At 67.3% G+C, this 55578-nt stretch carries 62 protein-coding genes, 1 tRNA gene and 1 pseudogene (1 of these 64 only partly in view); 33 read left to right on the top strand and 31 right to left on the bottom strand.

All coding sequences use genetic code 11. The annotated features are described in order from the left end of the window. The 7 genes from BJF79_RS14275 to BJF79_RS53250 form a co-directional block, all read left to right on the top strand. Nucleotides 1-274, top strand: partial view of a DUF4913 domain-containing protein gene (locus tag BJF79_RS14275; protein WP_075897802.1) — the 3' portion only. Its footprint begins 107 nt before the window's first position; only the last 274 of its 381 coding nucleotides appear in the window; its start codon lies off the left edge, out of view; its stop codon occupies nt 272-274. A 44-nt stretch (nt 275-318) separates the two neighbouring features. Then, entirely contained in the window at nt 319-1128 is an 810-nt protein-coding gene (locus BJF79_RS14270) for a hypothetical protein (protein WP_143219924.1), read from the top strand. 31 nt (nt 1129-1159) lie between these two features. Continuing rightward, nucleotides 1160-1990, top strand: a complete 831-nt coding sequence (locus BJF79_RS14265; RefSeq protein ID WP_075897798.1) for a hypothetical protein — start codon at nt 1160-1162, stop codon at nt 1988-1990. A gap of 145 nt (nt 1991-2135) precedes the next feature. Beyond that, the gene (locus BJF79_RS14260) at nt 2136-2540 is read left to right on the top strand and encodes a hypothetical protein (RefSeq protein ID WP_075897796.1); all 405 of its coding nucleotides are present in this window, start codon (nt 2136-2138) and stop codon (nt 2538-2540) included. Nucleotides 2541-2542: 2 nt separating this feature from the next. Beyond that, a complete protein-coding gene (locus BJF79_RS14255; RefSeq protein ID WP_075897794.1) occupies nt 2543-3235 on the top strand; it encodes a hypothetical protein in 693 nt (230 codons plus the stop codon). Between the two features lie 44 nt (nt 3236-3279). Beyond that, the gene (locus BJF79_RS14250; protein ID WP_075897792.1) at nt 3280-3663 is read left to right on the top strand and encodes a hypothetical protein; all 384 of its coding nucleotides are present in this window, start codon (nt 3280-3282) and stop codon (nt 3661-3663) included. Between the two features lie 463 nt (nt 3664-4126). After that, a complete protein-coding gene (locus BJF79_RS53250) occupies nt 4127-5125 on the top strand; it encodes a hypothetical protein (protein ID WP_143219923.1) in 999 nt (332 codons plus the stop codon). A 131-nt stretch (nt 5126-5256) separates the two neighbouring features. On the opposite strand, the gene BJF79_RS14245 is transcribed toward BJF79_RS53250, so the two are convergent. From BJF79_RS14245 to BJF79_RS14165, 17 genes are all read right to left on the bottom strand, one after another. Continuing rightward, complete coding sequence (locus BJF79_RS14245; protein ID WP_143219922.1) at nt 5257-6972, bottom strand: HEAT repeat domain-containing protein; 1716 nt, start codon at nt 6970-6972, stop codon at nt 5257-5259. Next, nucleotides 6894-7367, bottom strand: a complete 474-nt coding sequence (locus tag BJF79_RS14240; RefSeq protein WP_143219921.1) for a hypothetical protein — start codon at nt 7365-7367, stop codon at nt 6894-6896. Before BJF79_RS14240 ends, BJF79_RS14245 begins: the two co-directional genes overlap by 79 nt. 335 nt (nt 7368-7702) lie before the next feature. Next, nucleotides 7703-8191, bottom strand: coding sequence for a hypothetical protein (locus tag BJF79_RS14235; protein WP_075897785.1), 489 nt, complete (start codon nt 8189-8191; stop codon nt 7703-7705). A gap of 654 nt (nt 8192-8845) precedes the next feature. Further along, on the bottom strand, nt 8846-9127 hold the full coding sequence (locus BJF79_RS14230) for a superinfection immunity protein (RefSeq protein ID WP_075897783.1): 282 nt from the start codon (nt 9125-9127) through the stop codon (nt 8846-8848). Nucleotides 9128-9141: 14 nt separating this feature from the next. Beyond that, nucleotides 9142-9990, bottom strand: coding sequence for a hypothetical protein (locus tag BJF79_RS14225; RefSeq protein WP_143219920.1), 849 nt, complete (start codon nt 9988-9990; stop codon nt 9142-9144). Nucleotides 9991-10018: 28 nt separating this feature from the next. Further along, the gene (locus tag BJF79_RS14220) at nt 10019-11917 is read right to left on the bottom strand and encodes a toprim domain-containing protein (protein WP_075897779.1); all 1899 of its coding nucleotides are present in this window, start codon (nt 11915-11917) and stop codon (nt 10019-10021) included. Further along, nucleotides 11914-12828: a DUF2637 domain-containing protein gene (locus BJF79_RS14215; protein WP_075897777.1), complete on the bottom strand. Its 915-nt coding sequence runs from the start codon at nt 12826-12828 to the stop codon at nt 11914-11916. The genes BJF79_RS14220 and BJF79_RS14215 overlap by 4 nt, the downstream gene beginning before the upstream one ends. Further along, nucleotides 12825-13028 carry a hypothetical protein gene (locus tag BJF79_RS55390; protein ID WP_075897775.1) on the bottom strand — a complete coding sequence of 68 codons (204 nt, stop codon included), beginning with the start codon at nt 13026-13028 and terminating at the stop codon, nt 12825-12827. Before BJF79_RS55390 ends, BJF79_RS14215 begins: the two co-directional genes overlap by 4 nt. Nucleotides 13029-13248: 220 nt before the next feature. Beyond that, nucleotides 13249-15015 (bottom strand): relaxase/mobilization nuclease domain-containing protein, encoded by a 1767-nt coding sequence (locus BJF79_RS14205; protein WP_143219919.1) that lies wholly within the window; start codon nt 15013-15015, stop codon nt 13249-13251. A gap of 18 nt (nt 15016-15033) precedes the next feature. After that, nucleotides 15034-15276 carry a hypothetical protein gene (locus BJF79_RS53240; protein WP_143219918.1) on the bottom strand — a complete coding sequence of 81 codons (243 nt, stop codon included), beginning with the start codon at nt 15274-15276 and terminating at the stop codon, nt 15034-15036. 374 nt (nt 15277-15650) lie between these two features. Further along, nucleotides 15651-16223 carry a hypothetical protein gene (locus tag BJF79_RS14195; protein WP_075897769.1) on the bottom strand — a complete coding sequence of 191 codons (573 nt, stop codon included), beginning with the start codon at nt 16221-16223 and terminating at the stop codon, nt 15651-15653. Between the two features lie 217 nt (nt 16224-16440). Beyond that, nucleotides 16441-16629, bottom strand: a complete 189-nt coding sequence (locus tag BJF79_RS14190) for a LuxR C-terminal-related transcriptional regulator (protein ID WP_143219917.1) — start codon at nt 16627-16629, stop codon at nt 16441-16443. An 83-nt stretch (nt 16630-16712) separates the two neighbouring features. Next, the gene (locus BJF79_RS14185) at nt 16713-17249 is read right to left on the bottom strand and encodes a hypothetical protein (protein ID WP_143219916.1); all 537 of its coding nucleotides are present in this window, start codon (nt 17247-17249) and stop codon (nt 16713-16715) included. A gap of 276 nt (nt 17250-17525) precedes the next feature. Next, nucleotides 17526-17747, bottom strand: a complete 222-nt coding sequence (locus BJF79_RS14180) for a hypothetical protein (protein WP_075897763.1) — start codon at nt 17745-17747, stop codon at nt 17526-17528. Nucleotides 17748-17754: 7 nt separating this feature from the next. Beyond that, nucleotides 17755-18795 carry an MFS transporter gene (locus tag BJF79_RS14175; RefSeq protein WP_075897761.1) on the bottom strand — a complete coding sequence of 347 codons (1041 nt, stop codon included), beginning with the start codon at nt 18793-18795 and terminating at the stop codon, nt 17755-17757. Between the two features lie 11 nt (nt 18796-18806). Further along, complete coding sequence (locus BJF79_RS14170; RefSeq protein ID WP_075897758.1) at nt 18807-20603, bottom strand: alpha/beta hydrolase family protein; 1797 nt, start codon at nt 20601-20603, stop codon at nt 18807-18809. Between the two features lie 26 nt (nt 20604-20629). Then, nucleotides 20630-21622, bottom strand: coding sequence for a LuxR C-terminal-related transcriptional regulator (locus tag BJF79_RS14165; RefSeq protein WP_143219914.1), 993 nt, complete (start codon nt 21620-21622; stop codon nt 20630-20632). Nucleotides 21623-21900: 278 nt separating this feature from the next. On the opposite strand from BJF79_RS14165, the gene BJF79_RS14160 reads away from it, so the two are divergent. From BJF79_RS14160 to BJF79_RS14135, 5 genes are all read left to right on the top strand, one after another. Further along, nucleotides 21901-22182 (top strand): hypothetical protein, encoded by a 282-nt coding sequence (locus BJF79_RS14160; protein WP_075897754.1) that lies wholly within the window; start codon nt 21901-21903, stop codon nt 22180-22182. Nucleotides 22183-23175: 993 nt separating this feature from the next. After that, on the top strand, nt 23176-23379 hold the full coding sequence (locus tag BJF79_RS14150) for a hypothetical protein (protein ID WP_143219913.1): 204 nt from the start codon (nt 23176-23178) through the stop codon (nt 23377-23379). A gap of 212 nt (nt 23380-23591) precedes the next feature. Next, nucleotides 23592-23825: an integrase core domain-containing protein gene (locus tag BJF79_RS59800; protein WP_075897748.1), complete on the top strand. Its 234-nt coding sequence runs from the start codon at nt 23592-23594 to the stop codon at nt 23823-23825. A gap of 257 nt (nt 23826-24082) precedes the next feature. Further along, nucleotides 24083-24541 (top strand): DoxX family protein, encoded by a 459-nt coding sequence (locus BJF79_RS14140; RefSeq protein WP_143219912.1) that lies wholly within the window; start codon nt 24083-24085, stop codon nt 24539-24541. Beyond that, a complete protein-coding gene (locus tag BJF79_RS14135; protein ID WP_143219911.1) occupies nt 24538-25059 on the top strand; it encodes a hypothetical protein in 522 nt (173 codons plus the stop codon). Before BJF79_RS14140 ends, BJF79_RS14135 begins: the two co-directional genes overlap by 4 nt. A gap of 144 nt (nt 25060-25203) precedes the next feature. On the opposite strand, the gene BJF79_RS55385 is transcribed toward BJF79_RS14135, so the two are convergent. Beyond that, nucleotides 25204-25380, bottom strand: coding sequence for a hypothetical protein (locus BJF79_RS55385; protein WP_158079167.1), 177 nt, complete (start codon nt 25378-25380; stop codon nt 25204-25206). A 1216-nt stretch (nt 25381-26596) separates the two neighbouring features. On the opposite strand from BJF79_RS55385, the gene BJF79_RS14125 reads away from it, so the two are divergent. Continuing rightward, nucleotides 26597-27253 (top strand): hypothetical protein, encoded by a 657-nt coding sequence (locus BJF79_RS14125; RefSeq protein WP_075897742.1) that lies wholly within the window; start codon nt 26597-26599, stop codon nt 27251-27253. 176 nt (nt 27254-27429) lie between these two features. On the opposite strand, the gene BJF79_RS14120 is transcribed toward BJF79_RS14125, so the two are convergent. Both BJF79_RS14120 and BJF79_RS14115 read right to left on the bottom strand, forming a co-directional pair. Further along, nucleotides 27430-28095, bottom strand: a complete 666-nt coding sequence (locus BJF79_RS14120) for a GNAT family N-acetyltransferase (RefSeq protein ID WP_262401992.1) — start codon at nt 28093-28095, stop codon at nt 27430-27432. Continuing rightward, complete coding sequence (locus BJF79_RS14115; RefSeq protein ID WP_143219910.1) at nt 28092-29513, bottom strand: helix-turn-helix domain-containing protein; 1422 nt, start codon at nt 29511-29513, stop codon at nt 28092-28094. The genes BJF79_RS14120 and BJF79_RS14115 overlap by 4 nt, the downstream gene beginning before the upstream one ends. A gap of 720 nt (nt 29514-30233) precedes the next feature. Here BJF79_RS14115 and BJF79_RS53235 point away from each other — a divergent pair. The 6 genes from BJF79_RS53235 to BJF79_RS14085 all read left to right on the top strand — a co-directional run bounded on the left by BJF79_RS53235 (nt 30234) and on the right by BJF79_RS14085 (nt 34395). Further along, nucleotides 30234-31175: an ATP-binding protein gene (locus BJF79_RS53235; RefSeq protein WP_143219909.1), complete on the top strand. Its 942-nt coding sequence runs from the start codon at nt 30234-30236 to the stop codon at nt 31173-31175. A 35-nt stretch (nt 31176-31210) separates the two neighbouring features. After that, nucleotides 31211-31612, top strand: coding sequence for a roadblock/LC7 domain-containing protein (locus BJF79_RS14105; protein WP_262401991.1), 402 nt, complete (start codon nt 31211-31213; stop codon nt 31610-31612). Beyond that, complete coding sequence (locus tag BJF79_RS14100; protein WP_083733427.1) at nt 31609-31998, top strand: DUF742 domain-containing protein; 390 nt, start codon at nt 31609-31611, stop codon at nt 31996-31998. The genes BJF79_RS14105 and BJF79_RS14100 overlap by 4 nt, the downstream gene beginning before the upstream one ends. A gap of 141 nt (nt 31999-32139) precedes the next feature. Continuing rightward, nucleotides 32140-32550 (top strand): HAD family hydrolase, encoded by a 411-nt coding sequence (locus tag BJF79_RS14095; RefSeq protein ID WP_075897732.1) that lies wholly within the window; start codon nt 32140-32142, stop codon nt 32548-32550. Beyond that, nucleotides 32543-33370 (top strand): endonuclease/exonuclease/phosphatase family protein, encoded by an 828-nt coding sequence (locus BJF79_RS14090; RefSeq protein WP_143219908.1) that lies wholly within the window; start codon nt 32543-32545, stop codon nt 33368-33370. The genes BJF79_RS14095 and BJF79_RS14090 overlap by 8 nt, the downstream gene beginning before the upstream one ends. A gap of 251 nt (nt 33371-33621) precedes the next feature. Continuing rightward, a complete protein-coding gene (locus BJF79_RS14085) occupies nt 33622-34395 on the top strand; it encodes a creatininase family protein (protein ID WP_075897727.1) in 774 nt (257 codons plus the stop codon). A gap of 182 nt (nt 34396-34577) precedes the next feature. Here the strand turns inward: BJF79_RS14085 and BJF79_RS14080 are convergent, their stop codons facing one another. The 5 genes from BJF79_RS14080 to BJF79_RS14060 all read right to left on the bottom strand — a co-directional run bounded on the left by BJF79_RS14080 (nt 34578) and on the right by BJF79_RS14060 (nt 37531). Continuing rightward, nucleotides 34578-35411: a helix-turn-helix domain-containing protein gene (locus BJF79_RS14080; RefSeq protein ID WP_075897725.1), complete on the bottom strand. Its 834-nt coding sequence runs from the start codon at nt 35409-35411 to the stop codon at nt 34578-34580. 28 nt (nt 35412-35439) lie between these two features. Further along, the gene (locus BJF79_RS14075) at nt 35440-36000 is read right to left on the bottom strand and encodes a DUF6879 family protein (protein ID WP_075897723.1); all 561 of its coding nucleotides are present in this window, start codon (nt 35998-36000) and stop codon (nt 35440-35442) included. Next, the gene (locus BJF79_RS14070; protein ID WP_075897721.1) at nt 35990-36340 is read right to left on the bottom strand and encodes a hypothetical protein; all 351 of its coding nucleotides are present in this window, start codon (nt 36338-36340) and stop codon (nt 35990-35992) included. Before BJF79_RS14070 ends, BJF79_RS14075 begins: the two co-directional genes overlap by 11 nt. A 164-nt stretch (nt 36341-36504) precedes the next feature. Next, nucleotides 36505-36711, bottom strand: a complete 207-nt coding sequence (locus tag BJF79_RS14065) for a DUF397 domain-containing protein (RefSeq protein WP_075897719.1) — start codon at nt 36709-36711, stop codon at nt 36505-36507. A 16-nt stretch (nt 36712-36727) separates the two neighbouring features. Further along, complete coding sequence (locus tag BJF79_RS14060) at nt 36728-37531, bottom strand: helix-turn-helix domain-containing protein (RefSeq protein ID WP_262401990.1); 804 nt, start codon at nt 37529-37531, stop codon at nt 36728-36730. 405 nt (nt 37532-37936) lie between these two features. On the opposite strand from BJF79_RS14060, the gene BJF79_RS14050 reads away from it, so the two are divergent. From BJF79_RS14050 to BJF79_RS14010, 11 genes and pseudogenes are all read left to right on the top strand, one after another. Then, nucleotides 37937-38425 carry an ATP-binding protein gene (locus BJF79_RS14050; protein WP_083733425.1) on the top strand — a complete coding sequence of 163 codons (489 nt, stop codon included), beginning with the start codon at nt 37937-37939 and terminating at the stop codon, nt 38423-38425. Further along, nucleotides 38425-38667: a hypothetical protein gene (locus BJF79_RS14045; protein ID WP_075897711.1), complete on the top strand. Its 243-nt coding sequence runs from the start codon at nt 38425-38427 to the stop codon at nt 38665-38667. The genes BJF79_RS14050 and BJF79_RS14045 overlap by 1 nt, the downstream gene beginning before the upstream one ends. A gap of 285 nt (nt 38668-38952) precedes the next feature. Further along, entirely contained in the window at nt 38953-39765 is an 813-nt protein-coding gene (locus tag BJF79_RS14040) for an SAM-dependent methyltransferase (protein WP_075897709.1), read from the top strand. A 67-nt stretch (nt 39766-39832) separates the two neighbouring features. Next, nucleotides 39833-40006 carry an FxLD family lanthipeptide gene (locus BJF79_RS14035; protein ID WP_083733424.1) on the top strand — a complete coding sequence of 58 codons (174 nt, stop codon included), beginning with the start codon at nt 39833-39835 and terminating at the stop codon, nt 40004-40006. A gap of 82 nt (nt 40007-40088) precedes the next feature. Further along, a pseudogene (locus BJF79_RS14030) lies at nt 40089-42179 on the top strand (lantibiotic dehydratase family protein); the annotation flags it as partial. Between the two features lie 107 nt (nt 42180-42286). Further along, entirely contained in the window at nt 42287-43192 is a 906-nt protein-coding gene (locus BJF79_RS59795) for a thiopeptide-type bacteriocin biosynthesis protein (RefSeq protein WP_262401989.1), read from the top strand. 14 nt (nt 43193-43206) lie between these two features. Next, nucleotides 43207-44466 carry a lanthionine synthetase C family protein gene (locus BJF79_RS14025; protein WP_262401988.1) on the top strand — a complete coding sequence of 420 codons (1260 nt, stop codon included), beginning with the start codon at nt 43207-43209 and terminating at the stop codon, nt 44464-44466. A gap of 22 nt (nt 44467-44488) precedes the next feature. Further along, entirely contained in the window at nt 44489-45328 is an 840-nt protein-coding gene (locus BJF79_RS59790; protein WP_143219907.1) for a thiopeptide-type bacteriocin biosynthesis protein, read from the top strand. Beyond that, a complete protein-coding gene (gene fxlM, locus BJF79_RS59785; protein WP_143219906.1) occupies nt 45312-46553 on the top strand; it encodes a methyltransferase, FxLD system in 1242 nt (413 codons plus the stop codon). Before BJF79_RS59790 ends, fxlM begins: the two co-directional genes overlap by 17 nt. A gap of 5 nt (nt 46554-46558) precedes the next feature. Continuing rightward, the gene (locus BJF79_RS14015; RefSeq protein ID WP_075897820.1) at nt 46559-47641 is read left to right on the top strand and encodes a hypothetical protein; all 1083 of its coding nucleotides are present in this window, start codon (nt 46559-46561) and stop codon (nt 47639-47641) included. Between the two features lie 349 nt (nt 47642-47990). Then, a complete protein-coding gene (locus BJF79_RS14010; RefSeq protein ID WP_075897705.1) occupies nt 47991-48188 on the top strand; it encodes a hypothetical protein in 198 nt (65 codons plus the stop codon). A 630-nt stretch (nt 48189-48818) separates the two neighbouring features. On the opposite strand, the gene BJF79_RS14005 is transcribed toward BJF79_RS14010, so the two are convergent. Together BJF79_RS14005 and BJF79_RS53220 are read right to left on the bottom strand one after the other, a co-directional pair. Continuing rightward, nucleotides 48819-49034 (bottom strand): hypothetical protein, encoded by a 216-nt coding sequence (locus tag BJF79_RS14005; RefSeq protein WP_075897703.1) that lies wholly within the window; start codon nt 49032-49034, stop codon nt 48819-48821. Between the two features lie 46 nt (nt 49035-49080). Further along, complete coding sequence (locus BJF79_RS53220) at nt 49081-49497, bottom strand: hypothetical protein (RefSeq protein ID WP_143219905.1); 417 nt, start codon at nt 49495-49497, stop codon at nt 49081-49083. Between the two features lie 642 nt (nt 49498-50139). Here BJF79_RS53220 and BJF79_RS59780 point away from each other — a divergent pair. Together BJF79_RS59780 and BJF79_RS13995 are read left to right on the top strand one after the other, a co-directional pair. Further along, the gene (locus tag BJF79_RS59780) at nt 50140-50388 is read left to right on the top strand and encodes a helix-turn-helix domain-containing protein (RefSeq protein WP_075897701.1); all 249 of its coding nucleotides are present in this window, start codon (nt 50140-50142) and stop codon (nt 50386-50388) included. A 40-nt stretch (nt 50389-50428) separates the two neighbouring features. Next, the gene (locus BJF79_RS13995) at nt 50429-51844 is read left to right on the top strand and encodes a tyrosine-type recombinase/integrase (RefSeq protein ID WP_075897698.1); all 1416 of its coding nucleotides are present in this window, start codon (nt 50429-50431) and stop codon (nt 51842-51844) included. 181 nt (nt 51845-52025) lie between these two features. Here BJF79_RS13995 and BJF79_RS13990 read toward each other — a convergent pair. Together BJF79_RS13990 and BJF79_RS13985 are read right to left on the bottom strand one after the other, a co-directional pair. Next, nucleotides 52026-52097 (bottom strand) — tRNA-Val (locus BJF79_RS13990). Between the two features lie 82 nt (nt 52098-52179). Continuing rightward, nucleotides 52180-52596 (bottom strand): PGPGW domain-containing protein, encoded by a 417-nt coding sequence (locus tag BJF79_RS13985; protein ID WP_262401987.1) that lies wholly within the window; start codon nt 52594-52596, stop codon nt 52180-52182. Nucleotides 52597-52875: 279 nt separating this feature from the next. Between BJF79_RS13985 and BJF79_RS13980 the strand changes: the two genes are divergently transcribed. Continuing rightward, nucleotides 52876-53289, top strand: a complete 414-nt coding sequence (locus tag BJF79_RS13980) for an SsgA family sporulation/cell division regulator (RefSeq protein WP_075897694.1) — start codon at nt 52876-52878, stop codon at nt 53287-53289. Here the strand turns inward: BJF79_RS13980 and sthA are convergent. Together sthA and BJF79_RS13970 are read right to left on the bottom strand one after the other, a co-directional pair. Continuing rightward, nucleotides 53284-54687 carry a Si-specific NAD(P)(+) transhydrogenase gene (gene sthA / locus BJF79_RS13975; RefSeq protein ID WP_075897692.1) on the bottom strand — a complete coding sequence of 468 codons (1404 nt, stop codon included), beginning with the start codon at nt 54685-54687 and terminating at the stop codon, nt 53284-53286. The two genes, BJF79_RS13980 and sthA, sit on opposite strands and share 6 nt — an antisense overlap. Continuing rightward, nucleotides 54684-55349 carry a TetR/AcrR family transcriptional regulator gene (locus BJF79_RS13970; RefSeq protein ID WP_075897690.1) on the bottom strand — a complete coding sequence of 222 codons (666 nt, stop codon included), beginning with the start codon at nt 55347-55349 and terminating at the stop codon, nt 54684-54686. Before BJF79_RS13970 ends, sthA begins: the two co-directional genes overlap by 4 nt. Nucleotides 55350-55578 lie beyond the last annotated feature (229 nt).

Here is a 55578-nt window from a genome sequence, read left to right as displayed (position 1 = left end):
CTGGTGCGCCGAGTGGTGGCGGCACGGGGAAGCGATCTCTCGCCTCACCGCCCTCTGGTACGCGTGGGAGGCCATGCGCGTGCAAGGCGCCACCGGCATGGCCCTGTGGTACCGCGACCACCTCGACCACCAACTCCCGGTGCTGCTCGGTGCGCGCGGGCCCTTCTACCAGTGCACCGAGAACGAGCACCTGGTCCCGCACGAAGCCCGCCTGGTCCCCGTCCCGTTCGGATGGTTGCCCTCCGATGACGGCGCCGTCCCGGCAGACGCCTGAACCTCGACCGGTCGAACCATCGCCCGTCCCGTTTGGAGATCCGCATGCCCGACCGCATCGACGCCACGCTGCTGGCTTTGGACGCCTACCAGCAGCAGCTGCTCCCCGGCCTCGCCATCGGCCACCGTGAAAGCCGAGCCGAAGCCGAGGGCCTCATCCACGGGCTCGTCGACGACCTGTTCCGCTACGCCGACCACAACGACCTCGACACCGTCGACTTCCTCGACCGGCTCGTCCGCGCCCGGCTCGACCGCGACAGCTATCCCATGGCCGCGCCCGACCGGTTCCGGCTCAACGCCGAGGTCGAATTCCGGCCCGGCCGCCCAGCCGACGACGTCCCGAACCACCGCGGATTCATCAATGAACTGAAGGCGTCCCCCACTGGCCAGGACGTCTGCGCGGTGCGCGTCCCGGGGCTCGCCGAACCGCTGCGGGCCCGAACGTCGGATCTGCGACCGGCCGTCCCCATCCCGCTCATCCCGACACGCACCACGGGGATCGTCCACTCCGCCACCGAAGTCGAGGCCACGGTCATCGCCATGTCCATCGAGATGCTGCGCGATCCGACCGGTGCCGCCGATCCGCCGGTACTGGCCGACTTCGCCGAGCTCTCCGGCACGCTGGCCAACTGGTCGGGCACCACACCTGCGGCCGTCGTACAGCACCTGCGGCACATCGCCTGGAAAACCCTGCACGCCGCGGACGACGACACGTCGGCGCCCTCGCCGGCCGATGTCGCCGCCACCGCCTTCCCCGACGACCTCACCGCCGTCCTGCGAGGCGACGACCCCGCACCATCGACACGTCCGCAACCGCCCCCCTCCTCCAGTAGGCCGAGCAAGCACCGCCCGTAGCCCTGACACACCGCCGATCACCGGAGGCAGCATGGCCGATGCCGGCCCAGAGGAGTACGCCGAGTTCGCCGCCACCATCCTCGACACCTTCCAGGAACTCTTCGAGGAAACCGGGCACCTCCAACACCGGACAAATGACGCCCACGCCCACGAACTGATCAGCGACCTGCTGGTCGACCTGATGCACTACGCCGACCGCCGGGGCCTGGACTTCGACGACATCCTCGGCGATTCCCAGGCCTACTTCCTTACCGAACAGCAGCAGGCCAACGTCTTCGCAATCGGCACGGCCGTCCAACTGGAAGGACCGACCGCCAAGGAAGCGATCCTCCTCGGACGCCCGACGCGCGGGGCCGTCACCGGCATGTTCGTCCCCGACCACGGCATCCCCGAGTACCACGTGCACTTCATCGGCGATAGGAGCAGCGAGTCCGTCGTCGCCGCCGATCTCGAACCGGCGCCGCCGTTCCCGCCCACAACCACCACCGCAGGCGTCATCGACTTCCCGCTTCGCGCCGAACGCGCCTTGCTCGATGCGACCACCCGCATCGCGCTCGCCGACGTACAAAACGTCCGCCCGAGCACCGACGACGTACGCGACCACCGCGCTCTGCTGGCCTCGTTCGCGTCCTGGACCGGCATGGAGCCACGCAGCATCACCGACCTGCTCCTCAGCAGAATCTCGGAACGCCTCCCCGCACCAGAGCCGCAACGACCCCGGGACGACCTGAGCCCCGGTCGTCTCGCCGCTCAAGGCTTCCCGACGCCCATCACGCAACGCCTCAAGGAAGGTGTTCGTGGGCCGTCCGAAGCCGGTGCCAAGCCCGCGCCCCACCCCAGACGGCAAGGGCCATCTCGCTGACTTTCAGCGACAACATCAACACACCGCAACCATCGTTGACCCTCGGTCACCACACAAGCACACTGGCAAGACAACAACTTCAGTCAACGGACATTCGATGTGTCATCTACTGGGGTTGAGTTGTCTTGACGCTCCGGAGGCACGTATGAAGCAGCACTTCGAGCACATCGCCCAGCAGATCTGCTCCGCCGACGGCGTCCCCGCCCTGCTCGCGACCGCCCTCACCGGCCTGGAGGTCATCGAACGCGCCACCGCTCACCTCGCCGACCTGGCTCCCGCCCATTCCTATCCCGGCTACCAGACGGCCCGCGCCGAGGCCATCACCGCTTGGTCGGTCCTGTCCACCGCACCAACCCTCAACAGCAGCCCCGCCCGTCCCTCATCCACCGGCCCCGACGTCGAAGAGCTCGCCGCGTCCATCGCCGCGTTCGTCCTGGTCGTGGCCGAGGCGATCGTCAACGTCGCGGCCAAGACACCCGAACCCGGCGACCGGGTGGCCTGCCTTCGCGCCGCCCGCCACGCCGGCCACATCCACACCGCCTTGAGGTGACCATGACCCACCACGTCCCCACCGGCCAACTCGCGCGCGCCGCCAAGGCCCTGCAGGGCTACGAGCACGCGGCCTTCCCCGGCAAGCCCACGCTCCTGGGCCGCGACCAGCTCTACGCCTCCGCGCTCATGGCCGCGCTCATCTGCGACCTGGAGCACTACGCCGGACGGTACGGCATCAGTTTCTCCAGCGTGATCAACACCGGCCGCTCCGTCCACGCCGACGAAGCCGCCGAGCAATCCTTCTACGGCATCGGCGACCACGTGCGCCTGCCCCACCACGGCAACCGCTGCGGCACCATCATCGGCTGGATCACCACCGACACGGCCAACGACCGCACCTTCCTCGTCGCCGTCCCCGGCGTCCCGAACGTCTACGATGAACCCGCCGCCAGGCTCGCGCCGGCCCCGCCCTTCCCCGCCACCAGCACCAAGCTCGGGATCGTGACCCGCGCGCTCCAGGCCGAATCGGCCTACATCGACCTGGCGCTGCGTATTCCCGGCACACCACTGCCTGCTCAGGGCGTCCTCCGCCAGGACTGCCAGCGGCTCCTCGCCGCCCTCAGTACCTGGAGCGGCGTCCCCGCACCCGAACTCCTGAAAGGACTGAACCCGAAAATTACCAACGCGGCCCATCCACCGAACACCGCTCTCCCTCGGCCGCCGCACGGAGAAGACCACACCGAACCGTTCTGACCTGCACAGATTCCACGGCAACGCCCGGACGGAGGACATCCCGCATGGCCCACGAACGCGAACACCACGAAGTCCGGCACACCTGGTTCACCGAGATCATGACGACCGCGCTCAACGACCTCGCCCACACCGAACGCGTCATCACCGCCTTCGCCGCCCAGGAACCCGACGGATTCATCGCCTGGGGACTGGCCGAAGGCGAAGCCGTCCAAGCCCACCAAGCCCTCAAACAAGCCCCGTCCCTGCACGCCGCCGTCCCGTCCGACCACACCGCCGAGAACGCCACCGCCGACGCCCTGTTCGCCCTCGCCCGCAAAGTCACCCAGAACCTCGTCCGCGCCGCCGAACTCGCCGCCGACCCCAACGACAAGATGGCCTGCCTCCAAGCGGCCCTCCACGCGAGCCGACTCCGGGAAGCCCTTCGGTGACCATGGCGACCTTCGGCGACATGACCGCCCTCGCCCACCGGCACCTCACCGAACTGCGACGGACACTCCGGACCCCGGAAACCAGCGCGCACGCCCATCACCCGGCCGTCCCCGCCGAACTGTCCCGGCTCATCACCGTCCTGATCCGCTACCACGACCGCATCGCCGACGGCTTCGGCGTCCCGCACACCACCCAACACGTCGTGCGGGACGCCGCCCACCACACCGCGACGCTCCTCCGCTCGGCGCAACTCGCCCTCGACGCACCCTCCCTCGCCGAGACTCCCGCGACCGAACTCAATGCCCGACTGCGGTCCATCTCCATCGCCCTCGGCTGCGGCCTCGACCTGCTCACCTCACACCTCACCACCGTCCCCGGCCGGCGACTTCCGACAGCGCCACCGTCATTACCGGTCCCGACGCGGCCCAGTCGCTCATGCACGGACTCGCCGAACACATCGCCATGGCCGCCCACCTGGCGCAAAGAGGCATTTCAACACCCCGAGCAGCCATCAACCCACTACGGCGAGCCGCCGCCCTGTCCCGCGTCCCCAACAACCTCAAAACCGACCCGATCGCCACCATCCCTTTCCGGACCACACCGGCACGCCTACCGCCCCACCCCGGCGAAAGCCCCAGCGACCTCCTGACCGGAATCAACGCCAGCGTCCAACGGCTCAAGACACCAGGATCACCAGTCACAGTCGCGACGTGGCGCTATCTCGCCACCGCAGCCGCCATCACCAGCGACATCAACCACAAACTCATCCTCAGCCTGGCCCGACGACTGGAAGAGCTGAACGAGAATAGATCGGTGCCGAAATTCGACGAAGCAGTCACCACCGCAGCGAAAGCTAGCCGGGAATGGCGGTCCGTCGTCAAGTACTGGAACGAACTTCCCGGCTATTTCGGCCACCCCGACAGTGCTGCAGCGACGGACGCCAGCGACCTGATCATCCGGCTCGGACGCCTCGTCTACCGCGACCCCGACTGGCGACCAAGCCCTCGAAGCAGTTACCGCGTGAAGCCACTCGACGTACTGGCCCCAACCCCCTACCAAGTAAGAGAAATCTCAGCAGCACCCCTAAAAGTGCTCGATGCCTGCAATACCATCGCCCGCGATCGACGCCTGGCCAGCAACGACGCAGCCATCGTCTGGGCCATCGAAAAATACAACCAGACCCCGGAACAACGTCTCTGGTGGCACGGCCATGCCGCCCCACTTTTCAAGCGCTATAAGCTTGCCGAAACCAAAGGCACTAAAGCAGCAGTCGCCCTAGGTCACGCCATCGAATCCATATCTAGTCTGAAACCATCGGAGGATGCTCCGTTGGTTGCACGCGAAGCGGCTGCCGGATTCCCGACCCCCATCGAACATCTACTATCTTCAGCGAGAACTCCTCAGCAAGAAAGCAGACGAAACCAGCAATCACCACCAGCCTCCAGAGGAAGACGCAAGTAGGAGGGAGAACCGGCGCGAAAGTGGTTTGCTTGCTTAGCGCCAGCAACCTCTCTCCACGACATCAGCGTGCTCACGCCAAACTGGCCACCAGAGCATGGGCGCTACCGACAGAATGGCGCCAATTCAGGCACTCAGCGCAGATCTCGTAACCGGTCAATGAGAGCACGGCTGATTCGTTGCAGATCTTCGTCGTTGTCGATGCTGTTGAATCTGCCGCGACGCTGTGGGTGGAGCAGTTCGGAGCGGAGTTGGGGCAGAGCAGGTCGCGCGGCAGGGCCCATGCGGTCCAGGCACGCGACGACTCGGTTGGCGATCGCAGGGTTCTGTTCCCAGGCTTGGAGGAGTGTGTCCAGCACAGCCGGTGTCTCCGGGGCGCCGCCGATCTCCCAGAGGGCGGCCGCGCAAGGGACTCGGACCCATTCGTACCTGTGAGACAGGAGGTCTCGTAGGCGAGGCAGTGCTACATGTGCGGGAAGGCCGATTTCGGCGAGCACGTCGGCTGCCTTGGTGATTCGGAAGGTGATGGGGTCGTGGAGCAGATCGAGCAATGGCTGGATGACTTCGTCCGAGTCACCGACGACGGCCCACAGCGCGGCGACGGCCGCGGGACGCACATGGGCGTCGGAGGCCGTGATCAGAGACCGGATCGTCGGTAGCGCGGGGGCCGCTGACGAACCGAACGCTTTCAGCGCTTCCAGGGCCGAGCACGCGATGGGCCACAGCCCATGAGATGCCGCCATATCGAGGGTCTCGCTGATCACGCTGATGGCGCTGCCGTCGGCGAGGGCGGCCAGGGCCGACAGGTCCGAGTGCACACTCATCTCCCAGGCTGGCTGGGTGAGGTCGAGACCCCTCAAATGGTCGCATAGGTGGGGTGCCAGCTGATCGGCGGCTTGCGGCAGTGTTCCAGCGACCTTCACGGCCCGCCAGGCGTCGTCTCCGCTGTCCAGGGCCGTGAGGATGCTCGGCACTGCTCGCACATCCCCGAGACGGGCCAGCGCCTGGACGGCCCCTTGATGGCTCCTGCGCAAGTGCGGCTGGGGTGCACGCCAGACGTCCGGCCCGTACGTGGCGTACTGCGCGGCGACGTGCGCCGCCAGAGCTCCGCGGGCCGGCTCGGCGATCACATGACAGGAGTCCAACGTGGCCGCCGCCTCCGCAGCGACTTGATCGCGGGACGCGTTGAGGTGTTCGGCGACGAGCATGACGAGCCGCGTGTGATCTCCGCGCCAGGTCGTCATAAGCTCGGCGCTCATCCGGACGGCGTCCAGGCAGGAACCGGGATCGCGGCTGCGCAACTGCTCGGCGAGAAGTGCCGTCCGCTCCGGGACCTTCCCCGCCAAGGTCCAATGGAAGGTGCGCAGCAAATCCGTGATGGGTGAGTGGATCCGGCGGTCTCGTTCGAGGTCCTGGAAAGCGGCGACGATCTGCGGTGGCGCTCCGTCTCCGGCGGCGGCCGGGCTCGCCAGGCGGGACGGGTCGCACCACGCTTCGGCCGGCACGGCAGCATCGTCAAGTTCCCGCAGCAGCTCGATCGCCGCCGTGACGGTGTCGTCACCTACCTGCCCGGGTACGCAGCGAGCGCGTTGAACCACGACCGCGAGCCTGGTTTGAGGAACCGTGGTCGAATCGGCGCCAAGATCGGTGAACCACGCCATCGCCTCGTCGGTGTGTTCCGGTAGGCGGAGGGCCAGGTCCGCCATCGCTTCGACGATCAGTATCTGCTCGACGAAGCTCGGCTCGGCCCGCAGCCGACCGCACAGTACCGTCAGGGCCTGGTTGCCGTCGTCGATGAACGAACCGAGCCCGGGATTGCGGCGCGGCGCACGCGAACATCGGGATCGCACGCGAATCTGATGAACGTCTCCGCGCGGCTGCGGACCACCACTGCAGCTCCGCTGAAGTCGACGGAACCGACGTACTCCACGTCGCAGCGTTCAACGGCCGCCGATCCGATGCTCACCAGCAACTCAACGATGTCCGCTCTGTCGGGCGTAACGGCCTCGGCCGCCAACTCGAAGAGAAACGGCAGGCTCGCCACCGTGCACGGATACACGTCGCCCTGGTGATGCACCGCGCCGTAAAACCTGCTGAGAGCCTCACGCCGCTCCTTGGCGTCCGACGAACGCAGCGCCAGCAGAAGGTCCGGGACCTCCTCAGCCGAACCGTACGCATGCCCCATTGACGACCAGTCGATGTCGTGAAGTCCGGTGAACATACGCGGCATCATGCCCGGCCGCACCGACAAATCGTCCCCTCCCGTCCTGGCGGTGGAGAGCGAGAATGGCTCGCCGAATATCGCTCCGGTGGCTGGCGAGCGGTGTGCCTCCCGTCGGCAGTTTCCTGGTGCTGAACGACGGGAGCGACGTCCTCAGGCCCGGGGCCGTCGCTCCAGCCGAAAAGACGCGCGCCGAAGCGGAAGACCCCTACAAGCCGCGAACGGCCGAGCAGATCACCGCGTACCTCGATGGCCTGGAACTGCTGTCGTGTCGGTGTCGCGCTGGCGTCCTGAAGCTACTCCCCAGGACGCCCCGGTTCCGACGTACCGTCACGAGGGCGAATCTCCGGCGCTGTTACTCAAAGCGTCGAGAAGGTGGGCATAGCCGTCAATGCGAGGAAGGCTTCCTGCCTCGGCAGTAGGCGTAGTCGGTCGGGTACTTGCCGACCAACGGCAAGCGTGGTGGTTTCGCCATCGGCCGAGATCGTGAGTGACGGTTCGAGGTCGGAGGACAGGCACACGAGTGCCAGGCCGTCCCGGTGCTGGGCGGCGATATCGCAGTATCCGCCGCCGTCGGCGGCGGAGCTTATGAGCACGCGGCGGGACGTGGTCGAGACGAGCAGGTATCTGCGGATCTCCTCTGCGTCTTCCAAGAGTGTCAGGCCCGGGATCTGGTCCTCGCGAAACGTGCCGACGTCGATTCCGAACAGGTGCCATGCGTCTTGGCGGCTGAGGACGACCTCGGCAGCGTTGCCGGGGTATCGGCTCAAGAGCTCGACGACGATGTACCGAACGGCGTCTTCAGCACCAAGGCCGGCGACTACCGTGAACGGGCAGAGAGCGGCCAAGCGCTTGGAGAGTCTTCGACTTGTATCCGAGCAGGCGAACTTTCTGCAGGCCCTTCTCGACGCGGGATGAGGACGCTGCTTCGGCCGCACAGGTATGAGAGTCCGGCGAGGGCTGTTAGAAGGACGGACAGCAAAGCCAACCGAGCGATCGGCGGACTTGCATCCTTTCTCTGGGTCGGCTTGGGAGCGTGCGTGTCCAGGCTCGGCACCGTTGAGGTTCCGGATCGCGGGGCATGGCTTCGGCCTGGCACCGGACTGTCCCTCGTCTCTGGGTTGCGCTGCTGTCCGGTGCCGGATCCTGGATTGGTGCTCGTCGATGCCGTTGGTACAGGCTCGTGTTCGGCTGAGCCTGTGGCGGGTGGAGTGCTCTCGGTCGAGCGGCGTGGCTGCTGTGGCACCGGGAAGGAGTCGCGAATAGCGTCCTCCCGATCGGGGTCATTGCTGGTCTTTATGCTCTCCAGGACCTCCTGCCGAGTCCGGCGGCAGAGCTTCTCACGATCGACGTGACGGCTTGCAGTGGGGCCGAACGGGCCGCATTCCGCGGTCGCCGCCGCCTCCGCCGTCTGCTGGCCGACGAGAGGCAGAACGCCGAGAGAACCCACCGCGAGGGCGGCGGACATTTTGAGCAGGGTGCCTATCGACGGAGTCTGGAAGCTACACATAGGGCTCCTGCTGGTGACCACGGGCGCGCAGTCGTTTCTGGACGCGCGGCGCTCGGGGCGGGCGCGGGTACTTGCGGGGCCACTTGATGGCCATGATGACGGCCAGCGGCCAGCCCAGGACGGTGGCGCAGCAGAGCGCGTTGACGAGGACGATCAGCATGAGTTCGTCCGCGCCGCGCAACACGGCGATCAGGGTCGGGAGGACGGCGAGGAACACCAACGTGGTGATCAGCGCCAGACCCAACAGCCAATCGGGGTTGATTCCGGTGGTCATGTTTTCCTCGCAGTTCAGAGGTTGCGTCGCCGGTTACGATCAGTTGCGTGACCGGGCGCCTTTCGCGTTGATGGGGCTTCGAAGGGCTGGCCGGCGCTCATTTCGAGGGCCTCGTGGATGGTGAACGGGAAGCCGTCGGCGGCGAGGCGGGCCTGGGGCGTCGGGGTGACTTTGGTGATGACCTTGTCCGGCAGGTTCGTGGTGGCCTCAAGGGTCGTGCGGAGTTGGCCGGGGTCGATCTCGTGGTCGTCTTGGAGGCGGTCGACGATGCCGCGGGCTCGCTGCTCCTGGCGCGCCTGCTCCCACTCGTGGCGGTGCGGGCCGTGGACGGTCGCCGCCCAGCGGATGTCGGTTCCCTCGTCGAGTTCTGCTCGTTGGGGCGCTGGTTCACCGGTGCGGACGTTGGGATCCCGGGTGAAGAACGGAGCCGCCTTGCCCATGGCGACCAGCGGGTCGTCGCCTTCGGCTCGAAGGCGGTCGTAGTGGTTCATGGCATGCGGGTGCAGATCGCGCAGACGTTCTTCGCACTTGCGGACGGCTGTGGCGGCGGAGGCGTTGTCGGTCGTGTAAGGAACGGCGGCTCCCCACGCCTGAGCGACATCGAGGAGGCCGGCCTGTCGCAGCCAGGTGCGGTCGTGAGCCGGGGACCAGCGTGATCGCGCCTCGTGGAATGCCGCCTTGCGCGCCTCGTTCTCGGCTCGTTCGGCCGCGGCGTCCTGGGCCTGCTGCGCCTCCTTTAAGCGTGCGATTCTCCGTGCATAGCCCTGCTGTAGTGCGGTGGCGATCGTGATGAGTTGTACGAGTCGCTGGCCGCTGTGAACGAACCCTTCGGTGATGGGGTCGGGGTGCTGCCGATCGGTCATGGTCTTCTCCTGCAGTTCGAGAGGGCGGTCACTTGGGGACACGCCGGGTCGATCGGTTTCCCATGTGGGTGGGTGACCGGCTTGGGCGCGTAGGCAAGCCGTCTGTCGGCGGCTCGGGGCTGATCGCGGAGGCGACGGCGGAGGTGATTTCGGCCGGGTCTATGTCGGTACGGGCAGCGACGCGGCTTACTTGCCGGGCGATCTGGGACGGCGGCAGCTCCGCGATCACGCGCGCGGTGGAACGAGCCGCGGCCAGCCGGGTCTCGATGAACTCCAGCTCCCCGAACTGCTCCATCTTCTCATCAACAAGCAGGTCAGCGAGGGGTATTACAGAACGCAGCGAGTCGGCGACAGTTGCTTGCCGCGCCGAGGAAAGTATGTCTGCCGGGTCGCGCCCTTCGGGAAGCAGCGCCACTTCAACCGGGCCGGTGATGTGGCGCAGTGCCTGCCAGGAACGGACTGCGGCGGCACGTCCAGCGGAGTCGCCGTCGAGCGCGAGGACGAGGCCGGACGTGTTGAGGTCGTAGCGGCGACCGAGCGCTTCGATGTGGGCCGGGGTGATCGCCGTGCCGCAAGGTGCGACGGCGACGTAGTGCGTGGGCATCGTGACGTTGACCGCAACGGCGTCGAGCGGCCCCTCGACGAGGAGCGGACGGACGCCCTTAGCGAGTCGTTCGCTTCCCTCGGACAGGCCGAAGAGGATCTCGTTCTTGCGGAACACGGCCGTCCCCGGGGTGTTGAGGTACTTCGGTCCCTTGCCGCCGTCGGGACGCCTACCGATGAACCCGACGAGAGTGCCCGTGGCGTCCCGCAGCGGCAGAACGGCACGGTGGCTGAAGAGGTCGGCGAGGTTGCCGCCGTTTCCGATCCGCGCCAGACCGGCTTGCACGATCATGTCGTCCGTATGGCCGTGCTCGCGGAGGTGGCGGACGAGAGTTTGGTGCGTCCGCGGGGCATGCCCAATCTCCCACTGCGCTTGCACGGCGGTCGTGAAGCCGCGATCGGCAAGGTAGTCCGCGGTCCAGCTCCCGGCGAGGTTGTTCGTGTAGAAGCGATGTGCGGCGTCGATGGCGGCGAGGAGTTCGTCTCGTCCTTCGGTCGCACTGCTGCCTGCGAGTGTGGGCCAGGATTTCGGCGGGTCGGTGGGAAGGTTCGCCATGTGGCGGCGGAGTCGTGATGCGCTGCGGAGAACCTGCTCGCCGACGGCTCGGATGGCGGCTGCCGGGGCCGCACGTTCGTCCGTCCCCGCCCACTGCCGGGGAGACGGGAGGGAAAGGCCGGAGTCCGGCAAGCCGATTTCCGCGAGCACCAAGCGGGCTACCGAGTCTGCGACAACTTGCCGGACTCCGTGGCATGCAGCGGAGTCGGCCGCCGGAGCGTCAACGGTGGCGTTGGGCTGTACCGCGTGGGCGAGTTGGTGCGCCAGTTTGGTCGCCGCGGTGACGTCGTCGAGTTCGGGGGCGAGCACGATCCGGCGTGCGGGTTCTCCGAGGTAGGTCCAGCCTTGGCCTCGGTCGACGTACAGGCCGAGGTCGGCGGCGAGTCGGGAGAGCCGGGCCAGTGCTTCGGCAGGCGTGGACCTCGCAGGTTCTTCGACGTCCTCTCCGTCGGTCTGGGCGATGTCGAAGACGGGCCGAGCCCTTCCTCGTGTGGAAATGACACGGATCGCTGTTTCGCCCCGGCGAACCTGGCGTCCGTGCTTCTGCCAGTCGTCGTAGCCGCGGACGTCGGTGGCTGTGCGCCGCTGGGCTGGGATGAGCAACGTATTGATGAACCCGAAGCGTCCGTGGCGGTGCGCAGCGTCGAGCCAGTCTTCCCAGGCGAGGCGGCCTTCGTAGAGGCTTGCCACGCCGTGGACGGCGATGCCGTGCAGGATGTCGACCTGGCGTTCGCGGTTGTCGCTGCGTGCGACCTCGGGGGACGTCATGTCGAGTCCCGCCGGGACGACTCAGCACGCACGACCGCGGCAAGCTTCGCGACGCGCTTGTTGGCGATCGAGTAGCCGAGGGCGCGGAGACGGTCCCCGAGTTCGTCCCTCGTGAATCGGATGCCTTGCCGCTCCATTTCGCGTCGGATGCGGCGGGCGATCGGCATCATCTCGTCATCGTCGGACGAACTGGGGACGGCAACCGCAGCCGGTTCGTGCCCAGGCTGTGGAACTTCGATGGTCGTGACGTCGGTCGGGAGCTTGCGAAGGGACAGTCGCTCGTCCAACGGCGCACGCCATCGCCACATCCATCTGCCGTACTGCTGCTGGAGTTCGGAGACTGCGAGCAGGTGGCGGTACTCGAGGTCGAGTCCCTGCCGGTAGCCGGTGATGTGCCAGAGGATCATGCGGCGCCACAGCAGCAGGCTCGACACCGGCGCGAGCAGCCAGCGCATCGCGGGGACGCGCTCAATACGGCTCCCGGACGTGAGGCCGACCCATCGGCGAATCAGGTGGCGTACACCTTCGACGACGGTGATGAACAGGACCGGCATGGCCGCGTGCATCACGCCGCCTGCGAGGTGGCCGTGCGCCGCGGCGACGTTCACCATGACCGTCCCGGCGATGTAAGCCCAGGCCACCCACCGCAGGACCGACCACGGCATGTCGAGGAACTCCAACAGCAGGTCCCACACCAGCAGGATCAAAATCCCGAGGTCCATCCCGATCGGGACGATCCAGGCCAGCCCTCCGAAGTACGGTTCAGCCATCTCCCGGACGGTCGAGAACGACCCCACTCCCCCGAGCGCGGCCAAGCTCAAAGTGAGCGGCGCGACCACGACTGCCACGACCGTGACGACCTTGGCGCGCGAGGTCCCGGCTGCGCTCGGCGATCGGCGGAGGCCGATCATCGCGACCGCCTCTCCACCATCCAGCTCAGGACGCGGGCGATGTACCTGGCGTCGTGCGCCGGGCCGAGCAGTCGGCCGTGACCGGTGACGTAGGCGTACGTGCCTTCGGCGCCCGCGCACAGGACCGTCTCGCTCCACCTGCCGCACCGGACCCGCAGCTGCCACCGTCCGTTCCGAGGCTTGTTGACGTGTGTCGGCACACCCAGACGCGTGAGTTCGGCACGCAACCTGAGGAGGTGTTCCCGCCGTACCTCCAGCTCGGTCCTTCTCCTGCCAGCTCGCATTCCCATCACTCCCCCGTCGGCAGTGGCTGATGAACATATCGATTCATCAACTAAAGTCCTTGGCCAGAACGATGCAGCATGCGACCGCCACGGTCAACCAAAGTGACTGGTCGGCGTGTCGAACGCCCTTAATCAACTACCGGGTCGGTCCCCGTCGCGGGGACGGACCGCTCGGCCGTCTGGACGTGGGCCGCTGCGATGCGGCGGCGCCCGGCGCGCGCCAGGGGTTGGGGAAGCCGGTCATGGCGAGCATCGCCTGCGAGGAGTCGGGAGCGGAGTGACCGTGCCCGAGGTGGCGGGCGGCGGTGCGGGCGGCGTCGGCTTGCGCCTGGTGCTGCTGGAGGCGGCGTACATGGGCGATGGTGTCCACTAGGGAGAACAGGTTCGCGACCAGCGTCAGGATGGACACGGTCGCGTTGTCCTTCGGGAACCCGGTGAGTCTCAAGATCCGGGCCGCCGCACGTAGAGCATTGCCGGCAGAACTCGGGCGCGGGATCCGGCCGTACGGAAACCGGGCGGCACGGTCGTAGGCGTGAGCGGCGCGCCGGAGGTGCCGGTTCCCGGTGGCGGCGGCCGCGGCTTGGAGTGCGTCGGACGCCGCCCAGCAGGCATCTTGCGCGGCGTAGGGGTTCGTGGCCAGATGTCGGCGGATCTGCGCGGTGGCGAAGGCCGCGGCCTTCGCCGCGTCGTCGTAGAACGCTTGGCGTTCCTCCGGCGTGAGGTCGTCTCGAACCGGTCGTCGCTTGACGTCCGGGTCGTCCCAGCGGGCGTGGAGGCTCGCCAGGGACAGGTCGTGGGCGAGGCGGCTCCCCGGGTACCAGGTGGGTTCCTCGCCTTCCGGGGTCGGTAGAGCGACCGCGTAGCCGGTGATCTGGTCGGCGACCTGTTGGCTGTAGCGGAGCTTGACCAGGAGACCGTCGTCGCTCAGCCGGTCGAGGAACTGCGGGACGGTCCGCGCTTCGTCCGCGGCGCGGCGGACGGCCGTCCGCAGCACGGCCCGTGCGGACGGCGCGGACAGGTGCCGTCCGAGCCCGTCCGCCGTCCACCGCCGCCGCAACTTCGGGAGGGTGAGGTCGGCGGCGAGCTTTCCGCCGCCGTACCAGACCGGCTCCCCCGCGGCGTTCACGTCGTCGGGCAGGGCGACGGCGTAGCCGGTGACCTCGCCGGGCGTCCGCCGGCTGAAACGCCGCCGGACCAGTAGCCCCTCGCCGGTCAGGTGGGCGAAGAACTCCTTGTCCCCGGCCGCGCCCGCCGCCGCGGCTTGCACCGCACGGCGAACGACCGTCCGCGCCGCCTCGTCCCGTCCGCGGCGGACGGCCTTCTCGGACTCGGCGCGCGTGGGCCGCCGGGCCGCCGTCCGGTCCGCCGGAGCCGTGGACCGCAGTCCGAACCGCCGCTCCACCGCCCGGCACGCCTCGCGGACGCGATAGCCGTCGTTCCAGATCTCCGGCCGCACGCCGTCCGCGCGCGCCAGCGTGGCGACGATGTGTATGTGATCGTCGGCGTGGCGGACGGCGACCCAGCGGACGCCGTCCGCGTCGCCGTCCGCGTCGCCGTCCGCGTCGCCGTCCGCCGCCAGGCCGGTGCGGGCCATGACCTCGTTCGCGGCCTGCGCCCACTGCCGATCCGACAGGACCGGGTCGTCCGGCGCCGCCCGCAACGACAGATGCCACACCGGCTTGCCGTAGTTGCGGTCCCCCAACGCCGCCAGCGGCTGCGTCAGCAGGCGGTCCAGCCGGCGAAAATCTCGCCGGCCGTCCGCCCGTAGAATCGGCTCGAGCGAGGCCGGGTCCCCGTACCCCGCCACCATGCGCGGGTTCTCGTGCTCGCCTTGCCTCCCGGGGCCGTACAGGTACCGGAGCAGGCCCTGCACCCGCCTGCCCCGCAACACCTTCCCGATCACCCCGCCCCCCGCAAGAGGTCAGGGAAGTCGACGGCGCAACTCTTCGGCCAGGTCGTCCAGCCTCTGGACGGCCCGCGCGGCTGCCTCGGCGTACCAGCGAAGCTGCGGCGGCGGGTCGCCCGCGTGCAAGGCCGCAACTACCTGGTTCAGGTTGACGCCGATCCGGCGCGCCTGACCCGACGCCCGCATGACCTCGATCAGCGTCTCCCTGACGTCCGAGTACTCGGGACGGGCCGAACCCCTGGCAGCGGCCAGCAGCACCTCCGCCGCCCACGCGCCGGTCGCCAGGAACTCACGCCCGGCAGCCGACGACAGGCACGCGTACTCCTCCTCCGACAGAGCGATGCACAGACCACGATCACGCCGAGGCGTGCGATGAGCTCTCGTGTTCCGACGCGTCCCCCTCCGAGACGTCGACCCGGTCTTACCGTCCTCCTCCACTGGCCTCCTCACACCGGATCGCGCTCGATCGACCTCCGGCTGCACCGCGCCCGGTGCAGCAAAACCATAGGTTTTCCATTTCTTGCCCCGCGTCGGCGGAGCCCCGGCGGCAACGCCAGGACCCCGCCGGTGACCGTCGTCACGCGTCCGTGCACGCGGTCAGGAATCAGACGAACGGCTCTTCGTCGACATGGTCACGGTTCCCGACGAGGGCGAGGAGCCTTCGGCGCCGGCGGCCGCTGAAAATGCTGGATGAGGTCCGCCCTCCCCTGTCTGGACAAAGCCTCCCCGATGGAGGTCGGGAAATCGTTTGCGGCCGGTTCGATATCCGACGCCGCCTGGTCGACGACCGTCGCGTCGGCTTCTTCGGCGTTGTCGAGCGCTTGCGTCTCGCCGTCCACCGTGCTGTGGACCGAGGTGAGCGCACCTTGCGCTCGACGGAAAGAGTCACCGAGTTCGGCCGCATACTCGTGCGCCCGCTGCAGCGCGTCGTGCGCAAGAACGATGATCGGAACGAGGCCACCACCGCGCTCGTGCCCGAGACGACCGGCCGAAAGCTCCCGGTCGAGGAACGCGTCGAGCTGCTCGGCAGTCTGCGCGAGGCCGAACGAAGCTTGCGCGAGGTTTCCCAAGACCGTGTACGCGGTCTCCGGCCGCTCCAGGCCCTGCCGTCCCTGGGTTGAGTTGTTGAGTTCGCGGACTCGCCTATACAGCTCGGCGGCGAGCTGCTCGGTGTGCTCGTCGGTGCGTGCGTCGAAATCGTCCATGCGAGGTGCCCTCCGGCATCAACGTGAGTCGGACCATGCGGGATCTCCTCTCCTCAGATCTTGTGGAGTGCGACGGCGGCCGCGCCACCGTCCATGTCCGAGACTGCAGCATCCAGCCCGCCGGAGTCAACTATAGGCATCAGCATGTCGAGCACACGCTTAAAGTTGTTCATTGGTCCAGCCGAACACCAACTCGTTCGACTCTGAACCGGTGGGCTCAGTCGACCAGGCCCTGATGGACGGCCGTGGCTCCGATCGCGAACGAGTTCTGAACACCGAGGGCGTCGCGGATCGCATTGGCGTGACGTCCGACTGTGGTGATGCTCACGCCCACCTGGTCGGCGATGACTTGGTTCGGCAGGCCCTGGACGAGGAGACGCAAGATCTTCATCTGCGCCGCCGGCAAGGGCCCGTCCTCGTCGTCATGGGCTCCGTAGGGGACCGCACGCTCCCAGAGAAGTTCGAAGTACTCCCTAAACGCCCTAACGATCACCGAGGACTGGATGAGCAAGGCACCTGCGATGCCTCCTCGGTCACTGAAAGCAGCGCGATGGATTCATCGGCGAGCCTCATGCTCATGCCGATCTCTGGAAGAAGGCGCACCGTGCCGCCGGCGCGAATGGTCGCAGCGATGCCCTCGCGTCCGGCGGGCGATTCGGCACAGTCGGCCTCGTAGATCGCTCTGCTTCGCGCCGCACCGAATCCGGAGCTCGGCTCATCAGCGGACCGGTCACCTGAGACGCAACCGCCGAGCATCAGCCAGTCATGTTCGGCTGTACGCGCCAGTCTCGAGGTCAGCTCGGCGACCCGACCCTGATCGGGGAGCATCTGCGCCAGTTGATCCATGGGACTCTCCGACAAGGGGTGTGCGGTCGAGCGAAGCTCGCGGAGACGTTCTTGCCCGTCCAGCAACATCTCGTGCGCGACGGCGAGTTCGCGGGCCATGTAGGTCAGCGCCCGCTGCAGAGCCAGATCCGGCGACGTCGGCACCAGCCTCGAGCTTCCTTCCTCGACGTCGTCCTGCACATAGACGACTCCCATATGGGTGAGAGACTCGACCCCCCCGTTTCCGCCAGGGAAGTGCGGGAGATCGTCAACACGACAACCGCCCTGCGCCAGGAGCCGAGAGTAGGTATCGAGCAACTCGTTCGACACGATGCCCGCCAGGAGTCGCCGCGCCCTGGCCTCATGAGAACTGCTACGCACATCACCCATAACTACAGAGGGTAGTGTCTCGACTTCTCTAAGCGAAGAGAACTCGGCCGCTTGAATCCGTCGGGTCGCCACGGCGTCCTCGTCAGTTCACGCCACTGACGCAGTCGACAGTTTGACTTCCTGCGCACGGTCGCTGTCTCCCGGCAGGGAGCGGACGCCGGGCAGCACCCAAAGGACGGACAGCGTCAGAGCAGTCGCCACGATGGCCATCGTGGCCGCCGTCACGACGATCACCTGCGGACCGAAGTTTGCTACGAGCGGGCCAGACCACAAGACGGTCATCGGCATGAGGAGGTAACTGGTGACCATGTTCCAGCTATTGACTCGGACGAGTACCGCGTGCGGGATCCTGTCTTGCAGTGCGGTCGTCCAGAAAACGTAGTAGATGGCCAGCAAGGCGCCTGGAACGAGAGAGGCCATAGCGATGAGCGGCCATGCGGCGTCCCCGCCCAATAAGAAGCATCGGGAGGGACACCGACGCGGGAAGGAGCGCCGCCGTACAGATGAGGTGCGCCGGTCGCCAGCGAGCGCCGATCAGCGCTCCGGCGAGCCCGCCGAGAGGCTGAGCCGCACTGATGATCCCCCAGGCCCATGCGCCGCCGTGCCCGTTCTCTGTATAGAGCGGTCCAGCGATCTTCATGAAGCAGACCATCGCCATGGTGATCGCCGTGTAGTGCAGAGTCATGATCCAGACCCACGGACGGCTTTTAAATTCTCGCCAGCCTTCCAACAATTCGCGTAGGGCATTACCACGGACGCTCCGGACTGGCCGGTGCGTCGCGAGACGGCTGAGCAGTACGGCGCTGACGCCGCAAAAAGCTCCCCTCCCTCCTGCCGCCCAGGCAGGCCCGAGCAGGGTCACGACCGCACCCGAGGAGACGAAGCCAACGAGAAGACCAGCTGACTGGGTCTGACTGATCAAGGCGTTGCCCGCAGCACGCTTACCTCCGGTGAGGAGGTCGGCGATGATGCCCCGGATCGTCGGTAGGAAGATGGCCGTCGCGAGTCCGCCCAGTGCGGCGAGCACACACAGCAGCGGGAGCGGGGCTCGGTCCATGGTGAACGACAGTCCCAATGCCAGCCACGCGAGGCAGGCGAGAAGCTCTGCGCCCATGAGCACGTGGTGGCGTCGGAAGCGGTCGCCGATGATTCCGCCGCACAAGATGAGCAGGGCGGGAAAGGTGTTGCAGGCGACGACGACGGATAGTTCGCGCGCGCCGTAACCCATGCTCATGACGCCCCATGCGAGGGCGACAGGCCCCATCCCGACGCTCGTGCTCGATACGACTCGGGAGATGAACAAGGGCGCGACCGTTCGGTCCTTGAAGAGAGAGAACGGTGATAGGAATCCGGACAAGGTTGGGTGCCTTACTTGCTGAGCAGATGGGTGATGAGGAACTGGGCTATGTTCCCGTAGGCCCTGATCTCGTTGGCCCGGTTGACGAATCCGTGCCCCTCGTCCGGGTAGATGTCGTATCGGACGTCGACGCCGCGGTCGCGGAGGCGCGTGACGATCTGGTCGGACTCGTCCTGCGGGACGCGCGGGTCGTGGGCGCCCTGGACAACGAACAGCGGCGCATTGATCGCGTCCGCGTAAGTAATGGGCGAACGCCGCAGGAGGTGCTCGGCGTCGGTGTCGGGGTCGCCGAGGACGGCGGCGACGCTCGGTTTCCACGTCGGCGGACACTCTTCGGCGAGTGTGAGCAGGTTGGAGGGACCACATACCGAGACTCCGGCCGACCAGGGGATGGGCAGGCGGGCCAGGCAGGAGAGGCTGGCGAATCCTCCGTATGAGCCGCCCATCACGGCGATGCGGCCGGTGTCGCTATCGGTGGAGGTCTGCAGGTATCGGATCGCGTGGTCGAGATCGTCCAGGTCGACCCCGCCCCAGTCTCTGTAGATGAGGAGCTGGTGGGCCCTGCCGTAACCAGTGGAGCCGGCGATGTTCGGCGCCAGGATGGCGATGCCTTGGGCGAGGAGGTACTGGTAGAGACCCGCGTAACCGTACTGGCGACGCTCTTGGGCCTCGGGGCCCCCGTGAATGGACAGCAATACCGGATGCGGGCCCGCTGTGTGCGGTCGGTACAGCAGCGCGTGCACGTGACGTCCGTCCTTGGACGGATATGCGATCGTTTCGGGCTCGACTGGGGTGACGGTGCGCAGTGCAGGCGGTCGGGTCTCGGTGAGGTACCTGAACCCGGTCGGCAGATCGAGCACCCCGATCTCGCTCGGACGGCTGGCCGAATCGATCTCCACCACGACCTGCTGCTCATCGGACGTGAGGGCGAGTGCGTCGACGACTCCCCGGGGCAGTTGCGGAAGTTCGAGATCGGTGCCGTTCCGGCGCCCGCGCAGGATGGAACACCCGTTCTCGTTCACCGCCCACAGCAGCGTGTCGCCAACGGCCTCGACGAGTTCAACGTCCCACTTGTCGGTAGTCAACTGAGTCAGGGACTTCTCTTGGAGTGAATAGAGACCGAGCGTGGTGAACTCGCCCCACAAGTCCGTCCGCAGATAGAAGGCGGACGAGTCGGAGGTCCAAGGACCTGGCACAAAGTACCCCTGGCCACGCTCGGCGGTAAGGCATACCGGAACGGCACCGGGGTCGCTGAAGTCAACCAGGTACACCGCGACGTCGCTGTTGGAGCGGCTTCCGCGAACCGTCAGCCACCGTCCGTCGGGCGAGACACGTACGGGAGTGAAGGCGACGCCCGACGGCGGCCTGATCCGGCGTTCCGTGCCGTCGGAAAGGTCCCGGATGAGGACGTCCTGCACGGTTTCGTCTCGGTCGTTGGCGGCGTAGACGAGGTACCGTCCGTCCGCATCAAACGGGCCTTCGGCCAGGACGCGCTGGCAGTCCGGGCCGGAACCGACCTCGACGACGCCCTCACCGTCGGCGCCGATCAAGTAGACCCGGTATTGCTCGTCGCCCTCACGATCGGCGGTGAACACGAGGCTCTTGCCGTCCGGTGCCCAGGCGATCTGCGATACCGCCTGGTTCCCCAACCGTGTCAGACGACGCGGTTCTCCACCGGCCGTCGGCAGCGTCCACACATCGAAAGTGCCTCCGGCGTTGCTGGAGTAGGCGACCGTCCCGCCGTCCGGGGAGATCGCCAGTGTTCTGCGGAAACGTTCCCGGGGGACGAAGTCGAGGTACTCGGGCATGGAGTTCTCCACTGTCGAAGCCTTTGTTAGATCCAGCCGCGGCGGGCGGCGGCCGCGCCCGCGGCGCAACGATCGGCGGCACCGAGCTTCGCGCGGATGACGCCGATGTGCCGTCGCACGCTCGTGCGGTTCAACCCGAGCTCTCGTGCGATCCGCTCGTCGGTCATGTCTTGAGCCAGCATCTGGAGGATGTCCTGCTGAACAGCACTGAGCGGCGGTTCGACCTCGGCGGCGCCGAACGGGACCGCTCGCTCCCACAGCAGTTCGAAGTACTGCCGCAGTGCCCCCACGATGAGCGGGGAGTTCACCAGTAGCGCCCCCGACGCGCCGGTCTTTGTCAGGGGCAGCAAGGCAGCGGCCTCGTCGGCGAGCTTCATCTTCATGCCGACCTTGGGAAGGATCCTGGCCTCTTCCCCCGCTCGAGCATTGTTCTCGATGATCCGGACACCGAGCGGGGTCTCCGTGCAGGAGGCCTGGTAGATGGACCGGCAACTGACCTCGCCCTCGAACGTGGGCAGCGGTGGCATGCCGGCCACTTCCTCAAGGGGCATCTCCAGAGCGAAGTTCTCCAGCGTCAGCCAGTTCTGCCTCGCCGTCCCGAGCAGAGCGCGGGAGACGTCGCGGATCTCGGCCCGGTCGGTGAGGACTCGAACCAATCGGCTCCTGCTGGCTTCGAGCGCACCGGGGAACGGATGAGCGTCGGCCATCCGACGATGCCCCTCCAGCAGTCGTTCCTGCCGCGCCACGAGCTTGCGGGCGAACGCGGCAAGATGACTCTGCAATGCCAGGTCGGGTGGGATCGCGACGAGGCGCCGTTCGAACGCCAGACCAGTGGGCTCGACGTAGGCCATACCCGCTTCGGTGAGGGTCGCCACCATCTGCGGGCCTCCGAGCACGTCCGCAGCCTCGCTATTCAGGCACCCGCCTCGAACCAGGAGCTCCCTGTACGAGTTGAGCATGTCGTCGTCGACGAGCCCTTCGAGCAGCCTCGTCGCCGTGTCTCCCGCTTCAGAGTTCACTGTCACCTCCGAGCACAGAGAGTAACGACATCGCCTCCTCGCGTCACCGCATGGGGGTGGGCGATTGGTGGCAGTGAGCGCTACTCGCCACCTTCACTCCAGGATCCTGCTCAGCGGCAGGAGAGCCATGCTGGCAAGGGAATCGACTTCTTCGGACGAGCAACTTCGTCAGTCCGTTGGTGGCGACTTATCACCATGGAGTGTTTCGGTCACGGGGTCCGTCGATTGACGCCGGTTCGATTAGGTCCTCAACCAGCCAAACCGATCATGGAGTGCCCATGAGCCACACCTTCGCACTGCTCAGCCGCCAAGTCCTCGGCAAGGCCGCAGACCGCCTCGCCGAGGCGCTGCCCTGCCGTCCGCCCCGAGACCGTCGGCTGGCGGACGACTACGGCCACGCGGACGTCGTCGGCCTGATCGGCGCCGGCGCGGACGCGCTACTGAGAGCGATCCTGGTTGAGGCAATGATCCTCACACCCGGCTCGATCGAGGTCGTGATGGGGAAGAGCGATCTGGAGCACCTGTTCGGCGAGATGACCGGCCAGGTCCCTCGCGAATGACTCCAGCGCAGCCTGCGCGTGACCGACACGTTGGAAGACGCCATCGAGTACGTGGAGAAGACGATCGCAACCGAGCTTCGCCTGGTCTTGGAAAGGGCTCCGACCCTGTGGATGGCGACTCCGGGGAGCGACTCCGATGTCGTCCGTCAAGTCTTGGAGGGCGCTGCCGAGGGCGGCGTGACCGGTCTGTTCAAGGGGCCGTGGCCGTACGGGCCGACGTACGTGATCGAGGAGGACGGTCCACGGCCTCGCCCCAGGCAACGCGTCCGTCTACTGTCGGCGCGGCAGTCGGTCGCCAGACTGCAGTCGACCGTCTTCCAGCCCTAAAGGACCATTCGCACACTGCTTGTGGGGCGGTGGGCGCAAGGTCGGGTTGGATGGTGAGGGCCGACTGTGCCTGCTGCCCTCGCGGGGACGGTACGGACGCTGGGGAGAGGGTCTGCCGGCGAGCACTGTTGGCATGATCTTGGGCGGACGGTGGTCAGGAAGCTCTTGGCGGCGTTGAGGATGATGCCGTTGAGCCCTCGGGGCCGATGGAAGCGTCGATGCCAGCGGTCAACTGGCTGGTCCGCAGGAACCGCTGAAGCCCTGCGCGCTGACGTAGTCGTCGCAGACACCGGGGAGAAGCATCCTGGCTATTCGTTCCGCTATCGCCGCTATGTCGAGGAAGCTTTGCGAGAAGCTCGAAACGAGTCAGCTCGTCTTGGTGTACGAACCGGAGCATGGCGATTACGAAGAGTGTCGGTAGCGTCTACCGGCGGTGCGGGTGCGTGGATCCGCGGACGGGGAAGGCATGGGGCGACCGCTGCCCGAACATGGCGCCCGGCCGATGGCATGGGAGCTGGTACCTACGGGTCGAGCTGCCGGTCGGTCCCAATGGCCACCGCGGCGGATCCGCCGCGGTGGCTTCACCAGCAGGAAAGCCGCCGAAGAAGCTCTCGCCCAGCTTCGGGCGCCCTCGGAATCGGGCGGTGAGCTCGTCACGGTGGGCGAATGGCTCACCCACTGGTGGCCACCCGCACCAGCGCGGCGTCCACCATCAGCGGATACGCGAGCCACGTCCGTCTCTACCTCGCCCCGTACCTGGGCACGGTGGCGCTGGCCGAGCTGTCGGTCTCGCACCTGCAGGCGATGTTCGCGCGCATCTCCCGCGACCACGAGCGTCAAGGAAGGCCGCTGACGGCGGCCACATCCTGAACCGGATCCGGCGACGCTGCGCACCGCCCTCAACGCCGAGCTCCGCCTGATCTCCGACAATCCAGGCGCGCGGGTGGAGTTGCCGCCCGCCCGGCGTCCGCGCGCGGTCGTGTGGACCGCAGGGCAGGTCGAGCACTAACAGCGGACGGGGGAGCGTCCGCCGGTCGCGGTGTGGACGGCGGCGCAGACCGCCGAGTTCCTCGACGCCATCGGTGACCACCGTCTCTACCGTTCTGGCCGATACCGGCATCCGGGTAATGCTGACCGGAGTGCGGATGCCGAGAACGAGCGCGGTGATGGAACGGTCGGTGCAGACCTGCCGCCGTGAACTCCTCGACCGCACCCTGGTCTGGAGCCAGCGGCACCTGCTCCACGCCCTCCGCGAATTTGAGACCTTTTTCAACGAGCACCGGCCTCATCAGGGCATCGCCAAGAACGCCCGTTGAAGCCGCTGCCTCCGCCGATCACCGAACCAGGCGGGATCGCCCACCTGAACATCCGAAAACGCAACGGCTGGGCGGAATCCTCAACGAGCACGAACATGCCGCATGACTTGCGCGGACGAGGTATTTGGCAGGGACAGGGTGCCGCGACCTCCTCAGCGGATGCATGATGCGGCAGATCTGAGTATGAACGGCCGTACCGGTGTCACATTTCGCGCGGCTGCTTCGTCGACTATGCGACCGGACGGAGACAACGGGCTGTGCGGCTGGACCAGGAAGGATCACTCGATGAACGTGCTCTTGTGGGCACGCAGGGGATCTCGGCGTACATCTCCACGATGTCCCCGCTGGAGAAACTCTCCTGGCCGATCGTCGAGCAGGCCGTCAAGTACCCGTGGGTGCGGACTTTCCCTGCGACGGCGCGATCCGTCGGCGTGCTGGAACTGCTCGGCGCGGTCGGGTCGATCGTGTCGGCGGTCACCCGGGGGCGTCCCCGTCCCGCACCGGCTGCCAGAACCGGATTGGCGATCTTGATGGCGTTGGCGGCGGCCATGTACTTGCGCCGCAAAGAGCTGTCCGATTGCTGGTCAACGCCATCCTGTTCGTGCCCGCTGCACTCGTCGTCGCGGGGCCATTCGGTTCCTACACCTGCTGGTGACGGACCAGCATTCCCAATCGAAGTAACGGCCATCGATCAGCACAGAAAGGGCAGTAGATGAGCAAGGTAGCCTTCATCGCGGCGTGCACGGCCGCCACAGTAATGCCGTGGACACTGACGGTCGCACCCGCGCAGGCCCACGAGCGGACTGCACTGACGTCACCAGGCGAGGCCGTGGCAGCGCCGGGAAGTGTCCCCGCGTCGGCAGCAGACCATCCCGGCCCGCATTACTGGATGTACACCGAGGACGACAACCCGGGCGGGAAGGTCGACTTCTGGCCGCAAGGCGACATCGTCAGAGTATCTGACAGGCAGGATGACGGCGCCGCCGTCGAGGTGACCGTCCGGAACGAGACGAAGGACCCCGACAAGCACGAATACAAGGAACGCTTCCAGGGTGCCGGGTTCGGTAAGGAGTTCAGAGCATCCATGGGGCAGCCGTGGAACCTGGCCGAAGGCCACTGCTTCTGGTTCAGAATCAGATTGATCAAGAACGGTGAAGTCATTTCCGACACAAAGGATACCGCGCAGTGGAGAAACTATAACAACCGAAAAAAGGAATGTCCCGGGGTCGAGTGAGGACATGATCTGTTCTCCGTGAACCTATAGCCGGCACCTCGCCGACGTGGTCGGCGAGGTGCCGGTGGTCGGCCTCCTGAAAATACTTGCCGTCGGGGTGAGACCGGGCCTATTTCAAGTCGCCGGTGCTGGCGGGTAGTGACGTTATGTGAGCGTGAGCAGCGGGATGGCGCGGTTATGGTCACGGCCGATCCGCTGGACCGTTTCGGTGATCTTGGTGATGTCGTTGACGGCCAAGACGTCGAGGGCGAGGTTGCGCAGGGTGGCGGAGGCCGTCACCCAGACAGGTCTGTGGCTCGTCGGCCGCGTGGTCCCCACCATGCCTGCTGCCGTCGTGTTCTCCGTCCAGGCACCGACGCGCTGGAGCTCCTCCCCTGTCTTAAAGCCAATGGCGGCTCTCGGCTCGCTCCGGAGCTGAGAGCGCCCGCCTGGCCGTTCTGGCGGGCATCGCCCCGGCGGACGCCGTCGCCTGGGCCCGCGAGCACCACGATAAGCGGGCCGTCGAGACCCCGTGGCAGCGCCGCCGGGTCCGCGCGCCTTCCCCGCCGAGCCCCCTGACGGACGCCCCCGGCGCGGCGGACACGCATCAACCCGGCGGGCGGCCCCGCGGACGAACTGGTCGACTGCGGGCTCCACGAACCCGTCCAGCAGGCCCGGCTCGACGAGGTCGCCGTTGATGAGCGCGTGCACGGCTTGCCCGCTAGTGCTCGGTGGTAGGCGGCGACCACGGCGAAGTACAAGCCGAGGAAGGTAGCTATCGCGCCCTGCTGGGCGACGCCGCCTGGCTCCCGGGCCTATACCGGGACACCACACAACTCCACCACCCACGGCGACCCATCGGCGCAGGAACGCTCGTCCACGACCTGTAGCCCTGCACCTCGGCGACTTCCGCTACGGCACACGCCGCCGCGCACGCCCACCTCGACAACCCGAGCGACGTCCCGTTCCTACTGGGCAAGTTGCGGGAAGTTGGGGCCGATGAACAGGTCGCCACGCTGGCCGAAACTCGGCAGCTTCCGTCGACACCGGACCAGAAGATCCAGCTCCACCCCACGGCCGACGACGCCCACCACACCCGCGCCAGGGGATCGGGACGCAGCTCAGGTGTCTTCGCGGCAAGCCGCAGTCAACATCGTACGGATTGTTCGTCCTCATCCCCGCGTCATAGGACACCGACCGCCTCGTCTATAGGGCATGCAGCATGTCCACGACCAGCCTCCAGCGCTCTCCTCTCACCGACCCACGGAAGCAGAACTGCAGCGGCGGCTTCGAGAGAAACTGCCAGTCAGCTGCGCGCCTCACGAGCCACACGCGTCGGCGTGGTGGTGGTTAGCGCTCAATGAGCGGAACTCGCCACCCGTCACGGCAGTGAGCACGCCGCCCGTTCCCACGGCCGATCCGGCTCCTCTTGCCCCCTCGGGCAGGCCCTCGAAGTTGACCAGTTGTCATCACCGTGAGTTTTGATCACGGGGTTGACCTGGCCGTTCACGGTTTCATCGTGACTCGTCAGCCGAGACCCGACCCGGGAGGTCATCCCATGAACGTTCTCACCCGTGCCTGCCAGTGCAAGAAGCGCACGACGATGCAGCACGCGTGCCGGTCGCTCCTCGCCTTCGGCGCGAACCGTTCGCAGTCGTGCAACCGGGGACGCCTGCGAACGCTCCTCCAGCACCGCACCGCCGACCGGCCACGGCTCCTGCCCCTGCGCCACAGGGACGACGAACTCCTGGCCCGCACCTTCGGCCATCCACAGGGCGCCGGCTTCACCGGCCCCGGCGCCAACGGCCTCCTGCGCGCCATCCTCACCGAAGCCCTCACCAGCAAGGTCGGCGTGTCCTGGGTGATCGCGACAAGGCGCGACCTGCACAGACTCGGCGCCGACGTCTTCGACGACCAGACACTCGACAGGTTCTCATCGCGCCTGCAGGTGACCGACACCCTCGAAGACACCATCGAGCGTCTGGAGTTCGAGGCCGACGTCGTCCGGGCTCTCGATGTCAACGACGCGGCTGCGCCGACGCACCGACCGTGCTCTGGTTCTCGTCGCCGGGTGCGGACGCCGATGTCGTCCACCAGTCCCTCAGTCACTGGCCCGCCACCAACCTCGTCGCGTTCATCGGCGGCCCGTGGCCGTACGGGCCCACCCACCTCGTCGAAGCGGACGGCCCCCGGCCGCAGCCTCTCAGGCCCGTGAAGCTGCTTTCGGCGCAACAGGCCGCCCACGAACTCCGTCGGTCGACGATCGGGAGCTAGAACTCGTTAGTCGTCGACCAGGTGTAGGCCTCAACCTGCGCTCCGATGGTCGAGGCCGGACGTGACGTCCGGCCTCGACCAGAGGGCGCCGGGAGACTTCAAGCGGGAGTCGGAACGTCACCTCCTACGCCCCGGCCCCTCGCCCATCCATAGGAAAGAACAAGTACGCCATCGACCAGGCACGACGCCGAACATCCCCGTCAAGTTTTGAGTTGGACTGGCAGTGGGAGGATCAGGACGTCGAACAGGCGCGTCCGGCCAGCCCGGGCGTAGCTGACCTACGCGGTTCCAGCCCCATGCCTTGTAGGCCCGGTAGGCGGTGAGGTTGTCGGCCTCGACCAGCAACGTTGCCCGTTCTTCGTTCCTGCCGGCCAGCAGCGCGTCGTGCAGTGCGTGGGCGGTTCCCCGACCGGTCCATTGATGGCGGACCATGATTTCCGAGAGCGCGAAGGTTCTTGTGCCGTTCTCTTCGGTGAAGCCCGGCTCGGGTTCGGCGACGAGTCCGCGCCACCAGGCCGTGTCCGGCCCGAGCGGCCACCCCCAGGTCTGGCCCACAGGTTCGCCGTCCCGGTAGGCCAGCACCATCTCGAAGCCCCGGCCGGAAGACGTGTAGGCGTCAAAGCGCGTCATGAACTGTTCGGGCGAGTCGAACGGGTCGCCGCAGGCGATCGCGTCAGCGTAGGCGTCCCGGTAGACCTCTTCGACGGTGGCGCGGATCGCGCGGGCCTGGTCGGCGTCATGGCGGCGGAACTCAAGCCCGGATGTCTTGCCCTGGTGGGTCATGCCAGCGACGCTACTTTCGTCGACAGGTCGTTGGCGATCGCCCCATAACGATCGTGGAACTCGCTGTCGTGCCGGACGAGCGGCTGCAATGTCTTGAGCGCTCGCATCGAAGCCACGTTCTTCAGGTCGTTGAGCGTCTGGTGTCCAGCCTCCAGCGCTTCGGCCGTCTCACCGGCGGCGAGCCGCGTCTCGGCCAGCATCGCCCGGTAGTACACCTGGTTGCGGGGCGCCAGGTCCATGGTGTCGAGAACACGTTGGAGTTGGCTTGCGGCCCTGCTTTCGTCGCCGAGGATGGCGGTGACGCGGGCTTCGTGGCCCAGTACCTCGGAGCGGCCGACGAATCCGAGCGCCTGCCTGTCCTCCGGATGGTCGCCCCGGTCGAGTTCGCGATGGGCTGCGGCGATCGATGCGCGGGCAGCCGCGCCGTCGCCGAGGAACGCGTTCACCGTGGCGGTGCGCATGTCGATCAAGGCATGGAGCTTGGGGGAAGGATGATGCTTGGCTGACTGTGCGGCGACCTGGAGCGCGCGCTTCGCTTCGCGGGCGGGACCGCGCCGCCCGCTGATGCGGGCCAGTGCGGTCGACTGCATCGCCATCGTCGCGTAGACGTGGGCGCGCAGTTGCGCATCGTCCCCGCTATCGGCGAGCGCCGCGGCTTCTTGGGAGAGGCGGCGAGCGAGAGCGAGCTCTCCGGTATCGAAGGCCAGGAAGCTACTGCAGTTGCCCAAGTCCGCGGCGGCCCGGAGCAAGCCGAGTCCGGTGCGTTCCCCGTAGTCGCTCTCGTCGAGCATTGCCTTGGCGCGGCCGAACAGGCGCAGCCCGTTCCCGAGCAGGGCGGCACCGCCCACGCTCCAATCGCGGGTCCATAGTTCCTCGGCGCAGGTCTGCAGGTAGTCGACGTGCGTCTGACCGATGCGGACCGGTGGGAGGAAGTCGTCCGGCAAAAGGGTTGAAGCGGTCAGCGCGAGCAATCCGCCATTGAACGTTCTACGGTCCATGTCCTCCCTTTCCTGGGGGGCGCCCAGTTCCGGGGCGGCGTCGGGAGTCCCGAGGACCAGCGGCAATAGTGCCTCCCGTGGCACGCACAGCGCGTCAGCCCATGCCAGTAGTTCCCGGATGTCGTAGAGGGTGCCTCGTTCGCCGGATTCGGCCCTGGCCACCTTGGTCTTGGTCCAGCCGGGCACAAGGTCGGCCATCTGCTGCTGGGTGAGGCCGACCGCCGAGCGCACCAAAGCCAGGACGCCGCTGAAGTTCAGTTCGGCAAGGGCACGGCGCATCGGCGGGGTGTCCCACAGCCATACCGGCGTTCTGACGGTCGTTGTGCGCAGCGCCCGCTGGCAGGGGCCGCACACGGGCTCGTTGTTATAGCGGGACAACAGCGTCGAACGGCACCCGGGGCAGAGCTTCTGATCGGGCATCTGGGCCTTCCCAGCCGTGGAGACGTGAGCCTTCACCATTGACGGTAGAAGGCGATGCACCTCGGTGCTAGCAGCATTGATGCCAATGTGGCAACCGATGGTAGGGACTCTGGTTGCCGCTCCGGTCGTTGCCGGGATCAGGCTGAGGCTGGCTGGCTTGTAATCCCAGCCACCACCTCGGAGACCACAGTGCCCACCAGATCTAAAAACGCGATGAGCCGCGCGGCCGCGCCGGCCACCGGGCTCACCGGGAATAGGGCACTGCCCGTCAACGGGAGCTTCGGGCAGCGCCCTCAACATCTGGCGTCCAAGAACGGTCCCGTCCTTGGCGACGGGGCCCCTTCGCCATCGATCGCGCGTTCGGCGTGGACGAGGTCCAGGTGGACCCGCTCGCTGGTGTCGTCAAGATCCGTGACCGCTCAGACGGGGCCGCCTCAGGCGGTATCCGTCCCTCCAGGCCGCTGCGCGGCCCGTCCCCCGATGCCCCCACGACGGGCCGCGCAGCTTCCCGTTCCGCAGACGAATGGAGCCTCGATGCCACGTCGCCCAACCCCGCGGCCTCGGTCCGACACATCGATTCCAGGAACCCATGACGCCAGCCGCACGCGACGACGTCGACAGAGCCGTTGGCGTGCACAAATCGCGCACTGGCTGGCATCGTCCAACAGCGCCGGAGCGAAGGGCGGGGAAATCCCCGGGGTCGGGGAGACCTCGCGCGACTTGGCCGTCTGGCGAGAGATCAGTGGTCGGCTGGCGTCGCAGGTCCTCCTGCTGACCGAACGGGCTCGCCCGGCCCTCGACGAACTGGAAAGCAACGAAGGCGCGCCCGAGCGAGTGGGGCTGCTGTACGAGATCGACCACGGTATTGCCTGCATGCGGCGCTTGGCCCGCGACATCCAGGTCCTCACTGGCCAGAACACGGTCGAGAGCGGCGTACCGGCGGTCCCGCTACTGGACGTCGTACGCGTGGCAGCTTCGGGGATCGAGCACTACGGCCGACTTCATATGGGTCCGATCGCCGACCGGGCGCTCTTCGGACATGTCGCCGATGACGTCGCCTCGGTGCTGGCCGCGCTCTTGGACAACGCGACGCGCCAGTCCTCAGCTCCGGCACTGATCGATACTCGCTCGTCCGGTGACGGAAGCTTGCTGCTCCGGATCAAGGACAGCGGCCCCGGCATGGATCCTGTCTGGGTCGAAAAGCTCAACCGCACGTTCGCCGGCTCGGTTCCGCCGATGTCCGCTCTCAACGGTCGCAGGACGGGGTTCGCGGTCGCGCACCGCTTGGCATGTCAGCACGGTCTCGGGGTGGCTCTGGTCTGCCGCCGGGCGGCCGAGGCCGCCCCCGGGCGGACGGGCCGGGCTGGCACGGTGGCGATGGTCACCATCCCGCCGCATCTTCTGTGTGCCGATGGCCAGTCTGCCTGCAGTGTCCAGGCTGCTGGGGTCTCTGGCTCGTCCGAGCCGTTGTTGAGGGGCCGGGATGCCCCACGGGCACGAAGTGACGTTTCCGACCGGCCATGCGCGCCAACGTCCTTCGCGGACGACGTGGCGGCGTTCAGCGCCGCGATCCCGGGCAACGGCCCGCTCAATCCGGTCAACCACGGTTACCGCCGGGTTTCACCTTCCAGCGCAAACCGATCGGGAGGAACGACGACATGAACTCTCGCAGGCCCTTCCCGCGGGCGCCGAAAGACTTGGTCGCGCTCGTCGACGACTTCGTCGACGAAGCGCCCGGAGTCTCGCATGCGCTCATCGTGTCCGCTGACGGGCTCGTACTGACCGCCTCGCGAGGCCTCCCTCGCGATCTGACCGACTCCCTGTCGGCGATGGTCGCGGGACTGATCGGTCTCTGCAGGAACATCGCTACCCACATCGACCGCGGATCCTGCGAACACGTCATGCTCCGGCTCACCCACGGCCACTTGCTCTTCATGGGCATCGGTCCGCAGGCCAGTTTGGCCGTTCTCACCGAGGCCGGAACCAACGTGGGCACGGTCGCCCAGCAGATGAACGAACTCGTGGGCCGCTCCGGTCAAGTCCTCAGCGCGCGACCGCAGGTCGACTTGCACCAACACAGCGGTGAGAGGCCATCGTGACCGGCGAAGTCCGAAACCAAGCCTGGGCGGCCACGCATCCGTGGGTGCGGCCGTACGTGATGACGGGCGGACGTGTCCATGCTCCCTGGCAGGTGCCTCCGCACGTGTCGGTATCGGCGCACGTTTACGACCGGGACTTCGCGGTGCGGCTGGCACCCGAGTCAGGCCGCCTGTACGAACGCGCTCACTACTGCACAGCGGCCTCGGGCGCCGGGTCCTTGACCGGCCTCTCGGTCGATTGCGGAGTGCCCTTGGGGGTCGCACGCATCCTGCTGAGCGATCTCGCCGCCGCCGGACGAGTGCAACTCGGCTCGGCCCCGGAGACCTACCCCCGCGACGTCCACCTGCTCGAAAGGATCATCGATGGCCTCCGCCAGCTGGCCTGACCGGCATCAAGGGCACGGCTTGTCGTCAGCGAGCGAATCTCCGTTTCGGGCGGTAGCCACGGAGGTCCGATTACGCACGTCGTCTTCGACTACGGTTCCACGCTGACCAGCCGGCAAGATCCGATCGACGTTCACCTCCGGATGCGTCCGGTCTCCCCTGCCGCCGAAGAGGCCATCAGGGCGGCGCACGAGGCCGGGGTCGTGCTGGCCCTGCTCTCCAATACCCAACCTGGCCAAGACCGCCGCCGGGCCCTAAAAGCCGCAGGTCTCGACGCTTTGTTCGGCGACCGCGTCTTCCTCAGTCACGAACTCAATCTCGCCAAGCCGAACCCCGCCGTCTACGAACACGTACTGACCGACCTCCAGGCACGCCCGGCTCAGGTCCTGATGTGCGGCAACAACCTTGAGCACGACATCCTCCCGGCCGCGGCCCAAGGCATTCGAGCCGTCTTGGTCGGCCGGGCTCCCGGTCGGCTGCCCCCTGGAGCCACCGACATTCTCAGCATCGCCGAGTTGCCCACTCTGCTCACGGGAGCACATATCCATGGCTGATCCAGTGACCTTGCGCGTCGGCACCTACAACCTCCGCGACGGAGGTCTCGACGGCGTCTCCGCGTTCCGCGACGATGCCCGATTCAAGAATCAGCTGGCCATGTTGGCCACGCTCCGCCTGGACCTGCTCGGACTGCAGGAAGCGAAATGGGGACCCGACGGCCCCGCTCGGCTGGAGCAGGCCGCGCGATGGCTTGGCATGACATGGAAGTGCCTCGTGCGCTCGAACTTCCACGGCTGCGACATCGCCGTGCTCGTCCGCGAGAGCGCCGGCCTCTCCGTGACCCGAGAACGGCACCTGACCGGACCACCGTTCGCCCACGCCCATGCCGACGTCGAGCTTGAGATCGCGGGTCGCCCGCGTCCTGTCCGCTTCATGGTGGGCCACGCCGCCCCGTCCAGCCCGACCCTGCGTCTGATCGAGGCCGAGCTCGCTTGGTGGTTCTACAGCAGCCTCGACGTCATCTACGCGGCCGATTTCAACGCTGCCGCGCTCAACGAGGATCCCAATCTGCAGGACGTCGACCCACTGCACGTTGCCCGGAAGCTTGATACTCGCCCCGCCGAGGAGCTTCAGGCCAGTGGTTTCATCGACACTGGGGCGCAGCTCGGCGACCGAACACCGACCGTGGGCCACACCCGGGTCGATCGGCTCGCCTACCGCTGCGATCGCATATACACGACGCTTTCGCGCGACGCGATCGTCGGGCACCGAGTCGTCCAGGAAGACAAGCCGCTCTCGGACCACCGCCCCGTCTGGGCCGAGTTTGTTCTCCCCGCGACTGAACGACGGGCGCCCCCTGGCCGGGGTGGCATTTAGCGGGTGCCGCCAAACAAATTCGTGACCGTCGACTGCCTCAATCGCCGTGGCCATGGTGTGCAACGCCCTCACGAGACCATGGGGAATCAAGAGAGTGGGGCTGGCTCCATGCAACCGGGGCTAGCTGAACCCGTCTCACCTTCTCCAAGTGTTCCAGACCTCTCCGTTCCCAATGCGCCGCACCCAGCCTCGCTGTACCAACGCGCACTCTAAGCACGTCATCACGATTACCGGCTCGGATTGGAAGTCTCTTGCTGTTCAGTAATATGTCATGGCCAAATCTTCAGACCCATATTCAGACCGCCTACGCCATCACCCCTGTGGGCACCGCCGAACCACACGGCCCGCATCGGCCACTGGCGGCCGACACCGTGATCAGCGAATACTTCGCCGTCCGGCTCGCTCACCAGATCAACGGGCTCATTACGCCGTCGATCGCGAACGGGCTCGCCGGCCCACCGCGGCATCTGGGCGATGGCTTTCCCGGAGTCACCAGCATCGGCGGCCGAACTTTCCCTGACGTGGTCACCAACGTTCTGGCTGCACTCGCTCGCCACGGCGTGCGCAAGTTCGTCTTCGTCAACTCCGCGATCGACAACGTGGGTCTCCTGTGGGAGTCAGCGCGGATCCTCACCAGGGATTCGTCGGACTCCCGCGTAGCGATCTTGAACTGGTGGGACGTGGTCGACGAGGAATTCCAAAACCGGCTCGTAGCCAATGCCGGAGTGCCTCGTACAGAAAATCACCACGTTGCCCTGATGCAGTCCAGCTTGGTCATGTATATCGCTTCACAAGTTGCCCAGTCCGTCCACGTGCCAACATCCGCCGGACCGCCGCCTGATGGGCGAACCAGATACCGCATGAACCCGCTCCCGCCTGAAATCGCGACCGAGTCCAGTGTCATGTACACCACGGGTTGGGCTACTGCGCAACTCGGAGAGTTGGTCGCGAAGAACGTTTCACAAAACATGGTGGCCGCGGTTCGCCTGGCATTCGGCGAGGTAAACGGCGAACTAGGCGAGTGACACGGCATCTACTTTGCGCTCGCCTCTCATCCACAAATCCCTGCCGCTGGAGTGCCTCGCCGACCGCTGCGGCGGCTTGACGCATACGCGAGCAATGATCCGCTTTCAAGACTGAACATGAGTCGCCAAGTATTCCTGGATCTCACATCACGCCACTGGCAGGCTCGGATTCACGGAGTGGGTCAGTAGCCGGACGCGATCCAATCGAAGATCGTTTCGGCGGCCTCGCCGAAGGCCGCGGACTTTTCCAGTTCGGCGAACAGCCGCACGTAGTACTGGATGTCGCGGGCGTCGGTGATGGTGATCGTGGCGGTCTCCAGGCCGACCGTGACGAGTCGTTCGTCGAACGCCTCGAATCCGTGCAGCGGCACCTCGCGTACACGTGCGGTGAAGGGGATGATCCCGATCCGGACGTTGGGGCGGCGGGCCAGCGCCGCGATGTGACGGACCTGGGCCTCCATCACCTCGTCCGTGCAGAGTCGCCATCGCAGCGCTGCTTCGGTGAGGACGAACGTGAAGCGCTTGCTGCGGTCGCGGAAGATCTTCTGGCGTTCGGCGAGCGCGGCCATGCTGCGGTCGAGGTCGTCCCCGGAGACGGACAGGCCGTAGATCTCGCGCGTGAAGTCGGGGGTCTGGAGCAGGCCGGAGACGGTCGCGGGCTGGAAGAACCTGAGCCGTTTGGCTTCTTTCTCGACGCGGCCGATCTGCTGCTGCTTGCGCCAGGCGCCGCCGCGGAGGATGGCTCGCGCGTTCTCGGTGTGGCGGTGCAGCGACTCGGCCAGCTCGAGGAGTTCTGCGACGGTTTCGCGGTCGGCGCCGTAGACCCGGCCGAGCGTCTCGATGTCCTCGGTGGTCGGGACGGTCGCGCCGTTCTCGATCCTGGAGATCTTGGGCTGGCTCATGCCGGCCCGCTCGGCGGCGTTGGTCCCGGTGAGGCCGTTGTCGAGGCGTAGCCGTTTGAGCGCGCGGGCCAGCCGGTCTCGTTCGCGCCGATAACGCTCGGGTGCTTCCTCCATCAGGGAGGAAGTCTAAAGGCACGGCAGGTCATGACCGGGAACCCAGCCAGTTCTCCCGCTTGTGCTCGGGGTGGCGGTCCCACCATGTGGCGAACGGTTCGGCCTCCGCCATGACCGCGTCGCGGTAGCCGGGATAGGCGGCGGCTTCGATGCCGTCCACGAGCTCCGCCCCGAGGAACCGGCCCTCGTCGTCGTAGAGCAGCCGGGCGACCTTGTCGTTGTCGAACAGCCAGAAGTCTTCGTTCGGGATGCCGGCGGGCCGTGCGTGCTCGGTCTCGTCGAGGATGAAGACTTCCTGGCCGTATTGCGACGAGACCGCGTATCCCCATTCGCATTCGAAGCGCAGGTACTCCGAGAGCGGGCTGCGCAGGATGTGCACCTTGTACCAGCGCTTCCCCGAGGCAATCTCGGCCGCCATGAACTCCAGCCACTCACGGGTGGCGGCCTCGATCTCCAGGGGCTCGCCGTTCAGGTAGCGGTTGAGGCGTTCGCTCTCGGACGACACGGCGTAGTGGTCGAGAGTCTCCAGCCGGAACGCCTCGTTCTTGAAGTCGTCGAACAGGGCTTCAAGCTCGGCTTCACTGAGCACTGGACATCACCTCGGGAAGTATCGAGACCTGCACTTCGACCGCCGCCTCGCCCTCGGGCAGGGAGAGTCGTGCGAGCACGTCGATGTCGTTGATGAGGTGGCCACGCACGATCGCCGTGCCGTGGTCGGTGAGGCGCACTGCGGGGCTGTCCGGGGGCGCAGCGGGAGACGTCCACAGCATCGATACGGGCACCTCCACTTCCCCCTCGTCCTCGGGGAGGGGGCGAGCCGGCGCGGTAACGATGTAGCCCTGCACGATGAAGGATGCCTGGTCGGTCAGATAGAGGGTGGGGCATGTGGGTTTCGGGTCGCAGGCCCCTCGAAGCCGGGTCAGGTTCATGGGGGTGTTCCCTCTCGGTTCGCGCGGGGTGACCGTGGACTCAAGGATTCGCGTCTAGCGTGAATATGTCAACGTCTAAGCGTCGCAACATGTCTTACTTGAAGACGGTCGCGGCCCCCGGCAGTGCCTGTGCCGGGGGCCGCGGCGCTGCGCTGAGCGCGTCTCTACAGGTCGAACTCGCCGTTCTTGACCCGGCCGATGAACGTCTCGTAGACCTCGGCCAGGAAGGTGAGGTGCCCCGCCTCGGGGTTCTTGGAGTCGCGAACCGCTCGGGTGACTCCGATCCAGGCGACCTCGACACATTGGTTGCCACCGCCGCTGTGGCTGGACTTACGCCACACCGGACGTGACGACGCACCGGAGTTGATCACCAAGCATTCTCCTTCGTCAGGACTGATCGTGGAGCTCACGGAGCAGGGCGGCGGACTCGCGAGGGCCGAGAGCTCCTTCCAGCATGTGAGCCCAGGCCAGTTGGTAGGTGTCCAGCTCCGGCTCCGATTCTAGGTAGAAATCGCCCATCAGCCCTTCGGCGTAGACGACCGGTGAGTCCTCGACTTCGTGGAACATGAGGATGACGAACTCACCCTCCACGCCGGCGTGCGCCCCGTAGGTGAACGGCAGTACCTGGAGGGTGACGTTGGGAAGCCTGCCCGCTTCGACGAGGACGGCGAGCTGCTCGCGCATGACGTCACGACCGCCGACCTGGCGGCGAACGACCGACTCGTCCATCACGACATGGATCTCCGGCGGGTCGTCCCTGCCGAGGAGCGCCTGTCTCCGAGCTGCCCGCGCGGCGACGCGACGCTCGACCTCTTCGTCATCGAGCGCGGGCCGCGTGCGCCCGATGACGGCTCGCGCATACCCCTCGGTCTGCAGGAAGCCCGGTACGAGTTGAGCGTTGATCCGGATCTTCTCCGCCGCGCTCTCCAGCCCGACGTACGAGCCGGTGAACACGTCCGAGTACTTCGTCCACCAGCCGCGGCGCCGCGCGTCCCGTCCGAGCTGGATCAACGCCTCGCGCTGCGGCGATCTCACGTCGTACAGGTCGAGCATGTCTTCGAGGTCGTCGGTGCTGACGCGACTGCGGCCGTTCTCCAGCCGGTAGAGCTTGCTCTTGCTGAAGTCGAGTCGCTTCGCGGCCACCTCCAGCGACAACCCACTGGCATCCCTGAGTCGCTTCAGCTCTCGCATCAGGCGACGGCCTCGAACGGTTGGACTCTGATCCATGTGCCTGCCCTGCCAAGTCTGCCGATGGGTGAGTGGTTCACACCAGGTTTCCCTGTTTCGCCTGACTTGCAACCAGTCATATTTGCAACCAGTCACCTACGACTGGTTGCACGTCTGACACTGTGCGTACATGATGCTAGTCACATCCTGGTGTTGATGCTGGCGAGACTCCCCTAACGACCACAAACCCCGGAACCCGTGGCTGGTCGGAGCCATCGACATGAGCGAGGACCGTCGCCGTACCCGGCCGATCTCCTCGACCACCCCGGTCGGCCGGCGGGACACGCGCCCCGGCTCGGTGTCTCTACAGCCCACCAGGAGGAGCAGCAGGCCAGTGGCCTGGTGGAACCATTCGGAGGCGCATGCCATATGAACGCACCGCCATCGCTCCTTGGACCGTCCGCGACGCCAGGCGAGCCCGAACAGACGCTCGTCCGATGCTTGCTCGGTCCCCGGCCCGAGCACCGAGCACGCCAAGAATTGTCCGACGCGCTACGTCGGTTGGGGCAGACCGACGAGGTCTTCGAAGCCGAACTCGCCGTGAACGAGCTGGTCACCAACGCACGCGAGCACGCCCAGGCCCCGTACGAACTCCGGATCTCCTGGACCGAAACGGAAGTGAAGATCGCCATCGTGGACGGCGGCAACGACCACGACACCGTGCTCAAGCTCCTGTCGCAGGCGTCGAACAGCCAGCCGACACATGAAGAATCGGGCCGGGGACTCCAGATGGTCGCCGGGCTCTTCGGGGGCCGATGCGGCGCCGAGCCGACGACAACGTCCACGGGCATCACCCCCGCGAAGCAGGTCTGGATCGCTCTATCGCGGTTGAACCGGCGCCCCGCAGGAGGCGAGTGATGACCTTGGCGGAGAACGAACGGCAGGCCGTCCGGCTCGCGGACGAGCTGCGCACGCGGATCGACCGGTGGCTGGCTCAACGCGGAATCCGGGGATCCGTGATCATCTCGCCGTTTGTCGGCAGCGACGGACGGCCGAACGTCCTGATCAGGACGGACGCGCACGTCGCTCACGCCCTGCTGATGAGCCTGGACGAACGGCCTCATCCACCTCCGTCGGCACCTCCTCCGCGACGTATCTGACGGTGGCTGTGCCCGCGCTGGTCACCTGAGGTGCGCGGACCGCTCGGCGGCCCAACGAAGCTCTATCGCCGGGCGGTCCGGCCACCAACACCGAACCGACGAGTCTCTTGAATTATTCAGCGCTCGCGTGAATACTCTCAGGTCGTCAGCACTTGAAGTCCTGGCGGCTCGCGCGCGTCCCGTCCCCGTTGGGCGTCGACGCGCGGGAGCCGTTCAGGGCGTTACCTGCTCATCAGCGTTCACTCAACTCCACAGGCCCCCGGATGTTGGAAGGAGCCGGAAGTAGTGACAGCGCAGAGCCCGCACCGGCCTAGCAGCGGCATCGACCCCACGGTCGCGACCGCTGCGGGCATGTACGACTACTACCTGGGCGGACGGGACAACTTCGCGAGTGACCGACGAGCCGCCCACAAGGTGATCGCCGAGGCCCCGGAGGTGCTGCTCCTGGCCCGAGAGAACCGCCGGTTTCTGCAGCGGGCCGTCCGCTTCCTCGCTCGGGAAGCGGGCATCCAGCAGTTCCTCGACATCGGCACCGGGCTCCCGACGCAGGGCAACGTCCACGAGATCGCCCAGGACGAGACGTCCGGTGCGCGCGTCGTGTACGTAGACAGCGACCCCCGGGTGCTCGCCCACTCACGCGCACTCAAGGCTTCGGAAGCCGGAACCACCAGCGTAATCACCGCAGACCTGCGAGATCCGGACTCGATTCTCGACCACCCGGACACACACGCCCTGATCGACTTCGAGCAGCCGATGGCCGTCCTCCTGGTGGCCGTCCTCCACTTCGTCGGGGACGACAGCGACCCGTACGACATCGTCGACCGGCTCTGCGCCGCCATGGCGCCGGGCAGCTACCTCGTCATCTCCCACGTCACCGCAGATTCGCGTCCTGAGCACGCCCACGGGTTGAAGGACGTGTACCGGGCCACCAAGAACCCTGTCACCCACCGGACCTTCAGCGAAGTCGACCGCTTCTTCCAGGGCCTTGAGTACGTCGCCCCGGGGCTCGTGTTCGTCCCGAGTTGGCGGCCCGACGGCGCCTCGGACGTCGCCCCAGAAGAGGTGTGGGTGCTCGGCGGCGTAGGCCGCAAGCAGTAACGAGACCGTGCCTGAACAGCCAGGCCATCAAGGAAGACCGTCGGTTCAACAGTTGGAGGTTCTCACGATGAGCAACGACATGGCAGTGGTCGAAGCGCAGACTGGACAGCGCGACGGCACCCAGGACGTCTTCGACCTGGACGTCCGGCTGCTGGAGATCGCAGACCCGGCCGGCCTGGTGAACGTCACCGACGACGGGTGCACGAGCACCTGCGGAGCCTGCGTCAGCAACGCCGACTGACCAGCACGATCGGTGCCGCCGCCGTGACTCGCACGCAGCGGCGGCACGTCCCGATCAGCACATCGTCACCACGGAGGGTGCCGTGCCTTCTGCTCGCTCGCAGAAGTTCGAGTCCGCCGGTGCGGCGCTCGTCCGCGCCACCGCCCACCCGACGCCGAACGTGCCGCCGTGTCCGGAGCTGGAAGGTGAAGCCACGCCCGCGCGCGCTAACACCTGGGTGGGTTGGCTTGGGCTCGTTTGGGCGGACGCCGCCGTCACCGAAGCTCTCGAACATGCGAGCCCGTCGTTGGCTCGGCAGGTTCGCGCCTTCTTTGATGCTCCGAACCCGGCTCCACGCGACACGCGACGCGCTGTCCTGGCCGTGGTCCGATACCTACAGCGCATGGCGGGACGTGCCACCCCCTTCGGCCTGTTCGCTGGCGTCGCCCCGGCATCTTTCGGGACGGAGCCGCAGGCCCGCTGGGGAACGCGGCACCGAGCCGTTGCCCGTGCCGATTCTGGGTGGCTCGCGGACGCCATCGCCACATTGGAAGGCTGCCCTGAGCTGCTGGCACGCCTACCGGTCACCGCGAACAACACGCTGATGATTCGTGGAAGCCGGCTGATCGTGCCCTACCAGCCGCAGATACAGGCGCGTGGAGCGGGAGCCGTCGAAATCTCGGTGCGCCATACCGCCGCGGTGCGGGCCGCTGTCGGAGCAGCGCGTGATCCCATCCTCCTCGAGGATCTGAAGGCGAAGGTTCAGGCCGGCTTTCCGGACGCCTTGCCAACGCAGGCCGTGTCGCTGCTCACCGAACTCGTCACGCGCCGCGTCCTCATCAGCAGCTTGCACGCGCCCAGCACCGAGCCCGACGCACTCGGGCATCTGGTGAAGGAGCTGGACGCCATCGGCGCATCGACGGTTCCACCCGTCGTTGGACTCGTCCGCGAGCTGGAGAAGACGCACGAGCTAATCGGACGTCACAACCTTGCTCCCGCGAGCAAGGCCAAGGCGATTCGCGAGGATGTGCGCGAGCGGATGAATCGGGTCTCTTCGACCAGTCGTCACCCGGTGACGATCGACCTCCGTTTGGACGCGGACATCGTCCTGCCGCACGACGTCGCGCGGGAAGTGGAGCGCGCCGCGCTCCTCCTCACCCGTCTGAGCGCCTTCCCCGTCGGCTCTCCCTCGTGGCGGGCCTATCACCAACGCTTCTACGAGCGGTTCGGCATCGGATCGCTCGTGCCGCTCCTGGATGTCGTCGGCGACAGCGGCATCGGCTGGCCGGACGGCTATCCGGGCACGGTCGATCGGGAACGGCGTTCGCCGATGTCGAGCCGCGACAAGAGGTTGCTGGCCATCGCCCAGCAGGCGGCTCTCGATCGATGCGGCGAGGTTGTCTTGGACGAGCAGCTCGTTGCGGCCCTGGAGTTCACGTCCGAACCGCTCCGACCGCCGTCTCACCTGGAGGTAGGGGTGCGCGTGGACGCCGCAGATCTGGAGGCTCTGCGGCGCGGGCGCTTCACAGTCGAGGTCGTGAGCGTCTCGCGAGGGGCCGGTGTGCTGTCCGGCCGGTTCTTGGACGTCCTCGAACCGCAGGACAGAAGCGGGCTGGCGGACGGCTTGGCGGTCCTGCCGGGCAGCGACCGCGACGCCGTGGCGGCGCAGTTGTCCTTTCCGCCGCTGGAACCGGCGACCGCCCACGTGACCCGAACGCCGCAGACGCTCCCGGCGGTGGTAAGCCTGGCCGAGCACCGTGCTGCCGGGGACAAGGCGCTGACTCCCGAGGATTTGGCGGTCGGGTGCGACGGCCGCCGCCTGTACCTGGCCGATCCTGCGCGTGGTCGGCGGCTGGAAGCGTCCACTCTGCATGCGCTGAACCTGCGCACCCACACACCGCCTCTCGCCCGTTTCCTCACCGAGCTCAGCCGCGCGCAGTGCGCCCAGGTGACGACCTTCGACTGGGGCGCCGCCGCGCACCTTCCGTTCCTGCCGCGATTGCGATTCGGTCGCACGGTCCTGTCTCCAGCACGGTGGCGGCTGCAAGCTAGTGAACTGCCGGCGAGTGCTCTGCCCTGGGCGGTCTGGAACGATGCTTTCGACGACTGGCGGACCCATCGCCGATTGCCGCGTCTGGTCCACCTCGCCGAAGGTGACCGGCTGCTGCCGCTGGACCTGGAGCAAGCAGCGCATCGCGTTCTACTTCGTACTCACCTGAACAGCGCGGCGGACGCCGTGCTCACCGAAGCCCCGGCTCCCGAGGACGTCGCTGGTGCGACGGCCGTCCACACGAGATCGTCGTGCCTCTCGTCGCCACCGAGCCCTCACCGTGGCCCCGATTGCCGAAACCGACGCCAGCACGGATCATCGGCTGCGGCCATGGCGAGACGCCGGGCACCTCCCGCGTTCTGCTCGCCAGCCTGTACGGGGACATTCACCGCCAGGACGTCATCCTCACCGAGCATCTGCCCGATCTGCTGTCGGAGTTCGAGCAACCCGCCTGGTGGTACGTCCGGTACCGCGACCCTGCGCACCACCTTCGTCTTCGCATCGCTCTTCCCGAGCCGGACGCGTTCGGCGATGCCGCCCGCACCGTGAGCACCTGGGCTGACGAGCTGCGCCAAGCCGGGCTGCTACGTGAAGTGAGTTACCCGACGTCCCATCCGGAGGTCGGCCGCTGGGGTGCCGGGCCAGCATGGACGGCGGCTCGGGACGTCTTCGTCGCGGACTCGCGCGCGTCACTCGTCCAACTCGGGCTGACGACGCGTCCCCACCGGCAGGCGCTCGTGGCAGCCCAGGCCGTCGCGATCGCCGTCGCCTTCACCGACGGTGTTGCGATGGGGATGCAGTGGCTGGTCGAACATGTGCCTGCTGCCGCACCGGCGCGGGTTCCCCGTCCAATCTTCAACGAGGCCGTCCATATCGCCGACCCCAGTGCCGATTGGACGGCTCTACGTGCAACACCGGGCGGCGACGCCATCGCCCGGGCGTGGGAGCCGCGCGACCGTGCTCTGGCCGATTACCGGGCTCACTTTCCCGGTCCCCATACCGAAGGCATCGCGCTCGATGATGTCCTGACGTCGCTCTTGCACATCAACTTCGTGCGTACGTGCGGTATCGACTTCGACGAAGAGGCCATCGGTCTGTACCTCGCCCGGGCCGCCGCACTCTCCTGGACGGTCCGTGAAACCGGAGGCCGCCGGTGAGCCGCGAACATCCCGTGCACGAGGTCGGCGAAGCCATCGCCGACCTGCTCGCACATCCCGACGCCTTGCCGAGCCGACTGACGTCCCGTCCATGGTGGCGGCAGTCGCTGGCCCACGGAGCGCCCGGCATCGCGCTGCTGCACATCGAGCGCGCCGCTTCCGGGCTCGGGCCGTGGCAACGGGCCCACGACTGGCTCGCCTACGCCGCCCGGGGGCCGCTCACCACCGGGTTCGACAGCCACCTGTTCTACGGTGCCCCTGCCGTCGCCCATGCTTTGGCCTGCGCCGCCGACCGGCTGCCCGGTGCCTACGCCGGTGCTCTCGACCACCTCGATCAGGTGATCGCCAAGGATGCTCGACTTCGCGTCGACACCGCACTCGCATGGCTGGACGCAGGCCACCTACCGTCTCTGGCCGAATTCGACCTGATACGCGGCCTTACCGGTCTCGGGTCCTACCTTCTCCGGCGGGCACCCGACAGCAAGACGACTCGCGCCGTACTCGAATACCTGGTGCGCCTCACCGAACCCGTGAAGGACGGCGAGGAGACCCTGCCGGGATGGTGGACGATCTCAAGCCCCGACGGGCACGAGAACAGCCGGTTCCAAGGAGGTCATGCGAACTATGGAGTCGCCCACGGCATAGGCGGGCCGCTGGCCCTGCTGGCCCTCGCGGCTCAGCGCCGTGTCACCGTGGACGGCCACTTCGAGGCGATCGATCGGATCTGCGCATGGCTCGACCGCTGGCGCACCGACACACCGTCCGGACCGATATGGCCGTACTGGATCAACCGCCCTCAACTGCGTGCCGGTCGGCGGAGCGTCTCCGGCTCGCAACGGTCCGGGTGGTGCTACGGGACCGCGGGCCTCGCCCGGGCCCAACAGCTCGCGGCCATAGCCACCGGTGACACCGACCGCCGGACCATGGCCGAGCGAGCTGTGGTCCTGTCCCTGACCGACCCCGCGCAACGCTCCGCGACCGCAGACCCTTCGCTGTGCCACGGGTTCGCCGGGCTCGCCCACATCGCCGCCCGAGCCGCCACCGACTCCACTCCCGATATCGCAGAAAGGCTGCATGCCCTCATCCCGGGCCTGCTCGACGCCGTCCACCTCTACCTAGCCGATCCCCAACGGGCGACCGCTGCCGTCGTGGGCGAGGCCGGGTGCGGCCCCGCCTTCCTCGAAGGCGCCGCCGGCGTCGCCCTGGCCACCCTCGCTCCCACCGAAACCGGACTCCCTCGGTCCGGCTGGGACTCCTGCCTGCTCGTCGCCTGAACTCGTGAGGACGTCCCGCCTGATGCCCACCATCGACTGGCGCCAGTACAACATCGAGTTCCCGGACTATGGGACGGCCAGCGAAGTCGCCGCGCACTCTCTACGCCCGGCTCTGGTCGCGGCGCAGCAAGTCGGCCTGCTGCACGGCTGGTGGTTCATGCGCAAGCGCCCCTGGCGGCTGCGCTACCTCCCGGACGACCCCGGTTCCGCCGCCATCACCGATCTCCTGGACGAACTTGCCGCCGAGGGTCGAATAACCGCGTGGACGTCCGGTATCTACGAGCCCGAGACGGTGGCGTTCGGTGGTGATGCCGCGATGGACGTCGCCCACGCGCTCTTTCACCACGACAGCCGTCACCTCCTCGCCCGAACAGCCCAACGCCCCGTCCCGCCACTGGGGCAGCGGGAGACAACGGTGCTGCTGTGCAGCGCGATGTTCCGCGCCGCGGGCCTGGACTGGTACGAGCAAGGCGACGTCTGGACGAAAGTCGTCGCGCTGCGCCCCGCCGAACCGTCGACGTCCCCTCCTGACCTGGTGCGGACGGCACACCGGCTGATGACCGTCGAGGCCCACGGCCTGTGCGACGACGGCCCACTCAGCGGCTACAAGGACTGGATCACCGCCTTCGAACAGGCGGGACACGCCTTGGCCGACCTGGCCCGCAGGGGCCGACTGACGCGGGGACTGCGCGCCGTCCTCGCCCATCACATCGTCTTCCACTCCAACCGCGCTCTGCTGTCGGTGGCGGACCAATCCGCACTGGCCGCGCTGCTGTCGAACACCGTCTTCCACACCGACCCGAACTCGCTGCCCTCATCCACCACGACGATTAAGGGTCCCATCGATGACTACTCTCAGTGACAATCGTGAAGCCGCATCCGCCGCCGAGCTACGTGCCGAGCTGGTCGACCGGCTTTGCGAGCACAAGGTCGTGAACAGCCCAGCGACCGAGGATGCCTTCCGGCGAACGCCTCGGCACCTGTTCCTTCCCGGTGTCCCGCTCGATCAGGCGTACGCCGACACGCCCGTCTACATCAAGACCGACGGAACCGGCGAGAACATCAGCGCGGCGTCCCAACCCTGGATGGTCGCCACGATGCTCGAACAGCTCGACGCGCAACCCGGCGACCGCATCCTGGAGGCTGGCGCGGGCACCGGCTACAACGCGGCGCTCATGGCCGCGATCGTCGGCGAGTCCGGCCACGTCACCACGATCGACGTGGACGAGGACCTCGTCACCGGAGCCCGCGAGCATCTAGCCGCGGCGAACGTCACCAACGTCGACGTCGTCCTCGGCGATGGCGCCCTCGGCCACAGCCCGAACGCGCCCTTCGACCGCGTGATCGCCACCGTGGGTGCCTACGAGGTCCCGACCGCGTGGCTGGAGCAGCTCGCTCCCGACGGGCGCTTGGTCGTACCGCTTCGTCTGCGCGGCACCAATTCACGCAGCATCGTCTTCGAACGCCACGACACCGGATGGCGCAGCCGCGACAGCCAGCTCGCCGTCTTCATGCCGCTGCGAGGGGTCGGCGACGACGCCCGCCGTTACGTCCAGCTGACGCCGGAAAAGGACGTGACCCTCCAAGTCCACAAGGACCAGACCGTGGACGGCCAAGCCCTGACCGGCGTCCTGGACACCAAGCGCCACGAGGACTGGTCCGGGGTGGCGTTCCCGGGGAATGTCCCGTTCGAATGGCTCGACCTATGGCTGTGCCTGCGGCTGGACAACGCCCTGATGCGAATGAACGTCCACCTCCAGGCCAAGGAGCGCGGCCGAGTCACCCCCATGTTCGGCTGGGGCTCGATGGCCACCGTCCGCGGTCGTGACCTCGCCTACCTCACCATTCGTCCTGCGCCCCCTGCACCGGACGGCGGCAAGCTGTACGAAGTCGGAGCCATCGGCCACGGTCCCTCCGCTCAGGATCTGGTCGACCGAGTGATCGCGGAAGTCCGTACGTGGGACGAGGAGTACCGGAACCGCGACGTCCGGTTCGAGCTCCCCGACACCCCAGCGGTGGCCGACCCCGCCGCTGGCCGGTTCGTCTTGGAGCGTGCCCACCGCCCCATCACCGTCATCTGGGAGTGACGACGATGGACCCGGCCAAGGCAGCGACGTTGCGATGGTTCCCCCTCGTCGCACGTTCGCGTCCGCGTTGCTCACCGCTCGACGTCCGAGTCAACGAGTTGTGCGTCCTGGCCGACGCCGCCGCCCGGAACTTCGACCGGGCGGCGGCGTCCAGCGTCCTCAACCAAGCCGCTCTCCTGGCCTCCGACGTCGGCTTGCACAAGCTGGCCCAAGACTGGTGCCACCGGCACGCCAGCGCATGCCTGCGGACCGTCCCCTTGGACGCTGCGACGGCACGCCGGGCTCTCGAGCCTTTGGTAAACCTCGCCCGCCTGCACATCAGAGCCGGCAACGGCGACAGTGCGCTCGACCTCCTCGACGTCCTCTATAAAGCAGTCACCACCCGCACGGACACCACGATCGAAGGGCACCCGCTACCGGCCTCATCTCTCACGTCCTCACCCGCCGACCATCAGCAACTACGCCGATGGCTCTGGACGGTGAACCTCGCCGACGGAACCCGCGCCCTTACCAGCACGGGTCGCTGGACCGCCGCACTCACGCACCTCCGGCAACACAACGGCATCGGCCGGCGAATGCTGGACGGCCGACAGGTAGCCGTCATCAGCCACGCCCTCACCAACGACCACGACGAGGCCCAAGCGCTCCTCACCGAGACAACTCCCGGCGCGCCATGGGAGAAAGCCGTGACCTCCTGCCTGAGCGCGCTCTGTGGCACCGACACCGCACAGGACGCCATCACACTCATGGACCACTGTCAGGCTCTCGGCTCCCCGCCCGACCTCGCCGCCTTCGACACGCGCCTACGCTTGTCCGCTCTCGACGCCATCCGCAACACCGAACAGGCAGTTGACGCTTTCGCTGCTGAAACTGTCCGGCGGGCCATCAACGCTCGCGATGGATACGCCGCTCGCGACGTCCTGACGAACGAAACCTGCGCCACCGTGATGACAGATCATCAGAAAAGCGACCTCACCACCATCGTCGAAGCTTGCGCCCTGGGAAGCCGCACGATCCCCCACGCACTCAACAGCGTGCTTTCGAAGGCCCTGACCACCACCGAAGCCGTACTCACCTCGACAACGTGACCGTTCGGGCCTGATTGGTGCGAGCTTCCCCCGGCAGCACGGAGCGTTCCTCAGAACCGACAGTCGGTCATGGAAGGCTGCTGGACGCCACCCGCGTGCACGGACGCAGCCGCCCTGAGTGCCGAGCAAAGCTCATCGCATACCCGACGGAACGCGGCAGGCACCGTACCCCGTGAACCACTCACTCATGGCGAGGAAGGCTTTGTGACCGACCGGCCGACCGCCTGCTGGAAGCGGCCGGATACGCCACCCGGATCACCGTCGTGCACGCCGGCGCCAAAGCCAGCGACCCGGACGGCACGCCATCCGTCGCCTTCGCCAAGGCCCCCGCCACCGCCGCCCTGTGAGCGTGGCGGCCAAGCTGTTCGGATTCGTACCCATGCAAGGCGAAGGCGCGCACCTGGTCAAGCTGGTCATACTGCGCGACGGCAAAGTGATCCTACGGTTCGACGACGATGCCCACGGCAGCGCGCTGGCCCCGGCCCAACTGAACTGGGCGTTCGACACCGAGCGATCTTCGGACACCGACGCGAGTACCGACAAGTGAACGCGGAGACCGACAGGTTCGCCCGGACGGGACACTCGGCGTGGTGGTGGTTAGCGCTCAATGAGCAGAACTCGCCACCCATCACGGCAGTGAGCTTGCCGCCCGATCCCACGGCCGATCCGGCGCTTCCCGACCCCTCGGACAGGCCCCCGAAGTTGACCAGTTGTCATCACCGTGAGTTTTGATCACGGGGTTGCTCTGATTGCCGGAGCCGGGCGTGGACGGCCATGGCTCCGGCCCAAGGCCGCCGGGAGGCTGCAATCGGGGGGCGAGACAGTACCCCCTGTTCGCACCGATCCCGTGAGCACCAACAAGCACGCCCCACGCCTGCCCCACGGGTTTGCCGTCCCGGTAGGCCACCACCATGTCGAAGGCTCGACCGGAAAACATGTAGGCGTCGAAGCGCGTCATGAACTGTTCAGGCGAAACGCACCAACCATCCGGTACATCCTGGAACACACCGACGGCCCTCCCTCAATCGCTCACCACGAACGCGGCCGTTTCGCGCGAGAGAGAACGGTGTCAACAGACGGTTCCTCGCCGATGCGATGTGACCGCTACGCGTAGCGGTGCATGGCCCACAGTTGCGCGGCCCGCACGGTCGCTTTCATCCGAGGATTGGTGAGGGTTTCAGAAGATGTGAAGCCATGCCGTGGACGCGGTCCGGGCGTAGTAGTCGGCCTCACCCGGCAGATGGCCGGAGGCTATCAGGCAGATGACGAAGTCGCACGGGTTGACGAACGGGGCGCCGCGGCCGACGGCGGCCCAGTCGACCAGGACCGCCGACGACCCGATCCGAACGTTGGCCGGGTTGACGTCGGTGTGCAGCAGCACCGAACCGGCCAACCGCGACAACTCGCCGCCCGCCGAAACATAACTCGACCAGCGCTTCTCATACGGGATCAGCGGGCTGTCCGCAGGGCAGGCGGGCCGGTCGAGGTGGCGAGTATCTGCAGGACGAGCGGGATGTCGGGCGAGTCGACCATGTAGTTCGCCCAAGTCCCGTCGACCCATTCGACGCCGGCAGCCGCCACCCGTCCGCCCGGACGGCGTGCAGCAGCCCGCGCGCGACGGCCGCCACGTGCGGGGCGACGGCCTGTTCGCGGGCGAGTTGTTCGCCGACGCGGGTGCCCGTCCGGGGCGGCTTTGACGAACAGCCGGTCCCCTGCCCGATGGTGAACGTGGCGACGAGCGGCGTGCGGCGTCCCTCGTCGATCGTTTCCACCTTGGCCGGAGGACCGATCTGCTCGGCGACGGCTTCGCGCAGCCCGGACGGCAGGCCCTCCCAACCGATGCGGTCGGTGCACATGAACCGCCGCTCGGCCTGTGTGGTTTCGGCCGTAGGGTGAGCGCCTGCCTGGTGATCACGCCTGCATGGGCTCGGCCGCGGCCAGCGGGCGTGCACCGGTGCCGGTGGCCTGCAGGGCGGGCCGGGGCGCCTCGATCTCCTAACGGGCCACGCTCCGGCCGGGCGCGGGCGGGACACGGTGCAGGTACCCGCCGAACGCTCCGTCACAGAACTCGGCGTTGCCCCGGGAGGGCAGGAGGATGTCGGCAGTGGTCGACGGCCTCGGTCATCCCGATCCGCGGGGCTCGTCCGGAGCAGCCGGACGATGGTCGCCTACCACTCCACCGCCGGACCTCGACCACGCCCGGCACACCATCGACGCGGCCGTCCAGGACACATGGCGCGCCCACGCCCCTGCGGGCGGAAACCCTGGCACGACTCGGGCTTCAACTCCCAAGCCGTAGAAGACGAGGTTCTCCATCACACCGAGGACATTGAACCAGAAACGAAGTCGGAGAGTAGTCATTCAATCGCTCTCTGCGTAAACTTGTGGCCACGGTCGTCCAACTCTCTTGAAAGGCGCTGTCCGTCCCACGACGAGGGCTGTAGGGCGAGCCTGCGCAGCGGGATGCTCTGCGGCCCGCTGAAGAGGCGAGGTGTCCCTTGCAGAACGATCGAGCCCCGGAGAGGGGCCGCGCCGACCATGAGCGTAGGAACGATGTCCGGCTCTACACGCCTGCCGAGGCTGCGGCGATGTTGCAGGTGCGGGAGTCCTGGCTGAGGAAGAAGGCCACCGCACGGGCCGTGCCGTGCACGTTCATCGGCAAGCACCTGAGGTTCAGCGAGCAGGACATCGACGCGATCATCGCGGCCGGCGCCAAGCAGCCGGTCGTGCGGCGTCGACGTCGTTGACGTCGACCGAGACAGTCCGACTCCGGATAGGAGATTTCCAATGGCAACTGCGGAGAAGCGGGGCAGGGTCTGGCGGGCCCGGTATCAACGGCCGGACGGGACTCGAGGTTCCGAGGGTGGCTTCGAGACCAAGCAAGCGGCGCTGAACTGGGCAAACGATCAGGAAGCACAGGTTCGGCGACATAGATGGAACGATCCACGCGAGGGGGCGGCGTTACTGGCCGACTGGGTCGAGCTGTGGTGGACGGGGCAGGACGTCGAGCCGACCACCGAGCTCAAGTACCGGTACCTGATCGACCATCACATCCTGCCGAACTTCGGCGACCGGCCGGTGAACACCTTCACCAGTCCGGAAGAGATCGTGGCCTGGGAGAAGCGGATCCGGGCCAAAGGGCTCTCGTACCGGACGGCGGCCGATGCCCGTTCCATGCTCGCCACGATCCTGGGCGATGCCAAGGACCGCGGGCTCGTGGGGGTCAACGTCGCTGAGAAGCGCAAGGGGCGGGGTCGTAAGCGTGCTCGCAGGGGGCACGGCGCCCGTGGGCCGGAGAAGGTCTGGGCCACACCGCTGCAGGTGCTGCTGCTCGCCGAGCGGTGCGGGCTGCTGGCGGGACGGGAGGACGACTTCGTCCTGATCCTGGTGACCGCCTACACCGGCATGCGGTGGGGCGAGGTCATGGGACTGGAACGACCGTACTGCCGTCTCGACCATATCCAGGTGGACTGGCAGTTGCGGGAGTACTCCGGGCAACTGGAGAAGGCTCCTCCGAAGGACGACTCCTACCGCGCGGTCGACCTGCCGCCGTTCCTGGCCGGGCTGGTTTCCCGGCAGGTCCAGCGCGCCGGTCCGTGCACCTGCCCGGGACGGCGTCCAGAGTGCGGGGGCGAAGGCGCGTGGCTGTTCTTGGGGGCCGACGCGGGCCACCACCGGCGCAGCAACTACGCCTATCGCACGTTCCAGCCGGCGACCCACGGCCGTTTCCCGCAGCGAGGCGCCAAGACCGGGCGGCCCGTTCTGGTGGACGCGACGCAATGGCCCGGACGACCGCTGCCGCCGTGGCCTGCGGCTGAGCCCGGGCGTCCGTTCGCGCCGCCCACTGGACGCGGCCACAAACCGGTCCCGGAGGAGATTCCGCTGGCGTCGTGGCTGCCGCTGCTGGAAAACCTCACTCCGCACGGACTGCGCCACGGCCACAAAACCTGGATGGCGGAGGACGGCGTTCCCGAGGTTCTTCAAGCCGACCGGCTGGGGCACGTCGTGCCGGGCATCCGCGGGGTCTACACGCACGTCTCCGACGGCATGCGAGACGAACTCAAGGCCAAGCTCCAGAGGCGATGGGAGAAGGCTCTCGACGAACGAGCGGAAATGGACTCGGGCTCGTCCCTGCCGATCCTCGCCGAGTTGCTCACGGCTCGGCTGAGTAAGAGGAAGGTGGTCTCTCTCAGAAGCGCCTGAGCGGTCTCGGGCGGCGGCGCGGTGGCCTGCGGGCCACCGCGTCTGTCGTTACGGAGAGTGAGCAGGGAGGGGGGTGAACTGGTGAGCACATTTGGGGTGGGGCAATCTCGTGCCCCAAATTTGCCCCAGTGACGCACTGAGGCCCTCCCGCGATCATGCTGGAGGGCCTGTGGCGTAGGGGTGGGCGATACTGGGTTCGAACCAGTGACCTCTTCGGTGTGAACGAAGCGCTCTCCCACTGAGCTAATCGCCCGTGCGGGGCGGCCCTGGGGCGTTCCCGACGTCGGAAACTCTAGCGCATGTCGGGGGGTGTTCGCGCATCGATTGAGCGGGGGTCAGTTCCAGAAGCTGACGTCCTGGATCTGCCAGGGCAGGGCGAAGTCGTAGACGGCGAGGTAGCCGATGACGGCGGCGCCGGCGAGGAGGCCGCCGGTGACGCCGAGGATGGCGTTGCGGCGGCGGCGTTTGGGGTCGAGGGCGCGTTCCTTGGCTCGCTCGGCGGCGGCCTTGGCGTGGTTGAGGGCCCGGCGGGCCCAGGCGAACTCGGTGGCGAGGATGGCGAGGCCGACGAGGATGCCGAGCATCCCCGGGCCCGGGGTGATCATCATGACCAGGCCGCCGAGGGCGACGGTGACGCCGACGGTGAAGACGCCGATCCGCCAGGCGGTGTTGAGGAGCGGGTTGCGGCGCATGTTGTCGCGGAAGCGGCGGTAGCGCCTCGGTGGGGCGTCTTTTTCTTCTTTAACAACCACGGATTTACCCTAAGCCAGCGGATCGCCTGTCAGGGACGATCGATGGTCGCACACGGGGGGTGGCGACGCACGGGGCGCGGTGTCCGAAAGATCGGCTTTTGCGCAGGTCAGGGCGGGGTTTTGGGGTCGTGAGATGGGTCACACGGGGTGGGCGCGGCGGAATGTTCGGCGGAGCTCCGGCAGTTAGGCGTCATAGATCGTGGGGACATCCGTGATGAGGGAGAGGCACCCAACGGAGCTCCCCGCGCGCCAGCGGGATCGACGTATGAAGGAATGGCCATGAACAGCAGTACCACAGTCTCAGCCGAGCTGGGCCTTCGTCTCGTCGTCCCCGACCGCACGACCGTCCCGCTGCTCGCCGGGCTGGAGTACGCGGCCGATGATCCGTACGCGATCCGGATGGCGTTCTACGTGGGCGATGACGAGCCGGTGGAGTGGATCTTCGCTCGGGAGCTGCTGACGGTCGGCATCGTGCGCAAGGTCGGGGACGGCGACGTCGAGGTGTGGCCGGGCGACGACGACGGCACGCTCCACATCGCGTTGTCCTCGCCGTTCGGGAACGCCCTGTTCGAGGTGCCGCTGTCACCGTTGGCCGATTTCCTGCACCGGACGTACCAGGCGGTGCCGGCCGGTGAGGAGTCCGATTTCATCGACATCGACGCCGAGGTGGAGAACCTGCTCTGGCCGTCATGAGGTGAGGCGGGCGATGTGCCGCATCTTGTTCATCGCGTCGAGGGCTGCGACCTTGTACGACTCGGCGAGGGTGGGGTAGTTGAAGACGGCGTTGACCAGGTAGTCGACGGTGCCGTTGCAGCCCATGACCGTCTGGCCGATGTGGACGAGTTCGGTCGCCCCCGTGCCGAAGACGTGGACGCCCAGGAGGCGGCGGTCTTCGGGTGAGACCAGGAGCTTGAGCATTCCGTAGGAGTCGCCGATGATCTGGCCTCGGGCGAGTTCGCGGTAGCGGGAGATGCCGACTTCGAAGGGGATCTTGTCTTCGGTGAGGGCGTCCTCGGTGCGTCCGACGAAGCTGATCTCGGGGATCGTGTAGATCCCGATGGGCTGGGTTTCGTGCATCTGCGCCAGAGGTTCGCCGCAGGCGTGGTGGGCGGCCAGGCGGCCCTGTTCCATCGAGGTGGCCGCCAGGGACGGGAAGCCGATGACGTCGCCGACGGCGTAGATGTGCGGGACGTCCGTGCGGTAGTTCCCGTCGACGGTGATGCGGCCGCGGTGGTCGGCGGTGAGGCCGGCCGCGTCCAGGCCCAGGGCGTCGGTCATGCCGTGGCGGCCCGCCGAGTACATGACGGTGTCGGCCGGGATGCGCTTGCCGCTCTCCAGGACGGTGATGGCGCCGCGCTCCGTCCGTTCGACGGAGGCGACCGTCTCGCGGAACCGGAAGGTGACCGCCAGGTCGCGCAGGTGGTACTTGAGGGCCTCGACGATCTCGAGGTCGCAGAAGTCGAGCATGCGCTCGCGTCGTTCGACGACCGTGACCTTGGTGCCGAGCGCGGCGAACATCGAGGCGTACTCGATGCCGATCACTCCCGCGCCGACGATGACCATGCTCTCGGGGACGCGGTCGAGGCCGATGATCCCGTCGGAGTCGATGATCGTGTGGTCGTCGAACTCGACGGTGTCCGGACGGGCGGGGCGGGTCCCGGTCGCGATCACGATGCGGTCGGCGGTGACCTTCTGCTCGCGGGCCTGGTCGGAGGTGATGCCGACGGTGTGCTGGTCGAGGAACCGCCCGGTGCCGGTCAGGACGGTGACGCGGTTGCGGGCCAGTTGGCTGCGGACGATGTCGACCTCGCGGCCGATCACGTGTCGGGTCCGCATGCCCAGGTCGGTCACGGTGATGTCGTCGTCGACCCGGTAGCTCTGCCCGTAGAGTTCGCGCTGGTTGAGGCCGGTGAGATAGAGGACGGCCTCGCGCAGCGTCTTGGACGGGATCGTTCCGGTGTTGATGCAGACGCCGCCGATCATCTCCCGGCGGTCGACGATCGCCGCCCGGTGTCCCAGCTTGGCGGCTGCTATCGCGGCGCGCTGGCCGCCGGGTCCGGAACCGAGGACGAGCAGATCGAAATCGTTCACGCCCCCCAGTGTGAACGCGGATCCGCTCTCCGCGTAACCCCCTTCACGGGACGGGTCGCTCCGAGGAGCAGGTCGTCCAGGCCGGATTTGATGCGCGCGACGTCCATCCCGCGGGTGTGCCGCTGGTAGCGGAAGAGGTTCGCGGCGAGGGGGGCCAGGAGCGCGTCGGCCAGGTAGCCGGAGTCCGCGCCGGGGTCGATGCTGTCGAGCAGCGTCCGAAGGTGCAGCCGGTAGAGGTCGTAGTAGGCGTCGCGGAAGCGGGCGAACGGCTCGTCGCTCTCGGCCGTCAGCAGGAGTTCGGACTGCTCCTCGGTGCGGTCGACCAGCGCGTGCAGGAAGGCCCGGACGCGCGCGGCGGGCGGGGCGTCGCCGTCGCCGGGGCCGAGGGGGGCCGGGCCGCGCATGAACGCTTCCTGGAATTCGCGCTCGCGTTCGTCGATCAGCGCGTAGAGCAGGCGGGAGCGGCCGCCGAAGCGGCGGTAGACGGTGCCGACGCCCACGCCCGCCTCGCGGGCGACGTCGTCCAGGGACAGGCCCTCGACGCCGCGGGCGGCGATCACCCGGCCGGCGGCGGCGAGGATCCGGCGGCGGTTCTGCGCGGCGTCGGCCCGTTCGGGGCGCGCTTCGCCGGCCACGGGCAGGACGCGCCTGGGTTCGGTCATCCAAGTGATCCTAACAACCGGAGCTGCCTCCGTTTTCACTTGCAAGTGGAGAGTTCTCCGCTTATGGTTGCGGAGAACTCTCCGGATTTAGGGGGCACCATGGAACTGGACGGACGGACGGCGCTGGTCACGGGCGGCGGCCCGGGGCATCGGCGCGGCGATCGCCCGGGCGGCTGGCGGCGGCGCGCGGACGTCGCGATCACCTACCTCGGGCGGACGATCGCGCGCG

The organism is Actinomadura sp. CNU-125 (assembly GCF_001942465.1).
Classification (GTDB): domain Bacteria; phylum Actinomycetota; class Actinomycetes; order Streptosporangiales; family Streptosporangiaceae; genus Spirillospora.
This window is presented reverse-complemented; position numbering and strand designations above follow the sequence as displayed.

What these genes read in the sequence shown, in the direction of transcription:
- BJF79_RS14270 (WP_143219924.1), top strand. Translation starts at nt 319, where the DNA reads ATGCCCGACCGCATCGACGCCACGCTGCTGGCTTTGGACGCCTACCAG.
- BJF79_RS14265 (WP_075897798.1), top strand. Translation starts at nt 1,160, where the DNA reads ATGGCCGATGCCGGCCCAGAGGAGTACGCCGAGTTCGCCGCCACCATC.
- BJF79_RS14260 (WP_075897796.1), top strand. Translation starts at nt 2,136, where the DNA reads ATGAAGCAGCACTTCGAGCACATCGCCCAGCAGATCTGCTCCGCCGAC.
- BJF79_RS14255 (WP_075897794.1), top strand. Translation starts at nt 2,543, where the DNA reads ATGACCCACCACGTCCCCACCGGCCAACTCGCGCGCGCCGCCAAGGCC.
- BJF79_RS14250 (WP_075897792.1), top strand. Translation starts at nt 3,280, where the DNA reads ATGGCCCACGAACGCGAACACCACGAAGTCCGGCACACCTGGTTCACC.
- BJF79_RS53250 (WP_143219923.1), top strand. Translation starts at nt 4,127, where the DNA reads ATGGCCGCCCACCTGGCGCAAAGAGGCATTTCAACACCCCGAGCAGCC.
- BJF79_RS14230 (WP_075897783.1), bottom strand. Translation starts at nt 9,127, where the DNA reads ATGACCACCGGAATCAACCCCGATTGGCTGTTGGGTCTGGCGCTGATC.
- BJF79_RS14225 (WP_143219920.1), bottom strand. Translation starts at nt 9,990, where the DNA reads ATGACCGATCGGCAGCACCCCGACCCCATCACCGAAGGGTTCGTTCAC.
- BJF79_RS14220 (WP_075897779.1), bottom strand. Translation starts at nt 11,917, where the DNA reads ATGACGTCCCCCGAGGTCGCACGCAGCGACAACCGCGAACGCCAGGTC.
- BJF79_RS14215 (WP_075897777.1), bottom strand. Translation starts at nt 12,828, where the DNA reads ATGATCGGCCTCCGCCGATCGCCGAGCGCAGCCGGGACCTCGCGCGCC.
- BJF79_RS14195 (WP_075897769.1), bottom strand. Translation starts at nt 16,223, where the DNA reads ATGGACGATTTCGACGCACGCACCGACGAGCACACCGAGCAGCTCGCC.
- BJF79_RS14180 (WP_075897763.1), bottom strand. Translation starts at nt 17,747, where the DNA reads ATGGTCACCAGTTACCTCCTCATGCCGATGACCGTCTTGTGGTCTGGC.
- BJF79_RS14170 (WP_075897758.1), bottom strand. Translation starts at nt 20,603, where the DNA reads ATGCCCGAGTACCTCGACTTCGTCCCCCGGGAACGTTTCCGCAGAACA.
- BJF79_RS14160 (WP_075897754.1), top strand. Translation starts at nt 21,901, where the DNA reads ATGAGCCACACCTTCGCACTGCTCAGCCGCCAAGTCCTCGGCAAGGCC.
- BJF79_RS14150 (WP_143219913.1), top strand. Translation starts at nt 23,176, where the DNA reads ATGGCTCACCCACTGGTGGCCACCCGCACCAGCGCGGCGTCCACCATC.
- BJF79_RS14135 (WP_143219911.1), top strand. Translation starts at nt 24,538, where the DNA reads ATGAGCAAGGTAGCCTTCATCGCGGCGTGCACGGCCGCCACAGTAATG.
- BJF79_RS55385 (WP_158079167.1), bottom strand. Translation starts at nt 25,380, where the DNA reads ATGGTGGGGACCACGCGGCCGACGAGCCACAGACCTGTCTGGGTGACG.
- BJF79_RS14125 (WP_075897742.1), top strand. Translation starts at nt 26,597, where the DNA reads ATGAACGTTCTCACCCGTGCCTGCCAGTGCAAGAAGCGCACGACGATG.
- BJF79_RS14120 (WP_262401992.1), bottom strand. Translation starts at nt 28,095, where the DNA reads ATGACCCACCAGGGCAAGACATCCGGGCTTGAGTTCCGCCGCCATGAC.
- BJF79_RS14115 (WP_143219910.1), bottom strand. Translation starts at nt 29,513, where the DNA reads ATGCCCGATCAGAAGCTCTGCCCCGGGTGCCGTTCGACGCTGTTGTCC.
- BJF79_RS14095 (WP_075897732.1), top strand. Translation starts at nt 32,140, where the DNA reads ATGCGTCCGGTCTCCCCTGCCGCCGAAGAGGCCATCAGGGCGGCGCAC.
- BJF79_RS14090 (WP_143219908.1), top strand. Translation starts at nt 32,543, where the DNA reads ATGGCTGATCCAGTGACCTTGCGCGTCGGCACCTACAACCTCCGCGAC.
- BJF79_RS14080 (WP_075897725.1), bottom strand. Translation starts at nt 35,411, where the DNA reads ATGGAGGAAGCACCCGAGCGTTATCGGCGCGAACGAGACCGGCTGGCC.
- BJF79_RS14070 (WP_075897721.1), bottom strand. Translation starts at nt 36,340, where the DNA reads ATGAACCTGACCCGGCTTCGAGGGGCCTGCGACCCGAAACCCACATGC.
- BJF79_RS14060 (WP_262401990.1), bottom strand. Translation starts at nt 37,531, where the DNA reads ATGCGAGAGCTGAAGCGACTCAGGGATGCCAGTGGGTTGTCGCTGGAG.
- BJF79_RS14050 (WP_083733425.1), top strand. Translation starts at nt 37,937, where the DNA reads ATGAACGCACCGCCATCGCTCCTTGGACCGTCCGCGACGCCAGGCGAG.
- BJF79_RS14045 (WP_075897711.1), top strand. Translation starts at nt 38,425, where the DNA reads ATGACCTTGGCGGAGAACGAACGGCAGGCCGTCCGGCTCGCGGACGAG.
- BJF79_RS14035 (WP_083733424.1), top strand. Translation starts at nt 39,833, where the DNA reads ATGAGCAACGACATGGCAGTGGTCGAAGCGCAGACTGGACAGCGCGAC.
- BJF79_RS59790 (WP_143219907.1), top strand. Translation starts at nt 44,489, where the DNA reads ATGCCCACCATCGACTGGCGCCAGTACAACATCGAGTTCCCGGACTAT.
- fxlM (WP_143219906.1), top strand. Translation starts at nt 45,312, where the DNA reads ATGACTACTCTCAGTGACAATCGTGAAGCCGCATCCGCCGCCGAGCTA.
- BJF79_RS14015 (WP_075897820.1), top strand. Translation starts at nt 46,559, where the DNA reads ATGGACCCGGCCAAGGCAGCGACGTTGCGATGGTTCCCCCTCGTCGCA.
- BJF79_RS53220 (WP_143219905.1), bottom strand. Translation starts at nt 49,497, where the DNA reads ATGTGCACCGACCGCATCGGTTGGGAGGGCCTGCCGTCCGGGCTGCGC.
- BJF79_RS13995 (WP_075897698.1), top strand. Translation starts at nt 50,429, where the DNA reads ATGGCAACTGCGGAGAAGCGGGGCAGGGTCTGGCGGGCCCGGTATCAA.
- BJF79_RS13980 (WP_075897694.1), top strand. Translation starts at nt 52,876, where the DNA reads ATGAACAGCAGTACCACAGTCTCAGCCGAGCTGGGCCTTCGTCTCGTC.
- BJF79_RS13970 (WP_075897690.1), bottom strand. Translation starts at nt 55,349, where the DNA reads ATGACCGAACCCAGGCGCGTCCTGCCCGTGGCCGGCGAAGCGCGCCCC.